This window comes from Streptomyces sp. NPDC007905, from assembly GCF_042959345.1.
In the GTDB taxonomy this organism is placed as follows: Bacteria; Actinomycetota; Actinomycetes; order Streptomycetales; family Streptomycetaceae; genus Streptomyces.
The window spans coordinates 375358-423184 of the sequence record NZ_JBIBKS010000002.1; the positions used below are offsets into that span (position 1 = coordinate 375358).

Here is a 47827-nt window from a genome sequence, read left to right on the forward strand (position 1 = left end):
TCAAGGGTGCCTCCTGCGGTGAGAGTCGGTCGGCTTGGCGGCCATGGCGGCCCCAGGGAGACCACTGCGGCTCAAGGGAGGCCACAGTGGCCCCGGTCACAGCACTAGGCAGCCGCGTCGTTGCCGGGCCGTCGCGGTGCCCTGCGGCGCACCCCCGCGCCGACCGGCCGGCCCTGGCCGGTGCGGCCCCGGCGGTCCCGGGACGGCGAAGACGCCCGGCGGGGGCGTTCCACGACCGGCGCGGTGATCACCACCGGGACGCCGGAGGGCGCCTGGGCACCCGTGATGCGGCTCAGCTCGGCCTCGCCCGAGCGGACCGGGGTGATGTGCGGGGTGATGCCGGCCGAAGCCATCAGCCGGCTCATGCCGCGGCGCTGCTGGGGCGTCACGAGGGTGACGACGCTGCCGGACTCACCGGCACGGGCCGTACGGCCGCCACGGTGCAGGTAGTCCTTGTGGTCGCTGGGCGGATCCACGTTGACGACCAGGTCGAGGCTGTCGACGTGGATGCCGCGGGCCGCGACGTTGGTGGCCACCAGCACCGTGACGTGACCGTCCTTGAACTGCGCCAGGGTCCGGGTGCGCTGCGGCTGGGACCTGCCACCGTGCAGGGCCGCGGCGCGGACACCGCTCTTCAGCAGGTGCTCGGTCAGCCGGTCCACGGCGTGCTTGGTGTCCAGGAACATGATGACCCGGCCGTCCCGGGCCGCGATTTCGGTGGTCGTGCGGTGCTTGTCCGCATCGTGCACGTGGAGTACGTGGTGCTCCATCGTGGTGACGGCGCCGGCCGAGGGGTCGACGGAGTGGACCACCGGGTCGGTCAGGTAGCGGCGGACCAGCAGGTCGACGTTGCGGTCCAGGGTGGCCGAGAAGAGCATCCGCTGGCCCTCGGGACGCACCTGGTCGAGCAGGGCGGTGACCTGGGGCATGAAGCCCATGTCGGTCATCTGGTCGGCCTCGTCGAGAACCGTGATGCCCACGTCGTCGAGTTGGCAGTGGCCCCGGTCGATGAGGTCCTTGAGCCGCCCGGGCGTCGCGACGACCACCTCCGCACCGGCGCGCAGCGCACCGGCCTGCCCGCCGATGGACATTCCGCCGACGACGGTGGCGAGCCGCAGCCGCACGGAGCGGGCGTAGGGAGCGAGCGCGTCGGTGACCTGCTGGGCCAGCTCACGGGTGGGGACGAGGACCAGGGCCAGCGGCCGGCGCGGCTCGGCGCGCCGGCCCGCCGAACGGGCCAGGACCGCGAGGCCGAAGGCGAGGGTCTTGCCCGACCCGGTGCGGCCGCGACCGAGTACGTCACGCCCCGCCAGGGAGTTCGGCAGGGTCGCCGCCTGGATCGGGAACGGCGCGCTCACGCCCTCCTGGCCGAGCGTGGTCAGCAGCGGCGCCGGCATGACGAGATCGGCGAACGACTCGACAGCGGGCAACGCGGGCGTGACCGACTTCGGCAGCGCGAACTCGCCCTGCGCGGCCGGTCGGTTTCCGTAACCGCTGGAACGGCGCGGAGCGCTGGAACGGCGCGGAACGCCGGAGCGGGGCGGAACGCCGGAGCGGTCTGCGGCGGCACTTCCTCCGAAGCGGTCATACGTGCGAGTTTTGGTGCGTGAGCGGGACGTGCGTGTGCGGTTCATGCGGAACCTTCCTCGATGTGGGCACGTATCAAGGAATTTCCGCAGCAGAATGAGCGGCGCAGAGAATCGCGAGAACGAGCCGGAAACGACAGGGTCGAATCATCCTGCAAATAAAGCGAGCCGGGGCCCGCACCCCAAGGTGCGGGCCCCAGCGTCGAAGTACGCGTCAGTGCCGCTGCGTCAGGCGGGAACGATGTTCTCGGCCGTCGGGCCCTTCTGGCCCTGCGCGATGTCGAACGACACCTTCTGGCCTTCCAGCAGCTCACGGAAGCCCTGGGCGGCGATGTTGGAGTAGTGGGCGAAGACGTCGGCGCCGCCGCCGTCCTGCTCGATGAAGCCGAAGCCCTTTTCCGCGTTGAACCACTTCACGGTGCCAGTAGCCATTTTATTTCTCCTTCGGAGGCGGTGTCGGGAATACGCCCTGTGCGGATTCCGTGTCGCCGTGATGATCAGCCGTCGGAAAAATCTTCTGGCAACCACACCTGCAACTGACGTCGACAGTAGCACGTCGACATCGGCGCTGCGCGGTAAACAATTCTGCACCGCCTGCCGCCTCAGGAATATTTCCGGTGCGCCGCGTCGATTTCTTACCTCACGACCACAGATATTGTTTTCCGGGGTGCGGTGTTGTCGGCGAGCGTTTCACGCTCGCAGCGCTGTGACCTCCTTCGACGCCTGGTGCGCGGCCGCCGGCGTCCTCGGTGGACGAGATGCCGACGGACGCGACCAGAGCCCGGAAGCGAGACGAAGGCCACATGGCGATTCCGGCGGGGCGCCCGTCGCGCGAGTTGAACCGGCGGCCGGTACGGCGAAGCCGCGTGCCTGTCCAAACGGACGTGAGTACGACGATGTGCGTTCCTCTGCTGGATGCGTTGAGGCCGTGTCGCCATGCGAAACGGAGTCCAAGTTCAGCGGACCAACCAGGTCAGCAGCGCTGTCACCAGGTACATGACGACCGCCGCGAGCCAGACCGCAAGGTGTGCCGGCCGTGAAGACCTGGCGGGCGCCCGCTCCCCTGCTCCCCGTGACAGCAGCGCGTCCGCGAACGCCTGCGCGGTTTGCGGTCGGTCCTCAGGATCTACGGACAGCGCCGTACGAAGAAGCGTGTCGATGCCGTTGGGAACTCCCAGCTCTCTGGGGATCGTCGGCAACGAAGACGCCGATGCCTGCGCTGTCGCGAGGGTGAGGCGACCGCCCGAACCGAACGGCTTCCGCCCGGTCAGCAGTTCGAACGTCACGGCACCGAGGGCGTACACGTCGGCTCGGCCGTCGAACCCGCCGGTCTGGAAGGCCTGCTCGGGCGCCATGTACGCGGGAGTGCCGGTGGTCACGGTCAACCCCGACGCGTCAGCGAGTTGCTTCGCGCTGCCGAGGTCCGCGACGAGTACGGCAGTGGGCGTGCGGCCGGCGTCGAGCAGGAGATTCGACGGCTTGATGTCGCGGTGGATGACGCCGGTGTCATGAAGCACCTGAACGGCGTATCCGGCCTCGGCTGCCAGATGGAGTGCCTCGGCAGGGCTGCAGCGCCCGATCTTCTCGGCCAGCGTCCCGCCCCGGACGTAGTCCATGACGAAGTAGGGACGGTCGTCCTGGACACCGACGTCGTGGACGCGTACGACACGTGGGCTGGAGATCTTGCGGAGCAGCCTCGCCTCCGCCAGAAACCGTTCTCGTACATCGGCGTTCGATGCCCAGTTGTCGGCCAGCACCTTGACCGCGACGTCCGTGTCAAGCTCGGGATCGTATGCCTTCCAGACAGTGGCGAACGAACCGGCTCCCAGTCTGTCCTCGAGGAGGTAACGGCCTAGCTTCTGCATGTGGCAACATTCTGCCTGAGCGGTTGGGGTGGGAACTCCGGTGCGGCCAGGTGGAATTCGGGCCGGCCGAGAACGGAAGACAGCAGGGTGATCGAAGAGGACGAGCTGAGACGGCTCGTGGCGTCCGCCCAGGCAGGTGACCAGGCTTCCTTGGACCGCCTCCTGGTCAGGCTTCGGCCCACGGTCATGCGCCGCTGCTCCAGATTCCTTCCGCACCACGCCGACGCCGAAGAAGCCGCCCAGGATGCTCTGCTGTCCATCAGCACGCATCTGCACGACTACAGCGGGCGGGGCTCGTTCCTCGGGTGGGTGACGGTGATCGCCTCGAACGCCGCCAGGTCCACGTATCGCTCGATGCGCCGGCGCGCGGAGGACAGTCATGCGGTCCTTCCCGAGGGTGTCGACCCTCGCACGACAAGTGTCATCGCGGGGACCCGCCTGGATCTCATGGAGTCGCTGGGCGCGCTCGAGGAACGGCATCCGGCCCTGGTGGAATCCTTCGTGCTGCGCGATCTCGCAGACCTGACCTATCTGCAGGTCGCCGAGATCACCGGCGCTCCCCTGGGCACGGTCAAGGACCGTATCCATCAGGCTCGCCGCTTCATGCGGGACCGCCTCGGCGGCGGCTTCTGAGACGTCCCGACTTTCCACTCTCAACGGGCATCAGCTTGCGTAGGAGCCGGGAGGTGCTGCCGTGCGAGCTCGGACGATCGTCGTCATCCTGGCGGCAGCCATCGGGCTTGGCCTGCTGACCGGCCGGTTCGTCCTGCCCGCTCGCTCCACTCCGGCAGTGCCGCCAGGCGCTGCGCCGTCCTCGCCGGGTCACCGCTCCCCGACGCCGAAGCCGGCCGGCGGACCCATGACGGACCGGCACTTGCTGGCAGCGGCCGAGTTCAGGAAGGCCGGGTTCCGCAAGCACATCTACGTGCGGGATCGTGTCGGAGACGGTAGGTACGCCGACGCGGCCTGCACCGGAGAGAAGACCCTCGGCGACACCCTGGGAGGATCGGACGCCCACTTCCGGGGGTTGGTGACGACCAGGGACACGGACGAGAGCGACCCCACCCTGGCGCGGAACATCAGCGACCAGGTCGCGCGCGAAGTCGCCGCTGACGCCCGGAGCCGGGCATTGGCCCAGAACTTCGCCGAGCGCCTCCTGCTGGAGGAAGTGCCGTGCCAGAGCGAACCGGCCACCCACTGGGTCTACGGCCCGACCCACACGATGGATGTCGCTCCGAGTATCGCGGCGAACTGGATGGGTACTTACGACGGCGACCTGAACACCACCGGGACCGCACCACGCGGCAAGGAGCCGTGTGGAGGCATCGCCATACTCCGCAACGGCTCTCACTACGGGGTCCTGGAGGTTGATGCCTGCCTGGGCACGGCCGCGATGACGCGGATCGTCCGTGCGGCCGTGACACAGCTCTGAGACCACGCCGACCTCACCGACAGAGGTGACGTGGATCACACCGGTGGCGGCAGGTTGCCGTCCAACATCTCCCGTACCCCCGGCATCTCCCTGGGTGTACGAGAACCCAAGCCACATCGTGACCACACAGGGGATGAGATGTTCGACAACAAGGCAGCCAGGAAGAAGTTCTCGCGTCGCGGTCGTACCGGGGGAGTGGCAGCCTGCGTCGGTGCTGCCCTGCTCGCGGTCGGCATCGGCGCGCATTCGGCTGCCGCCGACGCGGACACGAGCTCTCCGAGCCGGTCGGCGGCCGCACCCGCCGCTCTTGCCGCGCCCGGGCTCGGCTCCGACAACCTGATCCAGAGTGACGACTTCTTCCAGCAGGGCCTGGCCCCGGTCGGGGCGACTTTGGACATGACCGGGAAGCAAGCTCTCTCGGCGTGCTCCGGCGAGGAGACGATGCGAGCGCTGACCAAGGGGAAGGCCGGCGCCTATGCCGGAGTGACCTGGACCTTCGACGCCAAGGACGCCCTGCTGACCGAATCCGTCGCAGACGGTTCCACCACCTCGGCGGCCTCGTACGAGAAGCGGCTCAACGAGCTGGTGCGCAGCTGCCAGGACGAGCCGGCCGGTCACTGGCACTACGGCAAGGGACACGCCATCACCGTCAAGGCCGGCGAGGGCAGTTGGTACCCGGCCTTCAGCGCCGGCAACAAGGCTGCGGGTGGTGTCGCGGTGATCCGTAGCGGTCACAGGTTCGGCATCGTCGAACTCTCCGGTCAGCCCAGCGACGACCCCGGCTACATGGAAGGCATCGCTGCGGCTGCCATCAACCGGCTGGCCGACTGATCCTGCTGCGCCACGGCGCACTTCCTGCGGTGCCCCCCATTCCCCGCGGCGCGCATCAGCGAGGGATGGGGGGCGTTGCGCCGTCCGAGGACACGTCCGCCAGGTCTGCGTGGCTCCACATACCTGTCATCGGACAAGCCTCCCGCCGAAGGTTCGAGGCTGTCTGCCGGCTGGGACCGGCCCCTTGGACGGCCGGGGACCGGTGCCCCAAGGTCGGTGTACTCCCGTTCCGGGCGCGGCAACCTCCGCTGATACACGAGCGTGTCCGGCCGAGCGTCGCCCTGGCTCGTCGGGCGCGAGCCCGAGCGACGCTTCCTTCACCGCTGCGCAGCCCGGGTACGGGGACGAGCGGCCTCGCCCTCTTCCGCCACGGGCGCCGGCGTGGGGGACTCTCCCACCCCTGCGGTGGCCAGCTGCCAGATCTGCGCCGCAGTCTCCTCCGCGGACTCGGTCGGCGCCGGCTTGTCCGGCAACTGAGCGGGCACGGTCGTGTCCTTCTTCTCTCCGGGCCGGTCGGCGAAGAGTACGACCGTCAGGGCGAGCCGGCTGTCCAGCCTCGTGGACCACACGGTACGGCGGGTGATCCCGCCGCCCGCCCCGGCCGTGAAGAAGGTCTGCGCGGTGCTCGGGGCGACGGAGGTCCCGAGGGCGGGCCATGCGTACATCGTCGCGTTCACCACGAACGCCTCCTTCTCGTTCAGCGCGCGCCGTGTGTCGGGGCGCGCGGTGTAGACCGTCCGCCCGTCCCGGATGATCTCCGTGACCGTGTACGGGGTCGCGTACACGCCCTTCGCCGCCACCGTCGCGTACGCCGAGGCCAGCTTCAGCGGGGTGGGCGCCGCTGTCTTCCGCAGCGCGGTCAGCGGGGCGCCGAGCCGGACCTTGCCGAAGGGCTCCAGCGCCGTCCCCGCCTCCACCGCGCCGTCCACCGCGTCGTTGAACGGCTGCCGGGCGTAGTCCGACCCCCCGTACAGCAGCCGCACCGCCCCGTCGCCGGGCTCGATCGCCACGACGGCGGTGTGCAGCCGGGTGCCCTTGCGGCCCTTGAGATCCTTCACCGACTCGGTGGTGGCGTCCTGGAGCGCCAGATCGAAGGTGGTCCGCACGGTGTAGCCGCCGCGCGCCAGCTGGTCCTCCGTGATGCCGAGCCGGTCGGCGGCCTCCTTCGCGGCCACGTCGATCATGTACTCTCGCTGACCCTCGGTCGTGCCCGGCGGATAGAAACGGAACGCGGGAAACACGGCCTCGGCGCGCTGCTTCGCCGTGATGCTGCCGCTCGCCGCCATCGCGTCGAGCACCCACTCCCACCGGTCCCTGAGCTTCGCGGTCACCTTCGGATCGGAGCCCGCCTTCTCGTAGTACGAGGGGATGTTGACGATCGATGCCAGCGCGGCGCCCTGGGAGACCGTCAGGTTGCGGGTGTCCACGTCGAAGTAGTTGCGCGCGGCCGCCTGGATGCCGGCGGAGCCCCGGCCGAAGTACACCGTGTTGAGATAGCCCTCCAGGATCTCGTCCTTGGAGCGGGTGCGATCGAGCTTGATCGCGATCAGTGCCTCGCGTGCCTTGCGCGACAGCGACTGCTCCGGGCTCAGCAGCGCGTTCTTCACGTACTGCTGGGTGATGGTGGACCCGCCCTGCCGTTCGCCGCCGGTCAGCGAGGCCAGCATCGCGCGGGCGATGGCGCGCGGTGAGACCCCGTTGTCCGTGCGGAAGGTGCGGTTCTCGGCAGCGATCACCGCGTCCTGGACGTACCGCGGGACCTGTGACAGAGGCACTTCCTGCCGGTCGACGGGACCGCGTCGGCCCAGATAGGAGCCCTTGTCGTCGGTGAAGACCGTGCTTTGCGTGACGTTCTCCGGGTGCGGCTCGGGGATGTCCGTCAGCTGGTACGCGACGACAGCCGCCGTGCACAGTGCCGCGATCAGCGCCAGGAAGGCGATGATCAGCCGGCGCAGCCGACGGCGCCGGGTACGGCGGAGGCGGAGACGGAGCGGGACGCGTGGGTGGGAGCGGTGCGAGCCGGCCGTGCGTTTCGAACGCCGCGCGCGACCGCTCGGACACGGCTGGTTCGTGACGGGCGGCTCGTCCTGAGCGACGGCCGTTTCCTGAACGGACGTTTTCTGGGCGGACGTTTCCTGAGCCGCAGGTGATTCGTGCAAGGGGGGCCTTTCAGCGGAGTCGGGCGCCGCGAGCGGGGGGTGATTCCTGGGCATCGGGCGCCTCACCCGCCGGCGCCGGACCGCGCGACGGCCTTGCCGGCCGCGTCGTACACCGTGACGGTCGGACCGCCCGCGGCGACGCTCGCCTTCAACTCCGCCGACGACAGTGGAGCGCGCGTATACCAGACGCCCCAGCCCGGGCCGCCCGCCAGCGTGAGGACCGTGCCGGTGACCGTGGCGCCGCCGACGGAGACCTCGACGCGACTCGGGTCGGTGGAGAGGCCGTGGTACATGCCCGACATGAAGTACGCGCTGTTCACCGGTTCCAGCAGGGCCGAGACACTCGGCTTCCCCCGCTCGGCGCCGTCGTCGGCGGTGTCCTCGCTCAGGCCGCGAAACTGGTTGGACCGCTGCGGTGTCGACCAGTGCATGCCCTCGGCGGTCAGCCAGACCCGCACCCCCGGCACGGTCTCCACCCGTTCGCCGGGCGCCACGATCCGAATGGGGCTCGACGCCACGCCGGCCACCCGGGCGCCCGACCCGTCCGCAGTGCCGCTCCCGATCCGGCCGAACGCGAAGACGGCCGACGGGACGAGCAGCAGCGCGCAGAAGGCCGCGGCCACGCCGATCCGGCGGCGGCGCAGGGACCGGCCCCGCCGTTCGACGGTCTCGAGCGGCACGGCGAACGGCACGACACCCAACGCGCCCTCGGCGGCCTCGGCGAAGAGCCCGCGAAGCTGCTCCGGGTCGCCCCCGCAGGCCGCCAGTCCACGCCGGGCACGGCTCCTCACCGCGCCGGCCGAGCAACCGAGCAGCTGGGCGATCTCCACCTCGCCCAGACCCTCCCAGTGCAGCATCACGAGCACCACCCGCTGCCGTGCGGACAGGGCCCCCCATGCCTCGTGGGGCGGGGCCTTCCGGCGGCGGGCCCGGCGCAGATGACCCTTGACGAGGGAGCGCCGTACATGGAAGTCCACGTCGTCCCGCGGTATCCGTCGCCACCGCGCACGCACCCGCACCAGTGTGTTCCGCACCAGCTCCGTCGCCTCGCGGGGGTCGCCGGAGAGCAGATGCGCGGTGGCAACCAGCCGGGGCCAGCTCGCATGCGCGTATGCGGCGAAGTCATGGTGGGGATGCGGCACTTCGACGGTCCTCCGGTACGGCTGCGGGTGCAGAGGGTGGCCTTCCACGCAGTCGCGGAGCCGTGGAGTCATGGAGCCTCGGTCGGGTCGGACGGCCGGCCGTCGTCGTCGACGACGGCTCGCGATTGAGGGCCTATGGATCCTGAAACTCGTGTTCATCGTCTTTCCCGTGGGTTGTGCTTCGATGTCCGCGACCTACGGGACCTGTACGCACGGCGGGGGCGGCCAGGTTGCACGGGAATTCCAAGACTCCGGTGGGGCCATGACCGAGGACGAGTTCGACGCTTTCTACACGGCGGCGTTTCCCCGCCTGACCGGCCAGCTTTCCGCGTTCACCGGGGATCGCGTCGAGGCGCAGGACGTGGTCCAGGAGGCGTTCGTACGGGCCTGGAACCGGCGCAAGGACTTCCTCGCGGACGAGGCGCCCGAGGCGTGGATACGCACGGTCGCCATGCGGCTGGCGGTCAGCCGCTGGCGCCGGGCCAGGCGCTGGCTGGAACTGGTGCGCCGCACGCCGCCGCCCGAGTTCACGCCGGGACCCGGCCCCGATCGCCCGGCACTTGTCGCCGCGCTGCGCCAATTGTCCAAGGCTCAGCGGATGGCGATCGTCCTGCACCATCTGTGCGACTTGAGTGTCGAGCAGGTAGCCTCCGAGACAGGTGTACCGGTGGGGACGGTCAAGGCCAGGTTGTCCCGGGGGCGGGTGGCACTGGCGAAGCATCTGGCCGTGGACGAGACAGCAGGCGGAGCGGCTCGGAAGGAGGACGGCCGTGTCGGATGAACTCTCCGCAGTGCTCCACGAGTTCGCCGCGGAACACGAGACTCCTCCGATCCTCACCGGCGCCGAGATCCGCGGCCGTGCCGTGCGCCGTGCGCGCCGCCGCGCGGCAGGCACGCTGGGCGCGTGTGCGGCGGCCCTCGCCATGGTGGCCTTCGCGCTGACCCTGGACTCCGCGCAGGACGGGACCCGACGTCAGGTCCCGACTGTCCCACCCGCGGTCCCGGCTCCCCCTGCCGCTTCCGCTGCCCTGTCATCCCCCGCCGTGGCCGTGCCCGTCGCCGGCACGATCGACCTCGGTCGGCGCACGCTGACCGTCGGGGTCAGGGTGATGCCGATGCTCTTGGGCTGGGACAGGAACTCCGCGCTCAAGGGGCCGCTGACCGTGTACAAGAAGCACGCCGTCAAAGTCCTGACCGTCAACCGGACCGACGGCACCCGCTACAACGCGGTGGTCTCGTACGCGGTCGAACTGCGCGACGCCAAGAACAAGCCGGTCTACGTCGGCACGGCCCTCTCCCACAACGTGAAGGGCATCCGCAAGTACGACACCAGCAGCGGCTGGATCGCACTGGACCAGGCCGACGCCAAGTGGTTCTACGAGGACGCGACGACCGGCAGCGTCCTCTCGGACACCGGCACCGCATCCTGCTCGGATTCGCTGTTGACGAGGAAGTGCCGGCTGCACGGGTTGTCGTAGACGTAGGGACGGGTGCCGACAGTGAGCGGAACGGCGCCGGTGGGGCTGCCGTCGGTGCGCTGGGCCCCGCCCTGCTTGCCGCCGCCCTTCGAAGTGCCGGGCCCGGCCCTCTCACGGTTCCGCCGCATCAGCTGCATCAGGCGCATCAGGCGCATCAGGTGCATCAGGTGCATCGGCGAGTGCAAGCCCTGCCGGCGAAGCGGGCCCTTGGCGCGGGACGGCAGAAGCCCGCGGTCCCCTCCGCGGCGCGGCCCTTCTCCGACCTCCGTCACACCGGGCACACCCTCACACCCTCCACCCTCAAGGACACGATGGCCCGCGCGGGCCGGCCGCTCCGCGCGCCGGGCGTTCGGTAACCGGATGCGGCTGCCTGGACTGCGGAACTTCCACCCTGCGGATGTCTGGCGTGACCGGTTCGATCCGGTCGTTCGGGCTCATTCCGCCCCCGCACCCGTCCTCGCCGTCCTTCCAGTCCACGGCCCGCACCGGCGCCGATGCCCGTTCCGGCCGCGTGCGTCCTGCCAGGTGGGAGCGGAGGGACCGCTGGCGGGATCGCTTCCCTGTGCCCCGGGACCGGAACCCCGGCGTGGTTCTCTGTCGTGATCCCGTCCCGGCGTCCCCCGGAAGGGCCTGTGCATGCCTGCCTTCGCACTTCCGCATTGGTTTCCTCTTTCGCTGAGGTCCCCGGCTCTTCCCGGCCGGATCCTCACCGGTCTGGGCTGGCTGACCACTCCGCTCTCGCCGGACGACTACCTCGGTCTCGTCGATCCCCTGCTGTCCGCGCGGCATCCGGCGGGCGTGGTGGCCGCCGTGCGGCCCGAGACGGCGGACGCATCCACACTGGTGATCCGGCCGGGGCGAGGGTGGGCAGGCCACCGGTCCGGACAGTACGTCCCGGTCGGTGGGGAGCTGGACGGCGTATGGCACTGGCGTACGTACTCGCTCACGTCGGCTCCGGACGCGCCGGGCGGCGACGTGACGATCACGGTCAAGGCGGACCCGCGCGGGAAGGTGTCGCCGTACCTGGTGCACCGCGCTCCGCCCGGCACTGTCCTGCGACTCGGGCCCCCACAGGGGGAGTTCGTGTTGCCGGACCCGCCGCCCGCCCGGATGTTGTTCGTGACGGCCGGCAGCGGCATCACCCCGGTGATGGGGATGCTGCGCACGCTCGCCGGCCGCTCGGGTCCGGCCCCGGATGTCGTACTTCTGCACAGTGCGCCCGGCCCGGACGCGTGTCTGTTCCGTGCCGAACTCGCGGGGCTGGCAGCCCGGGTGCCGTGGCTGCGCCTGCATCTGCGGTACACGCGCACCGCCGGCCGGCTCACCGTCCGGGACATCGGCGCACTCTGCCCGGACCGGCTGGGCCGCGAGACCTGGGCCTGCGGTCCGGCGGGCCTGCTCGACGTCGTGCGCGAGCACATGGCGCGGAGGAAAGGGGCGCAGGAGCGGTTGCACGTGGAGAGCTTCCGCCCGGCGGTGCCGCCCGCACCCGCCGCCGGCGAGTCCGGTGGCCGGGTGCGGTTCGGGCGCAGTGGCGTGGCGGCCGAGTCGCCCGCGTCCGTTCCCCTGTTGGAGACCGGCGAGTCGGCGGGCGTGCCGATGCCGTACGGGTGCCGCCGCGGGATCTGCTTCGGCTGCCTCGTCCCGCTCGTCGACGGACGGGTCCGCGATCTGCGTACCGGCCACGTGCACGGTGAACCCGGCGAGTTGATCCAGACCTGTGTCAACGGAGCCACAGGCCCGCTCGTCCTCGACGTCTAGGACCTCCCGAGGAGCTCCCGTGACCGCAACCGTCCATCCCCTGAAACCTGTCGACCGTACCGAGGAGCTGGGAGAGGAGCTCGACCGGCTCCGGTCCGAAGTCATCGCGACGCGAGGGGCCGACGACGCCCGCTACATCCGCACGGTGATCGCCGTCCAGCGCGGGCTGGAGGCGGGCGGGCGGCTCGCGCTCGCCGTCTCGCTGCTGCCGCCGGCCTGGTGCGCGGGCACGGCGATGCTCACCGTCGCCAAGATCCTGGAGAACATGGAGCTGGGCCACAACGTCCTGCACGGCCAGTGGGACTGGATGGGCGACCCAGCGATCCACTCGACGACCTGGGAGTGGGACTTCGCCAGCCCCGCCGACGCCTGGAAGCGTACCCACAACCACCTGCACCACACGTACACCAACGTCGTGGGCCGCGACCGCGACCTCGGCTACACCATCCTGCGCATGAGCCCCGAGCAGCCCTGGCGCCCGGTCCACCTGCTCCAGCCGCTGTACGCCGCCCTGCTCGCGCCCGTCTTCGAGTGGGGCATCGCTCTGTACGACCTGGAGGCGGACGCGGTCGTCGCCGGGCGCAAGAGCGTGCGGTCCTTCCTCGGCGAGATCGCGAACCTGGGCCGCAAGGCGGTGCGCCAGTCCGCCAAGGACTACATCCTCTTCCCGCTGCTCGCGGGCCCCTCCGCGCTGCCCTGCCTGCTCGGCAACCTCACCGCCAACGGCCTGCGCAACATCTGGGCGCACACGGTCATCTTCTGCGGCCACTTCCCTTCCGACGTACGAACCTTCACCGAGGACGACATCGACGGCGAGAGCCGCGGCCAGTGGTATCTGCGCCAGATCCAGGGCTCGGCGGACTTCGGGGGCGGCTTCGTGCTCCACGTGCTGTCCGGCAACCTCGGCCACCAGATCGAGCACCACCTCTTCCCTGACCTGCCCAGCAACCGCTACGCCGAGATCGCCCCCCGGGTGCGCCGGCTGTGCGAGAAGTACGGCGTCCCGTACGTGACCGGGCCGCTGTGGCGGCAGTACATGTCGATGTGGGGCCGCGTCGTGCGGCACGCGGTGCCGTGATCCGCCGCGGGTCAGTCGGCTCCGCGGGCACCGGGCTGCTCGGGGCCGGGATGACCACGGTGTCAAAGCCGCCCGAGACGATCCGGGCGGCGAGGTCCGGCAGACGCAGCCGGTGGGGGCGCGCGTAGGAGCGGAACGCTGCGAAGGCGTCGTCCACCGGGGTGTGCCGGCGCTCGGCCAACCCGCCCTTGACCAGAGCCCGAGCGAAGCCCGGCGCGGTGATCAGGTCCAGTTCGCCGCCGACGCGGACCACTCGGCACTCGTCGCTGGGGTCGCTGTACTTCGCTGTTGTACCGCAACTCCCTGCCGCCAGGCCGTTGTCAGTGCCCCCCGCTAGCTTGCCGGGTGGAGTGAGACCGGTCAGAGAACCTTCGAGGTCCGCGGTCAAGGGGGGTGGGCATAAAGGTCCCCGGGAGCCACCTCGGGACTATGTTGCAGGCCGCAGACCCCACCCCCCTCACCACCTGGCCAACACGCTTTCCAACTGTGGTGGTGGGGTCGTGGGGTGCGTTCGGGGGCTTTCACCTGCGTTCATGCGCGGCCGGATGCCGATACCGGTGGGGCTTCGACTCCCACCTGGACCGTCGTGAACGAGGCTGAATGAGACGGAAACTGGGACGGTGGCGGCCACATCACGCGTGTGGCCATTTTGTCTCGGGGCGGCTGCTCATCAGCGCATGCAACGGCCCCGACGACAGCGAGCACCAGCCACCCGCTCAGTGCGGCACGAAGACAACCGAGGAGACGAAGTGAGCGAGCGCGTGGCTGCCCAGGTCCTGCTGACCTTCGGCGACCAGGCCGAGATCGTCGCCGACGTCCCGCCCGAGGAGCGCGCAGAGCCCGCCCGCTACCCGGCGGCCGAAATCGCCACGGCTGTCGGCGTACCGGTCAGTGATCTGCCGGCAAGCGGCTGACGGCGGAGGTCGGCGACGACGACCAGCTGTCCGGTTGGCAGCTTGCCTGACCTGCCGCGCAACGCACCAGCCACGGGGGAAGTGGGGACGTTTTCGTCGCTGCGCCGACTGGGTCCGGATATCTGACACGGGCTGGGGGTACCCGCCTCGCAGCATGGCCCATGGCCGAATCCGGTACGCGGTGACAGCAACGGAGAACCAGATGAAGGCCCACCAATCAGCAGCTCCGCCGACGCCCGCGCCGGTTCCAGCGGATGAGCAGCCCGCCGAAGTCCTCGCCGGCCGCTACCGGTTGGGCACGCGCATCGGGTCCGGAGGTATGGCCGACGTCTACGAGGGCGTCGACACGCGCCTTCGGCGGCCCGTGGCCGTCAAGGTCTTCCGGCCCGGCCCGGACCCGCAGACGGAGGACAGTCTCACCGCGGAGGCCGTCCTTCTGGGCCGCCTGCAGCACCCGGGACTGGTCACCGTTTACGACGCCGGCCGCCACGACGACCGTACCTACCTGGTCATGCAACTGCTCAAGGGCCCCACGCTACGCGGCCTTTTGGCGTGCGGAGCGCTGCCTGAGCGGCGTGTGGTGGATATGGGCACCGCCCTCGCGCAGGCGCTGACCTATGTCCACCAGGCCGGCGTCGTGCACCGAGACATCAAACCGTCGAACATCCTCCTCGATGCGGCCGGTGATCCTCACCTTGCCGATTTCGGCATCGCACGCCTGACCGATGCAACCCGCCACACGGCACCGGACGTGCTGATAGGCACCGCCGCCTATCTGGCACCGGAGCAGGTTGAGGGCAGGCGGATCGAGCCGGCCGCCGACGTCTACGCGCTCGGCCTGGTCCTGCTGGAGTGCCTGAAAGGTGAACTGGAGTACCAGGGCACCCCCTTGGAAGCGACAGTCGCCCGCCTCCACCGCCCACCCGAAGTCCCCACCTGGCTCCCCTCGGACCTCGCGGCCCTGCTGCGGGCCATGACCGCCCAGGACCCCGAGGCCCGCCCGGACGCCGAGCAGTGCGCAAAGGCCCTCGCCTCCCGGCACGCCGGATCCGTTTCATACCCCCTGCCGCTCTCGGCACCCTCCACGGCGCGCCTTCCGACGCCGCCGGCCGCTCACCCCGGAGCGGAGGAGCACATACGGTCTCAGGAGGCGGCGACCACCCGGCGCAACCTCCCCGGCGGCACCCGCCACAGCCGTCGCCTGGCAGTGGGCACGGCCCTGGCCCTCTCCGTGGCCCTGGGCGCAACCCTCGCCGCCACATCGGGCACTGGCGGAACCGGCGACCGTGCAGCAGCGACGCCCGCCGCAACCCCCACGCACCCGCCCTCCGGCACGGCGACTGCCAAGAGCGGACCCGGTACCCTCCCACCCACCCGATCTCACGACGCTCAACCCCCCTCCAGGACATTCGGCGCGCCCCACCCTGCGACCGCGCCAACCGGATCTCATGCCCGGCCCGCCTCCAGGACACACGACGCCTCTTATCCGGCGGCTGGCCCAAACTCGAGCCGAAGCACCTCTGCACCGCCCGCGAGCACGAGGCCGCCCGGACCGGCGTCACCACCGTCACGATCCGCGCCGACCCCAACCGGGGCCACTGGCCCGAGCCGGACGACACCAGAGGCGACGCCAACCGCTGGCACGGCGCCACCATCACCAAGGCCCTCGAAGGACGGCGCGGCTACCGGCACACCGCCCAGCCCAAGCCCGACGCATTAGATGCCGAGGACCAAACCCCGCCGCGTCATTACATGCTCGACCCTCGAGGGGTGCGCCTGGTGAACCGATGCCATACGTGACTGCTGTGTGCCGCCGCCGCCCTGGGTCTGATGTCAGGGTTGGATGTCGGCGGAACAGCTCCGGTATCGGACAAGCCTCCAAGGGCTCATCCGGCCGGTCGGCCCAGCGCCACCGAACATGTCGACCGGTACACCTCCATAGCGTCCGGCAGGCCCGCCGGCCGTCGTCCTCCCGCCTGGAGAGGACGAAGCGCCGGACTCCATGGGCCGGCCGCACCCCGGGCAGGCCCGGGGTTTTGTCCATCATGCGGTGCACCTCAAGACGGCAGCGTCAGCTGTGATCTGCGGGCATCCTTCAGGCTCGGTCGCCGGGGGTACAGCACGTGGTCGTTCGGTCCATCGTGCCGGAGGGGATGCCGAGCGTGCGAAGAAGCACAACGGCGACCGCACGCACCACAACGAGAAGCCCCGCCGGTAGCTGACAGCGGCCTTATGGTGCGGTTGTGGTGCGCGCCCCGCTCACCGGTCTAGACAACAAAGAACCCCCGGGCCTCTGGCCTGGGGGTTTCATGTGGAGCGGGTGACGAGAATCGAACTCGCGCTCTCAGCTTGGGAAGCTGATGTTCTACCATTAAACTACACCCGCGTAAGACGGACGGATCGGCCTCGCGGAGTCGATGTCCGAACGCTCGCTCACTGTACCTCATCGCAGACCCCCGGTGCTCGGACCGCGGGGTCCGTGTGCGTTGGGCGCACCCAGGAGGCATGGGATCCCCCTGCGGGGGAACCGAGTTGGGGCGTACCGTGGAGGGGTGGGAGAGGGTCCGGGTGGGGTCGGAGTGCCGCCTGGAGGGTCGTCTCTTGGATCCCGTAATGTGGCTTTTGTCGTCAGGGCAGTAAGCCGGACGCGGCTCTTGGGGAAGGGACTTGAGGGACTTGAGGGACTTGATGGAAGGCACCGTCGTTCGTTGCGCGGACGGCCACGTCTTCAGCGCCGCTTCGTTCCCGATGCAGCAGGCCGAGCGGCTCGGCCCCGGCCGGCTGGTGAGGTGTCCACGGTGTGCCCGGCTCCGCAGTGTGGTGCCGGTCGCCCTGGAGAAGCGGTAGCGGGCCGGTAGGCCGAAGGCGCGCGGAGCCCTCACGATTGTCGGGGCTCCGCGCGCCTTGCGTATCCTCGGGACGTGCTTCTCTCAGACAAGGACATCCGGGCCGAGATCGACGCCGGTCGGGTGCGCATCGATCCCTACGACGAATACATGGTGCAGCCGTCGAGCATCGACGTGCGTCTCGACCGTTTCTTCCGTGTGTTCGAGAACCACCGGTACCCCCACATCGATCCCTCGATCGAGCAGGCGGATCTGACCCGGCTGGTCGAGCCCGAGGGCGACGAGCCGTTCATCCTGCACCCCGGGGAGTTCGTGCTCGCCTCGACTTACGAGGTCATCACACTCCCTGACGACCTCGCCTCGCGGCTCGAGGGGAAGAGCTCGCTCGGGCGGCTCGGGCTCGTCACCCACTCCACCGCCGGGTTCATCGACCCGGGGTTCAGCGGCCACGTGACCCTTGAGCTGTCCAACCTCGCCACCCTGCCGATCAAGCTCTGGCCCGGCATGAAGATCGGCCAGCTGTGCATGTTCCGGCTGACCTCGCCCGCCGAGCACCCCTACGGCAGTGAGCGCTACGGCTCCCGGTACCAGGGCCAGCGCGGGCCGACCGCCTCCCGGTCCTTCCTGAACTTCCACCGGACCCAGGTGTGAGGGCGACCGCATGAGCGACGTGCGTGAGAATCTGACCTACGAGCGGTTCGGTGCCGCCGTCCGCGAGCTGGCGCAGACCATTGCCGACGACGGGTACGAGCCCGACATCGTGCTGAGCATCGCGCGCGGGGGTGTGTTCGTCGCCGGCGGGCTCGCCTACGCCCTGGACTGCAAGAACATCCATCTCGTAAACGTCGAGTTCTACACCGGTGTGGGAACGACCCTCGAGATGCCCGTCATGCTCGCCCCGGTCCCGAACGTCATCGACTTCTCCGACAAGAAGGTGCTCATCACCGACGACGTCGCGGACACCGGCAAGACCCTCAAGCTCGTGCGCGACTTCTGCCTCGACACCGTCGCCGAGGTGCGCTCCGCCGTGATCTACGAGAAGTCCCACTCCCTCGTGAAGTGCGAGTACGTGTGGAGGCGGACCGACGAGTGGATCAACTTCCCGTGGAGTGTCTTGCCTGTAGTACGTAAGTCCGGCGAGCTGATCACACCCTCGAAAGAAGCTCTCTGACCTGCGCATATTCGCCTCAGTAGCGAAAGCTGGCCTCGGAGCCGCGGACGTGGATCAGGAAGTCCTCGATGGGCTTTCCCCCGTCGATGGGGATGAGCGAGAGCTGTAGCGCGTCCACAGCCTCAAGGGCTCGCTCCACCCGGGTGGTTCGGCTGCTCTACTTCGACGGCGTGGGCCCGCTCCAGAAGGCTGGCTTAGCCGCGCATTTGCCGGAAGGCGCCCGTCCGTCAACCCGGACACACGAACGACAAATGTACGAGGTTAGTACTTCTACCTGCCGCGAAACTATCCCTTTCCAGCTATTTTCGGCAATGCGAGGCGGTAGTGACGAGACGTAGGGCTATGTCTCATCCTCAGATCGAGACGCCACGTGTCCGCACAGAATCTGCACGGCACGTGGCTGGCTGGCCCTCGGCCGCCGCGTTGGCCTACTTCGTGCCCTGGTTTTGAGGGTGCCACCTGCGGTCCTTCGACGCCTGCGGCTTCTGACCTGGGCAGGCATGAGCGGTCTGCCCACCGAGTCGAGAGTTTCCACCGCTGGCTTGATCGAGAGGGCTGCGATCAGCCCCGCCTGCCGCGCTGCAGGTCATTTGACCTACCGGCGGTGTGTGCTGCTGTTGGTGTCAATCGTCGATGTCCATGTACGCCGGCGGCACCTGGGCCGCGGATGGGAGCGCAGGGACGTACGGCGTTGGAGCGAGTTCCGCAGGCACTGGAGCATCTGCAGCAGACGGGTGTACCCGATCGCCACGACCCCTGCCGGTGAGCACCCGCCATAGGCCCCGCTGCTGCACGGCGGTGCCGGAATTGTTCAGGGCCCGGCCTTCGCCGTCGTGGTCGCCGAATTCGATGAAAAGGGCGGCGGCATGTTGGTGGGCGTCGATGGCCTCGTCGAACCGCCGCACCTGCTGCAGGGCGGTGCCGAGGTTGTTCAGGGCCTGGCCTTCGCCGTCGTGGTCGCCGAGTTCGGTGAAAAGGGCGGCGGCCTGCTGGTGGGCGTCGATGGCCTCGTGGAACCGCCGCACCTGCTGGAGGGCGGTGCCGAGGTTGTTCAGGGCCTGGGCTTCGCGGTGGTGGTCGCCGAGTTCGGTGAAAAGGGTGGCGGCCTGTTGGTGGGCGTCGATGGCCTCGTCGAACCGCCGCACCTGCTGCAGGGCGGTGCCGAGGTTGTTCAGGGCCTGGCCTTCGCCGTGGTGGTCGCCGAGTTCGGTGAAAAGGGCGGCGGCCTGTTGGTGGGCGTCGATGGCCTCGTCGAACCGCCGCACCTGCTGCAGGGCGCTGCCGACGTTGTTCAGGGCCTGGCCTTCGCGGTGGTGGTCGCCGAGTTCGGTGAAACGGGTGGCGGCATGTTGGTGGGCGTCGATGGCCTCGTCGAACCGCCGCACCTGCTGCAGGGCGGTGCCGAGGTTGTTCAGGGCCTGGGCTTCACGGTGGTGGTCGCCGAGTTCGGTGAAACGGGCGGCGGCCTGTTGGTGGGCGTCGATGGCCTCGTCGAACCGCCGCACCTGCTGCAGGGCGGTGCCGAGGTTGTTCAGGGCCTGGGCTTCGCCGTGGCGTTCGCCGAGCTCGCGGCAGATAAGGAGGTCCTGCTGGTGGGTCGCTATGGCCTCGTCGAACTGCCGCACCTGCTGCAGCGCAGTGCCGAGACTGTTCAGCGCCCGGCCTTCGCCGTGGCGTTCGCCGAGCTCGCGGCAGATAGTAAGGTCCTGCTGATAGCTCATGGTCTCTCCAGGGGCGTCGCGCGCTCCCGCCCCGACTGCCTGTTCCTCCGTTGTCGAGCAACGGCGTGGCCAGGGCGGTGCAACCCGTTCATGCTGACACTCTCAGTGATCAGCGAAATACGAAGCGCGGCAACCGGTCCGGTACCGGCCCCCCCCAACCGGATGACACATTCGCCCGTCTGGCGGACGTACGTAAGGGGCCGAGATTGCCGGCCGCCTCGCCATCTCACTCAATCAAGCCGGCTCAGGTCACAGCAGTACATCCGGGCCGACTTCGTCGCGACAGACAGAGGTCGGTGGAGCGGCTTTGGCCGGTGTCCTGCCCGGTTTGGGGTCGTGCATGATCAGGGGGCCGTACGCTTGCCGGCTGCTCGGGCAGGTTTCACCCCTGCCCGCAATGTGTCCGAGTGGCCCCCTGGTCTTGCTCGACGCGGGTCCCGAATCGGGGAGTGTGGGTAAAGCCGTGGAGCCGTCCGTCCCCACCCCCGGCCTGGTTCTTTTCGCCCCCTTGTGGGCGCGGGCGGGCGACGACGTGCGGCCCCGGTGGCGTAGACATGGAGGGGCAAGCGCGGCGGCGTCCGGCCGGCGCCGCCGCACTCCGTGTGGCACCTCTGACCTCTGCGTCAGACAGCATCGCTGTTCAGGAGGCCGGGAAAGCAGACGCCCCAAGCGTCAAACTGTGGTGTTCTCCCGAGCTTCCACCGCGGTATCCCGGTGCTGGTGTCCTGCTGTTTGCTGCTGCCTTCTGGAGGCCACTCGGGTGCATGAGGGGCATGGGGCAGGGCCGTGCGCGTGTGGCTGGGCTGCGGTGCGGAGACTGGATTGGCAATGCCCTCGCTCGCTGACCGAGCACCGGTCGGGCAGCGAGCGCAGCGAGCACTTGATCGAGCCCGTGTGGCGATGACCGGAGCGATCTACTGCTGACCCCAGACGCGAGGCTGTGCACCTGCCGGCCTCGCGTCTGTCGTGTACGTCGACATCTGTTCTGACCTGCACTTATGCGTCGTCTGGAACTACCCTCATCCGGTCAACGATGCCTGGAGCGTTTTGCCTCCAGTGGTGAAGCGGGCGGGGCAGGTGCTCGACGCGCAGCGGGAGCGGACGGGTGAGGGCCGGGAGTGGATGGCCCGAAGGCCGTCACCCGGGGCAGGAGGAAACTCCCGATGCTGCCGGCGCCCGCGGGCCCGGCCCGCCGCTCGGGCGGCCGCCGGGACTGTCGATCCCGTGAGCCGCGAGCTTCTGCGGGACCAGGTGATGACGATCGGGGCCGAGACCACGGATCCGGTCTCCGTGACGCCGGCCCCGACCGGGAGCCATGCCGAGAGTCCTAGAAGGTGCCCAGCTTCACGATCGACAGCAGGGCGATCAGCTGGATCGCCGACGCGCCCAGTGCCTTGGGCCAGGGCAGGTCGTGGGAGCGGGAGACCATGAGGGTCAGCAGGGCGCCCGCGCCGATCCAGGTGGCCCAGCCGAGCAGCTGGACGAAGCCCGCGTCACCGCCGAAGAACATGGCGAAGACCAGGCGGGGGGCGTCCGTCAGGGACGTGATCAGCATGGACAGGCCCACCGTGGGCTGCCAGGCGCCGTCGCCGCCGAGCTGGCGGGCCAGGGTGTGGGTGACCACGCCCAGGATGAAGGCGCTCAGGACCATCGCCACGGCGGTGACCAGGACGATCGGGATCGCGTTGGAGAGCGTCGCGCTGATCGCGTCCTGGCGGGCGCCGTCGAAACCGAAGACGGCGAGCAGGCCGTAGAGGAAGGTGACGATCAGGGCCGGGGCCCACATCGTGTAGTCCCGCATGCGCAGGAAGGTCTGGTCGGGAGCGAGGACGATGCCCCGCAGGAGTTCCTTCCAGTGCAGGGGCGGGCCGATCGGGCCGGACGGGGCCGCTGAGCCGGCGTGGTAGGTCGCGCCCTGGGTGTAACCGGAGGCCTCGTCGACCGAGAACGCCTGGGTGTGGCCCGGATTGTTGGCCGCGTACGGGTCCTGCGCGTCGCCCTGGCCCGGCTGGCCGGGGTCGCCGAAGTACTCCGGGCCGTCGTCGGCCCGACCCGGGTAGCCGTACGGCTGCCCGGGCTGCGGGTAGGGCGGCTGCGGCGCCGACGGGTAGCCGTACGACGGGCCGCCGGGCTGCCCCTGTCCGCGCCCGTGCGACGGCCGTCCGGGCTGTCCCTGCCCGGGCCCGTGTCCGTACGGTCCCTGCGGAGCCTGTTGTCCCTGGGGGGTGCGGTTGTCCCGGCCCCCGCGTCCGATCCTGAATCCAGCCACGTCATCGAACGTACCTGGTCCCGGAGAGTGACGTGGCGGGCCCTGGCGTCCGGGCCCGGCTTTGCGGCCGACCTGTGACATCCCCTAAGGGACCGTCAGGGGTTCGTCCCGGGGTTCTTCGGGGATTCCCCCGGTTTTCCGGTGGGCGGGGCTGCCGGGCCGGTCACTGGCCCATCACGGTGCCCAGCCGTGGGTAGCCGGAGGTCGACACGCCCACGGTCGACGGGCCGAAGCTCACCGCGCCCGCCGTCCTCACCCCGGAGGCCGATCCGCGCAGGCTCCACGCCGCGCCGTCGCCGCCGTTCTCGCCGTCCGCGCCGACCGAGAGGTCCGCATGGCCGTCGCCGTCGAGATCGGCGAGCCGGACCGCGGAGCCGAAGCGGTCGTTGTCCTCGGCGGTGCCGGGAACGCCGGGGGTGGCCTGCGAGAAGGACTGGGCACCGGTGCCGGTAAGCCCGGACGCCGAGCCCCGCAGAGCCGTGACGCGGCCGGTCAGGGTGGCGGAGCCGATGCTCTCGTAGAAGGCGGAGACGGCCGCGTCGGCGTACCCGTCGCCGTCGACGTCGTCGAGGGAGACCGCCCAGCCGAAGTTGTCGTCCCTCTCGGCCGCTCCGGGCACACCCGGCGTGTCCTGGTCGACGGTCTGGCGGCGAGTGGTGCTCACCCCGCCGGAGCCCCCGGTGCACACGCTGATCGAACCGCCGTCGCCGTCCCGGTGCGCGTCCGGAAAGCCGCTGGTGACCACGTCCTCGTAGCCGTCCCCGGTGATGTCGCCGACGGCCGCCGTCTGCCTGCTGTCGCTCCTCAGCACGGTCTGCGGCGTGAGCCCCGAAGAGGAGCCCAGGTAGACCAGCGTGCCGTCGAAGAGCGTGGTGCGGTCGGGGTGATACCTGCCGCTGATGACCAGGTCGTCGGTGCCGTCGCCGTTGATGTCGCCGGAGGCGAGGGACCGGGCGCCGTCGTCCGAGCCGCTCTGCAGGCCCGTGGTGAGGCGGTAGCGGGACGCGGCCCCGGAGGCCTTGGTGAAGCCTCCCTTGTGGAGCCGGACGTCGTTGCCCGTGCTGCCCACCGTGAGGTCCGCTCTGCCGTCCCCGCCGAAGTCGCCGACGGCGAGGGACCGGCCGTACGCGTCATGGGCGGAGGCGGCCGGATCGGAGACCACCAGCGCCGGAGAGGCCGTTCTCTAGGGCCCGAGGAACTCCGAGCTGGAGAAGGTCACCGCGGGTTCCGCCTGGAGCAGCCCCCGCTTCGTGCCCCGGTACACGGCGACCGTGTCCTTCGTCTCGCCCCGGTAGGTCCGCACCACCAGGTCCGCGCGACCGTCCCCGTCGAAGTCACCGGCCGTGAGGACGCGCGTCGTGCCGGGCGCGGGCGGTACGAGGGTCACCGCGTCCTTCGCCGACAGGCCGGCCGTACCGGCGTGCAGGACGCGCAACCGGGAGCCGCTGGAGACGAGTTCGTCGCGGCCGTCGCCGTCGAAGTCCGCGATGTCGAGCATCGAGCCGGGGGAGGCGAGGGCGGCCGGGGCGGCCGGGGCCGGGAGGTCGTAGCGCAGGGACGTTTCCCCCATGGCGCCGACGGCCGCGTCCAGTGCCGCACCCCGCCCGAAGCGACCGAGGGCCACGTCGATGCCGGCGGGCAGCAGGGTGCCGGTGCGCGCGGGACCGGTGGGGCCGCCGAGGACGACCGCCGCCTTGCCGGTGCCCTCGGTGGCACGGACCACGAGGTCGTCGTACCCGTCCTTGTTCACGTCGGCCGACGGTGCGACGGGCACCTCACCGGGGGAGGGCAGGGGCGCGCCGGCCGCGTGCGGGGCCCCTTTTCGGCTGAACGGGCCGCGAAGGTAGGACAGTTTGCCCGTGGACGCGTGCAGCACCAGGTCCTCCTTGCCGTCCCCGTCGTAGTCGCCGCACACCGGCTGGTCCGGCCAGTCGTTGCCGAACCGGGCGCGGGTGGGGACGGCGAGCTTGACGGCACGGCCGGTCAGCCCGGCCGGGGAACCGAAGAGGATCTGCAACGGCACCGGGGGCCGTCCCCGGCCGTCGTAGGGAGGGTCCGTCGAGACGACGAGGTCGGTGAAGCCGTCGCCGTTCAGGTCGCAGCTCTCCTCCGCGTCGAAGACGGCCGGGATTCGGCCCTTGGTGGGGGCGGCCTGCTTATTCGGGCTGAGCAACTGCCGGGCGCCGGGGGTGAGTCCGTGGGGGCCGCCGTAGACGATGCCGATGCCGGCGTCGTCGGCGTGGCTCTCTTCCTTGACCAGGTCGTTGAGGACCAGGTCGCGGTGACCGTCGCCGTTGAAGTCCTCCGGGGTCCTGCTGCCCTTGCCGTGCGGGACGGGCAGGCGGGCGGGGGCGTCGGCGATACGGGTGGGGCCGGCGCCGGCGGCACCGGGGGCGGTGGGGTCGCAGGCCGCGAGCAGAAGGGTGCCGCAGAGGGCCGCCGTCCACATCCCGCTTCTTCGCACGCGCACCGCTCACCTCTTCGGCTCTCCCGCACAACAACCTCGCAATGATGCACGTGTTCGAGTGGCGGGGTAAGGGCGGGGGGTGCGTGTGACTCGCAGCGCGATAGTTGGCCACTCGCGGTGCTACTTGGCCACGACGGCGGCCATCGGCTCATCTATCCGGTGGGCTACGCTGTGCGGCTATGAATACCGGGACGGCCTTGCGCCACACACGGATCGGTGACCCGGTGCTCTTCTGAGCTCCGTACGGGCCGGTTCGGGCCCGCTGTTGGATCGAGGCTCTTGCGCTGCTGCGCGGGCCCCGCCTCCGTCGTGTTGATCACAGGCTCTGCACATCAACCACGACAGGAGGATTCATGCCCATCGAGTCTCTGCGGATTCCTACCGCGGACGGCCAGGCCGACGCGTTCGCTGCCTTCCCCGACCACGGTGAGCGGCACCCAGGGGTGCTGATGTACGCGGACGGCTTCGGCATCCGGCCCGTGCTGCGGGAGATGGCCCGCGAACTGGCCGGGCACGGCTACTACGTGCTCGTCCCCAACTCCTTCTACCGGCACGGCCCGGCACCGCTGGTCGAGCTTCCCGAGTACATCGGAGAAGAGGTCCGGCCCGCGGTCTTCGCCCAGCTGATGCCCTTGATCGAGGCGCACACCGCCGAACGTGTCCTGAGCGACGCCGACGCCTACCTCAGGTTCCTCACCAGTCAGCCCGAGGTCGGCGCCGGGGCGGTCGCGGTGACCGGCTACTGCATAGGCGGCCTCTACGCGATGCGCACCGCCGCGGCCCACCCCGACCAGGTGGCAGCCGTCGTCGCGTTCCACGGCCCCGTGGGCGTCGATGGGGCCAATCTCTTCTCCAAGCTCACCGCCCAGGTCCACCTCGGCCACGCCGAAGGCGACATGACACCTGAGGCCCTCGGCGAGCTCAACCAGGCCCTGGATGCGGCAGGTGTCGGTTATACCTCCGAGATCTACCCCGGCACCGTCCACGGCTTCACCATGTCCGACACCGACGCTTTTAGCGCTCCCGGGCTGAAGCGCCACTGGGATCGCCTGCTCCCCCTTCTGGACCGCACCCTGGTCAACAGCTGAGGCTCCAGCCCGGAAACCAAGCCTGAAACGGCCGCGACCAGCAGACGGCATGGCGGGCCACACCGATGTTTCCATGGCCGTGGCCCGCCTTGCAGGTGGCGCAGGTGCTGTCGCAGCCGTTCCGGCTGGACTTCGAGCACAGCGGGGGACGTGTTGCGCATACGCCTGACTTTCTGACGATCTGGCCGGACGGCGGCCGGTGGCTGTTGGACGTGCGTCCGCGTCGTCTGATCGGGGAGGACAACGCGGTGAAATTCGCGGCTGCCGAAGGGGCGGCTGCCGTCTGCGGCGGGCGCTACACGGTGGTGACCGGGTGGCGGTCCCAGGTGGTCGGGGTGCTGGACGCCCTGTCGGCCCGGCGCCGGCCGCTGGAGGACCAGCCGGCAGTGCAGGACCAGCTGTTACGGGCCGTTGAGCGCGAGCTGAAGGTCACAGCGCGGGATCCGTCACGACGGCTGGGGCAGGGGCCCGCCGAGGTGGCCCCGCCGCGCGCGTGTTCTCCGGCGATCGGAGTCGCTCGACGGACTCGGGTGGAGCACCGGGCAGGATGGGGTCATGAGCGTAGTCAAGATCAATGTACTGACCGTGTCGGCCGAGCAGCGGGAGGTGCTGGAGAAGCGGTTCGCCTCGCGGGCCCACACCGTGGAGAACTCCGACGGCTTCGAGTGGTTCGAGCTGCTGCGTCCCGTCGAGGGCACCGACACCTACCTCGTCTACACGCGCTGGCGTGACGATGAGGCCTTCCAGGCCTGGATGGAGGGGCCGATGAAGTCCGCCCACCAGGGCACCGGAGAGAGCGGGGAGCGTCCCGGGCCCGCCGCCTCCGGGTCCACCCTGTGGTCCTTCGAGGTGGTGCAGCAGGCGGGGCCGAAGGGGGCCTAGTGACAGGGCTGTGAGTGCGGCGCCCCGTCGCCGAGTGGCCCTATGCGGGCTGTTCGGGTTCCTCGGCGGGGCGCTTGGCCACGAAGGAGCCGAGGCCGGGTTCGGTGTAGATGAGCCCCTCCTTGCGCAGGTTCTGAAGGACCTTCTGGGCCGTCGCTGTAGCGATTCCGAACTCCGCGATGATCTGCATGACGGACGGCACCCGAGTGCGCGGTGGGTACGTCCCGTCCTCGATCCGCCCACGGATGACCTCGGCGACCTGTCGCCAGCGTGGAATATCTGGTGCGAACTGCATCACCACACCACCATGCCCGTACTGGGTACACCAGTGCGATCCGTGATAGGCCCTAGTACACCATGGTTCACTATCGCTACAGTGGCGGGACGAAGGACCCCCGCGACGGGTCGAGCCGTCCGGGGGCATGGCCACCAGCGGAACCCAACGGAGCTGATGACGTGACCGACCTTATCCGCCGCCTTGCCGCACGACTGAGCCTCCTGCTCTTCCCGCCCGGAGAGAAACGCCTGCCGTACACCGAGCCCGTCGTCGGCCCTCGGCCGACGCGGCCCCTGTCTCTCCCGCGCCACCGCAGCCCGTATGGAATCGACACGCCTCTCGACGCCGTCGCCCACAGGGCCGTACGGCCCTACGCGACCGCTCATGAACAGCGGCAGCGGCGCCGTGAGTTGGCGCCGACGGCGCAGGGGCAGGACGTGCCCGGCCCGTACGGGAGCCACTGGCTGGAGGCCGCATGACGTACCCGCCGCGTCTGCTGCCCTGGACCGGTTCCGGAGGCAAGCCCTGCTACCTGATCACCGACGACCGCGGCGGGCCGCTGTCCCGGCTGGCCGACGCCACGGAATCCGTCCAGCTCGGTATGGGCGACCAACTCCTCGCCCACGCCCGGGAGATCCTGCCGGATACGCCACCCGGTGAACTCCGCTTGCTCGCCGAGTGCTTGACCCAGGCCCTCGACGACGCCCTCCGTGTCGCGGCGAGCCGGGGTCGGCGGTTGGACCGGGTGGACTGAGGCGGGTGCACTGAGCCGAGCTGTTCAGTGGCCGTGGGGCCGCCCGCTTCTCGGCCGGTGTCGTGCCTCCGCGAGGCGAGTCAAGGGCGCGTTCCGTTCCGCTGTGCTGCACTCCCGCGTCGGCTGACGCCGGTGGCCCTCCGGGCCACCCTGCACACGTCTCACTCCACCACGGGGGAGAAGCGAGCGGGCAGCCGGGGAAAGGGGGGACCTCGGTACCGGTCCCTTGGGCGCGCTTCGTCCGTGACGCCGCTGGGGTGCGCACTCGCGCCTCGCGTGCACACCGGGACGGCTTGGCGGCTGAGCGGGTGGGTGGGATGAGAGATGGGATGGGGTCGAGTGGGGTGCAGGGGGTGATGGGCAGGTTTGGGCCACGCTGCCGAGGCGGCCGCCCGCCTGACTTCGCACTGTGCAAAGCGGCCTCGTTGGGCCGTGGCACAGATCTGCCCATCACTGCCGGGGCTGGGGCAGTGAGGCCTCTGTGTCGGCCGGGGGAGCCGCCGAGCGCACCGGGCGTGCGTGTGCGACCCGGGAGCGCGTAGCCGCCGACTGTCGGCCGCCAAGCCGTCCCGGCGTGCAGGCGAGGTGCCGGTGCGCCTCCCTCGCCGAGGCGGCTGCTCAGGTCACCGGAGGGCCGACACCGGGTTGGGTCACTGTTCTTCCGGGCCGCGGACCAGCAGTCGGCCCGAAGGGCCCTCGGCCCCCGTACACGACAACGCCCCCTGCCTGTGCGGGTCAGGGGGCGCCGTCGGCTTTTCGGGGCCGTTACTTCACCGGCTCCGGCTCCGGCTCGCTCTCGGTCTCCGTCTCGCCCGCCGGGTCGACCGGCGTCCTGACGGAGTCGAGGAGCAGCTGGGCGACGTCGACGACCTGGATGGACTCCTTGGCCTTGCCGTCGTTCTTCTTGCCGTTGACCGAGTCGGTCAGCATGACGAGGCAGAACGGGCAGGCCGTCGACACGATGTCGGGGTTCAGCGACAGTGCCTCATCGACGCGCTCGTTGTTGATGCGCTTGCCGATCCGCTCTTCCATCCACATCCGCGCGCCACCGGCGCCGCAGCAGAAGCCGCGCTCCTTGTGGCGGTGCATCTCCTCGTTGCGCAGGCCCGGGACCTTGCCGATGATCTCGCGCGGAGGCGTGTAGATCTTGTTGTGGCGGCCCAGGTAGCACGGGTCGTGGTAGGTGATGATGCCCTCGACGGGGGTGACCGGGATCAGCTTGCCCTCGTCCACCAGGTGCTGCAGCAGCTGGGTGTGGTGGATGACCTCGTAGTCGCCGCCGAGCTGCGGGTACTCGTTGCCGATCGTGTTCAGGCAGTGCGGGCAGGTGGCGACGATCTTCTTGGCCGACCTGGGCTTCGCCGACTCGGGGACGACCTTGCCGTCGTCGTCCAGTTCCTCGCCGAACGCCATGTTCAGGGCCATGACGTTCTCCATGCCGAGCTCCTGGAACAGGGGCTCGTTGCCCAGGCGGCGGGCGGAGTCACCGGTGCACTTCTCGTCGCCGCCCATGATCGCGAACTTCACGCCCGCGATGTGGAGCAGCTCGGCGAAGGCCTTGGTGGTCTTCTTGGCGCGGTCCTCCAGGGCGCCGGCGCAGCCGACCCAGTACAGGTACTCGACGTCGGTGAGGTCCTCGATGTCCTGGCCGACGACCGGGACCTCGAAGTCGACCTCCTTGGTCCACTCCAGGCGCTGCTTCTTGGCCAGGCCCCAGGGGTTGCCCTTCTTCTCCAGGTTCTTGAGCATCGTGCCCGCCTCGGACGGGAACGCGGACTCGATCATCACCTGGTAGCGGCGCATGTCGACGATGTGGTCGACGTGCTCGATGTCCACCGGGCACTGCTCGACGCAGGCGCCGCAGGTGGTGCAGGACCACAGCACGTCCGGGTCGATGACGCCGTTCTCCTCGGCGGTGCCGATCAGCGGCCGCTCGGCCTCCGCGAGAGCCGCGGCAGGCACCGAGGCCAGCTGCTCCTCGGAGGCCTTCTCCTCGCCCTCCATCGTCTTGCCGCCGCCGGCCAGCAGGTACGGGGCCTTGGCGTGGGCGTGGTCCCGCAGGGACATGATCAGCAGCTTCGGGGAGAGCGGCTTGCCGGTGTTCCAGGCCGGGCACTGCGACTGGCAGCGGCCGCACTCGGTGCAGGTGGAGAAGTCCAGCAGGCCCTTCCAGGAGAACTGCTCGACCTGGGAGACGCCGAAGACGTCGTCGTCACCGGGGTCGGTGAAGTCGATCGGCTTGCCGCCCGACGTCATCGGCAGCAGCGCGCCCAGTGAGGTCTCGCCCTTGGCGTTCCGCTTGAACCAGATGTTCGGGAAGGCCAGGAAGCGGTGCCAGGCGACGCCCATGTCGGTCTTCAGGGCGACCGTGATCATCCAGATGAAGGACGTGGCGATCTTCAGGCCGGCGAAGAAGTAGGTGAGGTTCTGGAGCGTGGAGACGTCCAGGCCCTCCAGCCACGACACCACCGGGTACGAGATGAAGAACGAGGCCTCGTAGCCGTCCACGTGGTGCTGGGCGCCCTCCAGCGCGTGCAGCATGAAGATGCAGACGCCGACGATGAGGATGACGGCCTCGACGAAGTAGGCCTGGCCGAAGTTGGAGCCGGCGAAGCGGGACTTGCGGCCGGGCTTGTTCGGCTTGCTCAGCTGGCGGATCACGATGAGGACCGCGATGCCGAGCACGGTCATCGTGCCGATGAACTCGACGAAGACGTTGTACGGTGCCCAGTCGCCGATGACCGGCAGGATCCAGTCGGCCTGGAACAGCTGGCCGATGGCGTTGACGATCGTCAGCAGCAGCGAGAAGAAGCCCACCGCCACGAACCAGTGCGCGACACCGACGATGCCCCAGCGGTTCATCCGGGTGTGGCCGAGGAACTCCCTGACCACGGTGAGGGTGCGCTGCACCGGCTCGTCGGTGCGCGTGCCCGCGGGCACGCTCTGGCCGAGCCGCATGAAGTTGTAGATCTGCAGGAGGGCGCGGGCGAACAGGGCCACGCCGACCACGATCAGAACCAGCGACACGATGATCGCGGCGAGTTGCATTTCGGGGCTCCTCGGGCCTGCGAGGGAGATTACTAAGCGGTAACTTATGCAGTTCCGTCTGAGACTACCCGCATCCCTCCTCGCACTGTAGCCAGGCGCGAGGTGATCTGGGTCGCTGAGGGAGCCTGAGGCGGACCGGCAATCGGATCGTGTTATTCCTACCGAATTGCTACATTTGCGCCTAACGTGGAGCGGTGCTATACGGGATCGCCGCAGCCTCCGCCGCCCTCCTTCTCACCGCCGTGCTCGCGGCGCTGTTCCGGGGGCCCGCCCTGCGCGCGGGCATCGTCGACCGGCGGCGGCAGCGACCCCTGCCGGTGCTCGGAGGGGCGGCCGTCGTGGTCATCACCTGTCTGGTCGCCTGGGTGGGGGAGTGGACGCGGGTCGCCCCCCTGGGGGACGGGGTCGGGGGACTGCTCGTGGCGGGTGCCGGGGTCGCCGGGCTGGGGCTGGTCGCCGACGTGTGGCGACTTCGGCCGCGGGTGCTGGTCGCCGGTACGGCGGTGGCGGCTGCCTGCGTGGTGCCGTACGACGAGACGGGCGTCGGGGGCGGGATCCTTGCCCTGGGGTGGATCGTCTTCGCTTCCCTCGCCTTCAGGGCCCTCGACCATGCCGACGGACTGGCGGGAACGGTCGGGGTGGTCACCGCCTTCGGCGCGGGGGTCTGTGCCGCCGTCGAGGTGATGGACGGGCTCGCCGTGCTGCTCAGTGTGTTCGCCGCCGCCCTCACCGGCTTCCTGATGCACAACTGGTATCCGGCGCGGGTCGGGATGGGGGCCTGCGGGTCCCTGTTCACGGGGTTCCTGCTCTCCTCCGCCGCCGTCTTCACGCGCGCGGGTTACGAACTCGGGCCGAGCGCGGGCGTGCTGTTCTGCCTCGGTGCCGTGGCCGCCGCCGACTGTCTGCTCGTGGTCCTCGCGCGCGGGGTGGCTCGCCGGCCGCTGTTGCGGCGGGGCCCGGACCATCTCGCGCACCGGCTGCGGCGGCTCGGGCTCACTCCGCAGGGGTCGGTCGTGCTGCTGGGTGCCGGTTCCTTCTCCGCGGTCCTCGTGGGGGTGCTCGTGCACACCGGGTGGACCGGTGAGGGGGCCGTGCTGTGGGTGGCCGGCGGGGCGCTCCTCGCCGTTCTCGTACTCCTTCGCATTCCCGTCCAGTCGCCCCGAGGTGAGGCATCAACGCTGGTCACGGGCCAGTTGCGTGTAAGGAACGGATAAGACTTGAGTCCGGCTGACTCATGTCTGTTGACCCGTCGCATCTCCTCATGCACACTTGAGCCTGTTCCACTCAAGTCAGCTGGAGGAATCAACCATGGCACGTGCGGTCGGCATCGACCTGGGCACGACTAACTCCGTCGTCAGCGTTCTGGAGGGCGGCGAGCCCACCGTCATCACCAACGCCGAGGGCGCCAGGACCACGCCGTCCGTCGTCGCCTTTGCCAAGAACGGTGAGGTGCTCGTCGGCGAGGTGGCCAAGCGTCAGGCGGTCACCAACGTGGACCGGACCATCCGCTCCGTGAAGCGCCACATGGGCACGGACTGGAAGATCCAGCTGGACGGGAAGGACTTCAACCCGCAGCAGATCTCCGCGTTCATCCTGCAGAAGCTGAAGCGCGACGCCGAGTCCTACCTGGGCGAGAAGGTCACGGACGCGGTCATCACCGTCCCGGCCTACTTCAACGACTCCGAGCGCCAGGCGACGAAGGAGGCCGGCGAGATCGCCGGTCTGAACGTCCTGCGCATCGTCAACGAGCCGACCGCGGCCGCGCTGGCCTACGGCCTCGACAAGGACGACCAGACGATCCTCGTCTTCGACCTCGGTGGCGGCACCTTCGACGTCTCGCTGCTGGAGATCGGCGACGGCGTCGTCGAGGTGAAGGCCACCAACGGTGACAACCACCTCGGTGGTGACGACTGGGACCAGCGCGTCGTCGACTACCTGGTGCAGCAGTTCAAGTCCGGTCACGGCGTGGACCTCGCCAAGGACAAGATGGCCCTGCAGCGCCTCCGCGAGGCCGCCGAGAAGGCCAAGATCGAGCTGTCCTCCTCCACCGAGACCTCGATCAACCTGCCCTACATCACCGCGTCCGCCGAGGGCCCGCTGCACCTGGACGAGAAGCTCACCCGGGCTCAGTTCCAGCAGCTGACGGCCGACCTGCTGGAGCGCTGCAAGACGCCGTTCCACAACGTCATCAAGGACGCCGGCATCTCCATCAACGAGATCGACCACGTCGTCCTCGTCGGTGGCTCCACCCGTATGCCCGCCGTCGCCGAGCTCGTCAAGGAGCTGACCGGTGGCAACGAGGCCAACAAGGGTGTGAACCCGGACGAGGTCGTCGCCATCGGCGCCGCCCTCCAGGCCGGTGTCCTCAAGGGTGAGGTCAAGGACGTCCTGCTCCTCGACGTGACCCCGCTGTCCCTCGGCATCGAGACCAAGGGCGGCATCATGACCAAGCTGATCGAGCGCAACACCACGATCCCGACCAAGCGGTCCGAGATCTTCACGACGGCCGAGGACAACCAGCCGTCCGTGCAGATCCAGGTCTACCAGGGTGAGCGCGAGATCGCGGCGTACAACAAGAAGCTCGGCATGTTCGAGCTGACCGGTCTGCCGCCGGCGCCGCGTGGCGTCCCGCAGATCGAGGTCGCCTTCGACATCGACGCCAACGGCATCATGCACGTGACCGCCAAGGACCTGGGCACGGGCAAGGAGCAGAAGATGACCGTCACCGGCGGCTCCTCGCTGCCGAAGGACGAGGTCGACCGCATGCGCCAGGAGGCCGAGAAGTACGCGGAGGAGGACCACGCCCGCCGCGAGGCCGCCGAGACCCGCAACCAGGGCGAGCAGCTGGTCTACCAGACCGAGAAGTTCCTCAAGGACAACGAGGACAAGGTCCCGGGCGAGATCAAGACCGAGGTCGAGGCCGCGGTCGGCGAGCTGAAGGACGCCCTCAAGGGCGAGGACACCGCCGAGATCCGCTCCGCCACGGAGAAGGTCGCGGCCGTCTCGCAGAAGCTCGGCCAGGCCATGTACGCCGACGCCCAGGGGGCCCAGGCGGCGGCCGGTGGTGACGAGGCTCCCAAGGCCGATGACGATGTCGTCGACGCCGAGATCGTGGACGACGAGCGCAAGGACGGTGCCGCGTGACGGAGGAGACCCCGGGCTTCGAGGAGAAGCCCGACGTCCCCTCCGGCGCGACCCCCGACGACGCCGAGTCGAAGGCCGCTCCCGAGGAGGGAGCGGCCCCGGCCGGGGACGTAAGTGCAGACGCGGGCCTGGTGGCCCAGCTGGACCAGGTGCGCACGGCGCTGAACGAGCGCACGCTGGACCTCCAGCGGCTCCAGGCCGAGTACCAGAACTACCGCCGCCGAGTCGACCGCGACCGGGTCGCGGTCCGGGAGATCGCCATCGCGAACCTCCTGACCGAGCTCCTGCCCGTGCTCGACGACATCGGCCGCGCGCGGGAACACGGCGAACTGGTCGGCGGCTTCAAGTCGGTGGCCGAGTCGCTGGAGACCGTCGCGGCCAAGTTGGGCCTGCAGCAGTTCGGCAAGGAGGGCGAGCCCTTCGACCCGACGATCCACGAGGCCCTGATGCACAGCTACGCACCGGACGTCACCGAGACCACGTGCGTGGCCATCCTGCAGCCCGGGTATCGCATCGGCGAGCGCACCATCCGCCCCGCGCGGGTGGCCGTCGCCGAGCCGCAGCCCGGCGCGCAGACCGTCAAGGCCGAGGAAGCCGAGGAGAGCGCGGCGGCCGACGACAAGGAGAACGGTGGCCCGGAGGAGGGCTGACGTAATCACTGAAGACAGGAAGGAGGGACGTCGGGGATGAGCACCAAGGACTTCATCGAGAAGGACTACTACAAGGTCCTCGGCGTCCCCAAGGACGCCACCGAAGCCGAGATCAAGAAGGCGTACCGGAAGCTCGCCCGCGAGTTCCACCCGGACGCCAACAAGGGCAACGTCAAGGCCGAGGAGCGCTTCAAGGAGATCTCCGAGGCCAACGACATACTCGGCGACCCCAAGAAGCGCAAGGAGTACGACGAGGCACGCGCCCTGTTCGGCAACGGCGGCTTCCGCCCCGGGCCGGGCGCCGGCGGCTCCTTCAACTTCGACCTGGGCGACCTCTTCGGAGGCAACGCCCAGAGCGGGGGCGGCTTCGGCGGCGGACTCGGCGACGTCTTCGGGGGCCTGTTCAACCGGGGCGGGGCCACGGGCACCCGTACCCAGCCCCGGCGCGGCCAGGACATCGAGTCCGAGGTCACGCTGAGCTTCACGGAGGCCATCGAGGGCGCCACGGTGCCCCTGAGGATGTCCTCCCAGGCACCCTGCAAGGCCTGCTCCGGCACCGGCGACAAGAACGGCACACCGCGCGTGTGCCCGACCTGTGTCGGCACCGGGCAGGTCGCCCGGGGCTCGGGCGGCGGCTTCTCGCTCACCGACCCGTGCCCCGACTGCAAGGGCCGCGGCCTGATCGCCGAGCACCCCTGCCTGGAGTGCAAGGGCAGTGGCCGCGCCAAGTCGTCCCGCACCATGCAGGTCCGCATCCCGGCCGGGGTCACCGACGGGCAGCGGATCCGGCTGCGCGGCAAGGGCGCCCCCGGCGAGCGGGGCGGACCGGCGGGCGACCTGTACGTGGTCGTGCACGTCGGCGAGCACCCCGTCTTCGGGCGCAAGGGAGACAACCTCACCGTCGCCGTGCCGGTGACGTTCGCCGAGGCGGCCCTCGGCGGCGAGGTCCGGGTCCCGACCCTCGGCGGCCCTGCCGTCACCCTGAAGCTGCCGCCCGGTACCCCCAACGGCCGCACCATGCGGGCGCGGGGCAAGGGCGCGGTGCGCAAGGACGGCACCCGCGGCGATCTGCTGATCACCGTTGAGGTGAGTGTCCCCAAGGATCTGTCGGGGAAGGCTCGTGACGCGCTGCAGGCGTACCGCGAGGCGACCGCGGGGGAGGACCCGCGGGCGGAGCTGTTCGAGGCCGCGAAGGGAGATTGAGGGCCCCATGGACACAACCGGCCGTCGGCGTAACCCGTACGAACTGACCGAGGAGACCCCGGTCTACGTCATCTCGGTGGCGGCCCAGCTCTCCGGACTCCACCCGCAGACGCTGCGCCAGTACGACCGCCTGGGGCTGGTCTCCCCCGACCGCACGGCAGGGCGGGGCCGCCGTTACTCGGCCCGCGACATCGAACTGCTCCGTCAGGTGCAGCAGTTGTCGCAGGACGAGGGCATCAATCTGGCCGGTATCAAGCGCATCATCGAACTGGAGAACCAGGTCGCGGCTCTCCAGTCCCGTGTGGCGGAGCTTCAGGCGGCCCTGGACGGCACGGCGGCCGCGATGCGGCAGCGCGAGGCGGCCGTCCATGCCTCCTACCGCCGCGACCTGGTCCCGTACCAGGAGGTCCAGCAGACCAGCGCGTTGGTGGTGTGGCGGCCGAAGCGGCAGCAGCCCTCGGACTGAGGCGCAAGGCGCACGGGAAAGGGGCCCGGAGGTTCGGAACGAACCTCCGGGCCCCTTTCCCGTCCCGCTCAGCCGGACGCCGAAGTGGTCCGGCGGCGGGCGTGGCCGCCGCGCGGGTGGCTGGGTTCGTTCGGTCCTCTGGTCGAGTCGGAGAAGCGGCGCACGACCGCCGGTGATCACGACTCGCCGGGATTGCAATCGGTTGTACGGATCTTTGCCGAGCCGTGAACTCCCTTTGGGTGGAGGGTCCGTAAAGAGTCTTTGGAGGGGGTTCCGCTCCTTCTTCACAGGTGCAGCGGAGCGTGCTGTTGCGCACTCGTTAAGTAGTTCTGCTTGACGCCGGGTGTCGGCTCCGCGTTGTCTTTTCAGACACCTGGGTGGTAAAGCCGCACCCACGTCCGGAACGCACTGAAGTGAGCCCTCGAATGCGTCGTATCGCCATGTCCGTGGCCGTGTCCACGATGACCCTTTCGCTCGCCGGCTGCGGCGTGCTGAACGCGACGGGGGACGGCGCCAGCGCGAGCCCGACGAAGGGCGACGACGTCACCGTCGGGCTGCTGCTGCCGGAGAAGGCGAACACCCGCTACGACAAGTTCGACTACCCCATCATCAGGGACCAGGTCACCGCGCTGACCCACAAGAAGGGCAGGGTCCAGTACGCCAACGCCGACGCGGACTCCGCACGTCAGGCGGGCCAGATGCAGCAGATGATCGACGACAAGGTCGACATCATCCTGCTGGACGCGGTCGACTCGCACGCCATCGCCGGCCAGGTGCAGAAGGCCAAGGACGCGGGCATTCCGGTCATCGCCTACGACCGGCTGGCCGAGGGCCCGATCGACGCGTACATCTCCTTCGACAACGAACTGGTCGGCGAGGTGCAGGCCCGTACGCTGCTGGAGGCGCTGGGCTCGGGCGTCAACACCTCCGACAAGGTCGTCATGGTGAACGGCTCGCCCACCGACCCGAACGCCAAGCAGTTCAAGCAGGGCGCGCTCTCCGAGCTGAACGGCAAGGTGACGATCGCGGACACCTTCGACACCAAGGACTGGAAGCCGGAGAACGCCGCGGCCGAAATGACCGAGGCGATCAGCAAGATCGGCAAGAGCAACATCGCCGGGGTCTACGCCGCCAACGACGGCATGGCGGGCGGCGTCATCAAGGCCCTGAAGGCGGCCGGTGCCACCAGCCTGCCCCCGATCACCGGCCAGGACGCCGAACTGGACGCGGTCCAGCGGATCCTCGTCGGCGAGCAGTACATGAGCGTCTACAAGTCCTACCCGGACGAGGCCGAGGCGGCCGCGCAGATGGCCGTCACCAAGGTGCAGGGCAAGGACATCCAGTTCGACGCCCTCACCCAGGACCGGGTCGACAGCCCCACCACCAAGGCCATCCCGTCCAAGCTGGTCCAGGTGAGCGCCCTGACCAAGAGCAAGATCAAGGAAACGGTCGTCGCGGACGGCATCTACACGGTCGACGACATCTGCACCGCCAAGTACAGGGCGGCCTGCGCGGCGGCCGGCCTGAAGTAGCCCGCCGGCCGAGCGCCGCACCGTAGGCGTGACCACCCTGGCGTCCACCTGTCGGGTGACGTTCGTGGCAACCCTTCACGAGGGGCGCCGGAGGGGCACGTGACGCGGCGGTCACCGGTGGATGTCCACGGCGTGCCGCGTCACGTGCCTGGGCGGCCCTCCCGGCATCGCGCCACCCCCGTGGGCGCGATGCGGTGGCCCCGACCGTGCGGGGGGTGCCCGGCCGGGGCCGCTCTCCGGGTGCCGTGGCACCCGGTGGGAAGCGGGACCAACGATGCCCCTGTCGCGTTCCGGCCACCACCATCATCTTGTTGCAATGCGACGGGCGGAGGCCGGACGATACCGGGTCATAACGGCGGTTTACCACGCCCGTGGTGGACGGAGCCGTGTTGCGGACCCGGTCCCGGCCGCGCATAGTTGCGCTGCGGAAGTGGCAGCCAACCGGGGGTGGAATGGGCGATGGCCGGGCACGGGACGGAGGAGCATCCTCACGGTGCCGACCGACTGTGCGCAGCCGGGGATCGCGTGTATTCCCGGGCCGTGCGTCGGGGACGGGTGCCGCGCACGGACGCGGAGCCGGTGCCCTGCCTGCTGGAGCTGGCCCTGCTGCATCCGGACCCCGACGACATGGACTGGCTGGTGCCGACCTCCCCGCAGGAGGTCATGACCCGGCTGCTACGCGGGGTCCACGACGAGGTCAGGGACAGCCAGCGGCGGGTGGGCTCGGCGGTGGCCGCCTTCGAGTGGTACGCCGGTCTGGGCCGGCAGCTGCAGGCCCTGTCGGGGCCGGGCGAGGGCACGGCCATCCGCGTGCTGGACGGACTCTCCCGCATCCAGGCCGCGATGGACGAGGCGACCGAGGCGTGCACGAGTGAGGTGCTCACCGTGCAGCCCGGCGGTATCCGGCGCGAGGCCGAGCTGACCGAGGGACTGCACCGGGCGCTGGCGTTGCGCGGCCGGGGCGTGCGCATGCGCGACCTGTACACGCACGTGGCCCGGCACGGGCAGGGACTGCTCAACTACCTGGAGCTGATGGGTGACGCGGTGGAGGCCCGCACCCTGGACGAGGTCATCGACCGGCTGATCCTCTTCGACCGCACCGTCGCCTTCATCCCCGCCAACACCGAGCGCACGATGGCCCTGGAACTGCGCCACCCGGCCCTGGTCGAGTACCTGGTGACCGTCTTCGAACGGCTGTGGCGGCTCGCGCTGCCGCTGACGGCTCCCCTCCCCGACACCGGCATCGAGGGCATCTCGCACCGCGAGCGGTCCATCGCCGCGCTGCTCGCCGAGGGCCACCAGGACGCGGTGATCGCCGAGCGGCTCGGCATCAGCGTCCGTACCTGCCGGGCCCACATCGCCCGCCTGTCGGACACCCTCGGTGCGGCCAGCCGTACCCAACTGGGCGTCCGCATCGCCCAGGTGGGCCTGGACGGCCCCCCGCGCACCGGCCCGTCGGCCGCGCCCCCCGCGCTCAGGGTTCCTGGTCAAGAATCCCCGAGCGTGCGATGAGGTAGCCGAGCTGGGCGCGGCTCTCGCTGCCGAGGGTGGCGGCGAGCCTGGCGATGTGGACGCGGGCGGTGCGCACGTTCATGCCGAGGCGCTCGGCGATGGCGGCGTCGGTGTGGCCCTCCACGAGGAGCGCGGCGATGGCGCGCTGGCGCGGGGTGACGCCGTTCAGGGACGGGCGCTCGACGGCCTGCGGGTACATCGGGGTGGCCAGGCGCCAGAGCCGGTCGAAGGCCGTCACGAAGAACCGGAGCAGGGCCGGGTGGCGCACCTCGAGGGCGAGCCGGCCGTCGTCGCCGGCCGGGACGAACGCCACCGTGCGGTCGATCACGATGAGCCGGTCCGGCAGCTCGTCGAGACCGCGGACGGCGATGTCGCCGCGCAGCTGCTCGAAGTTGCCGTACACGGAGGGCAGATGGCGCAGGGTGTGCTGGTAGAGGGCGCGCATCCGGGCACCGCGGTCGAGCACCGCCTGGTCGCGGGCGAAGGCGGCCTCGCCGGCGGCCTCGCCGCGCGGACCGGTGAGCCCGGCGTGCGACTGGATGCAGAGCACCTCCTCGGTGGCGTCGGCCATGGCGTCGCCGATGGCGCCGTTGATGCGTTCGGTGCCGCTGAGGATGCGCAGGGTGGGGGTGTCGGCGGGCCTGCCGTGCCGGGTCTCGAGCCGGGTCAGCGGCTCGAACAGCGCCACCAGCCGGTCCTCGCGGCGGCGTTCCTCGGCGACGCGGGTGCGGGAGCCGCGCAGCAGGTGGCCCAGCAGGGCGGCGGGGGCGACGGGTTCGAGCCGGCCGAGGTCGTCGACGGCCGGGTGCAGCAGTCCGAGGTCGGTCAGGCAGGGGGCGTCGGCCGCGTCCACCGCGCGCAGGTGGCCGTCGCGCAGGGCCCGCGCGTACAGTTCGGTGCCCGCGTCGCACAGTTCCTCGATCCCGTGCCCGCGGTGGCTCACCGGGCCGCCCCGTCCAGCTCGAGTATCCCGGACCGCGCGATCAGGAAGCCGAGTTGGGCCCTGCTCTCGCTGCCGAGGGTGGCGGCGAGCTTGGCGATGTGGTCCCGGGCGGTGCGTACGTTCATGCCGAGGCGTTCGGCGATCGCGGTGTCGGTGTGCCCCTCGACCAGCAGCCGGGCGATGGCGCGCTGGCGGGGCGTGACGCCGTTCAGGGTGGGGCGCCGGACCGATTCCGGGTACATGGGGGTGGCCAGTCGCCACAGCCGGTCGAAGGTGGTCACGAAGTACGTGATCAGCGCGGGGTGGCGGACCTCCAGCGCGAGGGTGCCGTCGTCGTCGGCCGGGAGGAAGGCCACCGTGCGGTCCATGACGATGAGCCGGTCGGTCAGCTCGTCCAGGCAGCGGGCCTCGGTGTCCCCGCTGAGCCGTTCGTTGTGGGCGTGGACGGTCGGCAGATGGAGCGCGGTGTGCTGGAAGAGGGTGCGGATACGGCCGCCGCGGTCGAGCAGTGCCTGGTCGCGTGCGTAGGCGGCGTCATGGGCGGCCTCGCCGCGCGGACCGGTGAGCCCGGTGTGCGGCTGGATGCAGAGGACTTCCCGGTGGGCTTCCGCCATGGCCTCGGTGATGGCCCGGTCGATCCGCCCGGTCCCCGTGTGCAGGCGCAGCAGCGGGGTGCCGGCGCCGGCGCCGGCGGCCCGCGGTCCGGCCGTCCTGATCAGCGGCTCGAACTGTTCCACCAGCCGGTCCTCGCGCCGGTGCTCGTCGGCGATCCGGCCCCGGGAGGCGCGCAGCATCCGGTTCAGGGCGGCGGCGGGGGCGACGGGTTCGAGGCGGGTGGGGTCGTCCGGGGCCGGGTGCAGCAGCCCGAAGCCGGTGAGACAGGGCGCCTCGGTGATGTCCTCGGCGCGCAGCAGACCTTCGCGCAGGGCCCGCTCGTACAGCTTCAGGCCGGCGGCGCACGGCTCTTCGAAGCCGTGGTCCCGGTGCGGTGCCGCGGTCACTGCGCTGCCTGCTCCTGCTTGAGTATCCCCGACTCGCCGATGAGATATCCGAGTTGGGCGCGGCTCTCGCTGCCGAGGGTGGCGGCGAGCTTGGCGATGTGCAGGCGGGCGGTGCGCACGTTCATGCCGAGCCGTTCGGCGATGGCGGTGTCGGTGTGGCCCTCCACGAGGAGCGCGGCGATGGCGTGCTGGCGGGGGGTGATGCCGTCCAGGGACGGCTTGCGGACGGCCCGCGGGTACAGGGGGGTGGCCAGGTGCCAGAGCCGGTCGAAGACGGTCACGAGATAGTCGACCAGGGCGGGCAGCCGGACCTCCAGGGCGAGGGTGCGGTCCTTGTTCGCGGGGATGAAGGCGACCGCGCGGTCGAAGACGAGGAGCCGCTCGGTGACCTCGTTCAGGGTGCGGGCCTCGACGTCGCCCTGCAGCCGCTCGTAGCGGGCGTGGACGGTGGGGGCGTGGCGGAGCGTGTGCTGGTAGAGGCTGCGGATACGGCCGCCGCGGTCCAGCAGGGCCTGGTCGCGGTCGAGGGCGAGGGCGAACAGGGCGGGGCTCGTACGGGTGTGGGCGGGGTGCGTCTGTATCGCGAGGAGTTCCTGGGAGGCGTCCGCCATGACATGGGAGATGGCCTGGTTGATCCGGTCCAGGCCGCTGTGCATCCGGATCGTCGCGGGCTCGCCGGTGGGTCCGGCGGGCGGGCCCTGCGCCCGGAGCAGGGGCTCGAAGGCCTTGGTCAGGCGCGCCTCGCGGCGGCGCTCGTCGGCGATGCGCTCCTCGGAGGTGCGCAGCAGCTCGTGCAGGGCGACCGCCGCGGCCACCGGCTCCAGCCGGCTCGGGTCGTCGACGGTCGGCTGGAGCAGACCGAACCGCAGCAGACAGGGTGCCGTCTCGGCCAGTGCGCTGCCGATGTGGCCGTCGCGCAGGGCCAGCGCGTACAGCTCCGATCCTGCCGGGCACAGCTCTTCCATACCGTGGTCCGGGTGCGGCGCCGGGGTCACTGCCGGGCTCCCTCCTGCTCGGGAATGCGGGGGTGGGGTGTGGTGCGCGGGTGTGCGGCCAGGTCCGTCCGGTGCCGTCCTGCGGGCTCCGCTCAGGGGCGGTCGGCGTGCCCGGGTGCCGACATGTCCTGCTCGAGGAGCCCCGACTGGGCTATGAGGTAGCCGAGCTGGGCCCGGCTGCCGCTGCCGAGCGCCTGGGCGAGCTTGGCGATGTGCGCGCGGCACGTGCGCACGTTCATGCCGAGGCGGCGGGCTATCGCCTCGTCGACGTGGCCCTCGACCAGAAGCTTGGCTATGGAGTGCTGGACGCCGGTGATGCCGTCGCGGGCGGGTTCGTAGGGCACTTCCTCGCGCAGGGGGGTGGCGCGGCGCCAGAGGTGCTCGAACACCTTGGTCAGGTACTTGACCAGGCCGGGGTGGCGCAGTTCGAGGGCGACCTGCTGGTCGTCGTGCGCCGGGACGAAGGCGACGGTCGCGTCGCAGATGATGAGTCGTCCTATCAGCTCCTCCAGCGTGCGGATCTCGACCTTGCCGCGGGACATGACGTCCACGTACGCCATCGTCCCCAGGCTGTGCCGGACGGTGTGCTGGTAGAGCGTGCGCATGCTCACACCGCGCTCCATGAGCGGGCGGTCCCGTTCGAGGGCCTGCTTCAGGATCTGTTCGCTGCGCCCGCCGCCCGGCTGCACGGTCAGGACCTCGTGCCGGCACTCGCCGGTGGCGAGATTGAGCGCCGCGTTGATCCGGTCGGCGCCTTCGAGCACGGTGATGGCATGGGTGGGGGCGGGTGCCAGCGCGCTGAGCGCCATGAATGGCTCGAAGGATTCGGTCAGTTCGATGGAGAACCGCCGACGGTCCAGGATCTCCCGCTCCAGCGGGTGCAGCCGCTGGGCGAGCGCGACGGCGGGGGGAACCGGACGCAACCAGTTCTGGTCGTCGGGATCCGGGTGCAGCAGAGCGAACTCGAGGAGGCAGGGGGCGTCCTCGATCTCGGCCCGGGCGATGCGGCCGGTGCTCAACGCGCTCGCATAGAGCTGTGTCCCCTCCTCACAGAGATCGGTTATCGCGTGTGGATGTGTCCCTTTTAGGTTGTTATTAGGCAAATCTCCACCCCCCAGGGTCCTGAACATGCAGGAACATGATGCATCGACCCTGTGGCATTGACGTGCCTGAATGAGCCATCGTCTTCGTGGCACGGGGGAAGGAAACTCGTTGAGTGAGGACGAAGCCGACTATGTACAAGAGAATGCTTCGATCGGCGCTTGCCGTTGCCTTCTCTGCGGCCGTGGTCTTCGGTGCTGGGGCGGGGACGGCGCAGGCGGTCGGCGGGGCCAAGCTGGACACCGGCTGGGGCGCCAGTGAGCCGACGGGAGTCGTCGCCACGCCGGCGGACACCGGTTGGGGGCAGAGCACACCCCTCGGCGCGACGGGGACGGCGGCATGACCACCCCGCCCGACGACCGGTCCTTCCGTCGTGAAATGGCCACCGCCTACCGCTCTGGCTGGCACTTCATCGACCTGGTCACCGCCATCCCCCACAGTGGTGACTCGCTGATGGTGACCGTGTTCGGCGAGCCGGTCGTCGTCACCCGGGACGACGACGAGGACGTACGGGCGTACCGCTGTCTGCGCAAGCCCCGCGGGGCGCCGCAGCCGGTGCGGTGTGCCATCCGGTACGGCATGATCTTTGTGAACCTGGACCAACGTGACCACCGGCTGGCAGAACCGGAGGTCTCGGACGTGAGGACCATTTCGGCCACCCCCCGCAGTGCCTGACGCGATTCCCCCGTCGTAAAAGATCGCTCAGGTGCTTCCCCCCGCAGCGGCGTCACCGTGACCTGAACACGGTGACGCCGCTGCAGTTTGTGGCGACATTTCGGGGTATGAGAACGCTTTCACAGTGGCCGAAAACCAACCGGGTGACCGCCCCGTCTCAGCCCCGCCCGAGCGCTCGCTCCAGCTCGATCTCGATCACCACCCGGGAGGGGTTCTCCCGGGGCTGCCGGTGATACCGCTCGGCGTAGCGGCGCTCCGCCTCCGCCACCCGCTCCCGATCGGTGCGCACCCGCGCCCGGCCCTCCAGCGTGGCCCAGCGCCGGCCGTCCACCTGGCACACCGCGACCCGTGCGCCCTCGGTTCCGGCCGCGAGGACGTGGGCCACCTTCGCGCTCGCCTTGTTGGTGATCACCCTGGCCAGCCGTGCCTCGGGGTCGTACGTCACTCCCACCGGCACCACGTGCGGGCTGCCGTCGGGGCGCAGTGTCGTCAGCGTGCACAGGTGCCGCTCCCGCCAGAAGGCGAGGTAGGGCTCGTCCGGGGCAGCCGGGTCCTGGGAGTACATGGCCATGGCCCGAAACCTAGTTGCAGGAAGCTGCAATCCCCACCTTGAGTGGACTAGACTCAACTTTGCGTATGTTGGTCAAGTCAGCAGCGGGAGACTGGCCGACGAACCGAGGCCGAGGAGGAGAACGGACACGTGGACGCCGAGCTGACCAACAGGAGCCGGGACGCGATCAACGCGGCCGGCAACCGGGCCGTGACCGAGGGGCACCCGGACCTCACGCCTGCCCACCTGCTCCTCGCTCTGCTCGCGGGGCAGGAGAACGAGAACATCACCGACCTGCTCGCCGCCGTCGACGCCGACCAGGCGGCCGTGCGCTCCGGCGCCGAGCGCGTGCTGGGGTCGCTGCCCAGCGTGACCGGTTCCACCGTCGCGCCCCCGCAGCCCAACCGCGATCTGCTCGCCGTGATCGCGGACGCCACCGAGCGGGCCAAGGCGCTCGGTGACGAGTACCTGTCCACCGAGCACCTGCTCATCGGCATCGCGGCGAAGGGCGGTGCGGCCGCAGAGGTGCTCCAGCGGCAGGGGGCGGATGCCAAGAAGCTCGAGGAGGCCTTCCGGAAGGCCAGGGGAGGACGCCGCGTGACCACCGCCGATCCCGAGGGCCAGTACAAGGCCCTGGAGAAGTTCGGAACCGACTTCACCGCCTCCGCCCGCGAGGGCCGGCTGGACCCGGTCATCGGCCGGGACCAGGAGATCCGGCGGGTCGTGCAGGTGCTGAGCCGCCGCACCAAGAACAACCCCGTCCTCATCGGTGAGCCGGGCGTCGGCAAGACCGCCGTCGTCGAGGGCCTCGCCCAGCGGATCGTCAAGGGCGACGTGCCCGAGTCCCTGAAGGACAAGCGGCTGGTCGCGCTCGACCTCGGTGCGATGGTCGCGGGGGCGAAGTACCGCGGTGAGTTCGAGGAGCGGCTGAAGACCGTGCTCGCCGAGATCAAGGACTCGGACGGGCAGATCATCACCTTCATCGACGAACTGCACACCGTCGTGGGCGCCGGCGCCGGCGGCGACTCCGCCATGGACGCCGGCAACATGCTCAAGCCGATGCTGGCCCGCGGTGAGCTGCGCATGGTCGGCGCCACCACGCTGGACGAGTACCGCGAGCGGATCGAGAAGGACCCCGCCCTGGAGCGCCGCTTCCAGCAGGTGCTGGTCACCGAGCCGACCGTCGAGGACACCATCGCGATCCTGCGCGGACTCAAGGGCCGGTACGAGGCCCACCACAAGGTGCAGATCGCCGACAGCGCGCTGGTGGCCGCCGCCGGCCTGTCCGACCGGTACATCACCTCCCGCTTCCTGCCCGACAAGGCCATCGACCTGGTGGACGAGGCGGCCTCCCGGCTGCGCATGGAGATCGACTCCTCACCCGTGGAGATCGACGAACTCCAGCGCTCCGTCGACCGGCTGAAGATGGAGGAGCTGGCGATCGCCAAGGAGACCGACCCTGCCTCCCGCGAACGCCTGGAGAAGCTGCGCCGCGACCTCGCCGACAAGGAGGAGGAGCTGCGGGGGCTGACCGCCCGCTGGGAGAAGGAGAAGCAGTCCCTCAACCGGGTCGGTGAGCTCAAGGAGAAGCTGGACGACCTGCGCGGCCAGGCCGAACGCGCCCAGCGTGACGGCGACTTCGACACCGCGGCCAAGCTGCTGTACGGCGAGATCCCGGAGCTGGAGAAGGAGCTGGAGGCCGCCTCCGAGGCCGAGGAGGAGGCCGCGCAGGACACGATGGTCAAGGAGGAGGTCGGCTCCGACGACATCGCCGACGTCGTCGCCGCCTGGACCGGCATCCCGGCCGGCCGCCTGATGGAGGGCGAGACGCAGAAGCTGCTGCGCATGGAGGACGAGCTGGGCAAGCGGCTCATCGGCCAGAGCGAGGCCGTAAGCGCGGTGAGCGACGCCGTACGACGCTCGCGCGCCGGTATCGCCGACCCCGACCGGCCGACCGGATCCTTCCTCTTCCTCGGCCCCACCGGCGTCGGCAAGACCGAACTCGCCAAGGCACTCGCCGACTTCCTCTTCGACGACGAGCGGGCCATGGTCCGCATCGACATGTCGGAGTACGGCGAGAAGCACAGCGTGGCCCGGCTCGTCGGCGCGCCTCCCGGCTACGTGGGTTACGAGGAGGGCGGCCAGCTGACCGAGGCGGTGCGCCGCCGCCCGTACAGCGTGGTGCTGCTGGACGAGGTGGAGAAGGCCCACCCCGAGGTCTTCGACATCCTCCTGCAGGTGCTGGACGACGGCCGGCTGACGGACGGTCAGGGACGTACGGTCGACTTCCGCAACACCATCCTGGTGCTCACCTCCAACCTGGGCAGCCAGTACCTGGTCGACCCGCTCACCAGCGAGGTGGAGAAGAAGGAGCAGGTCCTGGAGGCCGTGCGGGCCTCCTTCAAGCCGGAGTTCCTCAACCGGCTCGACGACCTGGTCGTCTTCTCGGCGCTGACCAAGCCCGAGCTGGAGCGGATCGCCCAGCTGCAGATCGAACGGCTGGCCAAGCGGCTCGCCGAGCGCCGGCTCACCCTGGAGATCACCCCCGAGGCGCTGGCCTGGCTCGCCGAGGAGGGCCTGGACCCGGCCTACGGCGCCCGCCCGCTGCGCCGCCTGGTACAGACCGCCATCGGCGACCGCCTCGCCAAGGAGATCCTCTCCGGCGAGATCAAGGACGGCGACACGGTCCGCGTGGACCGCTTCGCCGAGGGCCTGCTGGTGGGCCCGGCGACGGGCAAGACGCTGTAGGACGCGCCCGCGGACGTGCTACGGCCCCCTCCGTCCGGTCACCCCCAGGTGGCCGGTAGAGGGGGCCGCCGCGTCGCACCGACCGGCTCGCCACTCACAGCGGCGCACGGGCGGCCGCCGGGCTGCCCGAAGCTTGCCCGGCGGCCGCGGGGTGCCTTGGCGAAGGTCGTTGGGGGGCCGTGGCGCGCCGAAGGGCGCACGGCTGGGTCCGCGCGGGGAGGCCGACGGTGCGCGGGCGGCCGCCGGGCCAGACCTTGTACGGAGGCTGGTGGGCGTCCCGGCGCAGGTCGTCGGTGGCGACCGTGGCGCGCTCGGCTGCGGCGAATGGCGCGGTGAGGTCCCGGGCGTGGTCGAGGGCCGTGCAGGGGGGAGGGCGATGGTGCGCGGGCGGCCGCCGGGCCAGACCTTGCGCGGAGGCTGGTGGACGCCTGGCGCAGGTTGTCGGTGGCGACCGTGGCGCGCTCGGCTGCGGCGAATGGCGCGGTGAGGTCCCGGGCGTGGTCGAGGGCCGTGCAGGGGGGAGGGCGATGGTGCGCGG

42 protein-coding genes and 1 tRNA gene (1 of these 43 cut by a window edge) are annotated in these 47827 nt (G+C 70.2%); 25 read left to right on the forward strand and 18 right to left on the reverse strand.

Annotated elements, in window-relative coordinates:
• The 4 genes from ACFZDC_RS05440 to ACFZDC_RS05455 form a co-directional block, all read right to left on the reverse strand.
• A protein-coding gene (locus ACFZDC_RS05440) for a CBS domain-containing protein (RefSeq protein WP_391320336.1) crosses the window boundary here: on the reverse strand, positions 1-4 show its start. The gene continues 344 nt to the left of window position 1, outside the view; 4 of the gene's 348 nt are visible here — the first part of the coding sequence; its start codon is at positions 2-4; its stop codon lies beyond the left edge, outside the window.
• A gap of 100 nt (positions 5-104) precedes the next feature.
• Positions 105-1634, reverse strand: coding sequence for a DEAD/DEAH box helicase (locus ACFZDC_RS05445; RefSeq protein WP_391320338.1), 1530 nt, complete (start codon positions 1632-1634; stop codon positions 105-107).
• Between the two features lie 180 nt (positions 1635-1814).
• Entirely contained in the window at positions 1815-2018 is a 204-nt protein-coding gene (locus tag ACFZDC_RS05450) for a cold-shock protein (RefSeq protein WP_004986771.1), read from the reverse strand.
• Between the two features lie 524 nt (positions 2019-2542).
• Positions 2543-3451, reverse strand: a complete 909-nt coding sequence (locus tag ACFZDC_RS05455) for a protein kinase (RefSeq protein WP_391320340.1) — start codon at positions 3449-3451, stop codon at positions 2543-2545.
• A gap of 87 nt (positions 3452-3538) precedes the next feature.
• Here ACFZDC_RS05455 and ACFZDC_RS05460 point away from each other — a divergent pair, with 87 nt between their 5' ends.
• The 3 genes from ACFZDC_RS05460 to ACFZDC_RS05470 all read left to right on the forward strand — a co-directional run bounded on the left by ACFZDC_RS05460 (position 3539) and on the right by ACFZDC_RS05470 (position 5714).
• Positions 3539-4084, forward strand: coding sequence for a sigma-70 family RNA polymerase sigma factor (locus ACFZDC_RS05460; protein ID WP_391320342.1), 546 nt, complete (start codon positions 3539-3541; stop codon positions 4082-4084).
• Positions 4085-4145: 61 nt separating this feature from the next.
• Positions 4146-4883: a hypothetical protein gene (locus tag ACFZDC_RS05465; protein ID WP_391320344.1), complete on the forward strand. Its 738-nt coding sequence runs from the start codon at positions 4146-4148 to the stop codon at positions 4881-4883.
• A 138-nt stretch (positions 4884-5021) separates the two neighbouring features.
• Entirely contained in the window at positions 5022-5714 is a 693-nt protein-coding gene (locus ACFZDC_RS05470; protein ID WP_391320346.1) for a hypothetical protein, read from the forward strand.
• A 317-nt stretch (positions 5715-6031) separates the two neighbouring features.
• Here ACFZDC_RS05470 and ACFZDC_RS05475 read toward each other — a convergent pair whose 3' ends face one another.
• Entirely contained in the window at positions 6032-7873 is a 1842-nt protein-coding gene (locus ACFZDC_RS05475; RefSeq protein WP_391320348.1) for a transglycosylase domain-containing protein, read from the reverse strand.
• A gap of 62 nt (positions 7874-7935) precedes the next feature.
• Positions 7936-9087: a sigma factor-like helix-turn-helix DNA-binding protein gene (locus ACFZDC_RS05480; protein WP_391320350.1), complete on the reverse strand. Its 1152-nt coding sequence runs from the start codon at positions 9085-9087 to the stop codon at positions 7936-7938.
• 190 nt (positions 9088-9277) lie between these two features.
• Here ACFZDC_RS05480 and ACFZDC_RS05485 point away from each other — a divergent pair, with 190 nt between their 5' ends.
• From ACFZDC_RS05485 to ACFZDC_RS05510, 6 genes are all read left to right on the forward strand, one after another.
• Positions 9278-9796 (forward strand): SigE family RNA polymerase sigma factor, encoded by a 519-nt coding sequence (locus ACFZDC_RS05485; protein ID WP_391320352.1) that lies wholly within the window; start codon positions 9278-9280, stop codon positions 9794-9796.
• Positions 9786-10493, forward strand: a complete 708-nt coding sequence (locus ACFZDC_RS05490) for a hypothetical protein (RefSeq protein WP_391320354.1) — start codon at positions 9786-9788, stop codon at positions 10491-10493. The genes ACFZDC_RS05485 and ACFZDC_RS05490 overlap by 11 nt, the downstream gene beginning before the upstream one ends.
• A gap of 636 nt (positions 10494-11129) precedes the next feature.
• Positions 11130-12254, forward strand: a complete 1125-nt coding sequence (locus ACFZDC_RS05495) for an FAD-binding oxidoreductase (RefSeq protein WP_391320356.1) — start codon at positions 11130-11132, stop codon at positions 12252-12254.
• A 19-nt stretch (positions 12255-12273) separates the two neighbouring features.
• Entirely contained in the window at positions 12274-13332 is a 1059-nt protein-coding gene (locus ACFZDC_RS05500) for a fatty acid desaturase (RefSeq protein WP_391320358.1), read from the forward strand.
• Positions 13333-14081: 749 nt separating this feature from the next.
• The gene (locus tag ACFZDC_RS05505; RefSeq protein ID WP_391320360.1) at positions 14082-14246 is read left to right on the forward strand and encodes a hypothetical protein; all 165 of its coding nucleotides are present in this window, start codon (positions 14082-14084) and stop codon (positions 14244-14246) included.
• A gap of 319 nt (positions 14247-14565) precedes the next feature.
• A complete protein-coding gene (locus tag ACFZDC_RS05510; RefSeq protein ID WP_391320362.1) occupies positions 14566-15966 on the forward strand; it encodes a protein kinase in 1401 nt (466 codons plus the stop codon).
• Between the two features lie 592 nt (positions 15967-16558).
• Here the strand turns inward: ACFZDC_RS05510 and ACFZDC_RS05515 are convergent.
• Positions 16559-16632, reverse strand: a tRNA-Gly gene (locus tag ACFZDC_RS05515).
• 535 nt (positions 16633-17167) lie between these two features.
• Here ACFZDC_RS05515 and dcd point away from each other — a divergent pair.
• Together dcd and ACFZDC_RS05525 are read left to right on the forward strand one after the other, a co-directional pair.
• Positions 17168-17743: a dCTP deaminase gene (gene dcd / locus ACFZDC_RS05520; RefSeq protein ID WP_391320364.1), complete on the forward strand. Its 576-nt coding sequence runs from the start codon at positions 17168-17170 to the stop codon at positions 17741-17743.
• A 10-nt stretch (positions 17744-17753) separates the two neighbouring features.
• Entirely contained in the window at positions 17754-18263 is a 510-nt protein-coding gene (locus ACFZDC_RS05525) for a phosphoribosyltransferase family protein (RefSeq protein ID WP_391320366.1), read from the forward strand.
• Between the two features lie 623 nt (positions 18264-18886).
• On the opposite strand, the gene ACFZDC_RS05530 is transcribed toward ACFZDC_RS05525, so the two are convergent.
• From ACFZDC_RS05530 to ACFZDC_RS05545, 4 genes are all read right to left on the reverse strand, one after another.
• Positions 18887-19984, reverse strand: a complete 1098-nt coding sequence (locus ACFZDC_RS05530; RefSeq protein WP_391320368.1) for a tetratricopeptide repeat protein — start codon at positions 19982-19984, stop codon at positions 18887-18889.
• A 1327-nt stretch (positions 19985-21311) separates the two neighbouring features.
• Positions 21312-22334, reverse strand: a complete 1023-nt coding sequence (locus ACFZDC_RS05535) for a YIP1 family protein (protein ID WP_391320370.1) — start codon at positions 22332-22334, stop codon at positions 21312-21314.
• Positions 22335-22416: 82 nt separating this feature from the next.
• Positions 22417-23415: an FG-GAP-like repeat-containing protein gene (locus ACFZDC_RS05540; protein WP_391320372.1), complete on the reverse strand. Its 999-nt coding sequence runs from the start codon at positions 23413-23415 to the stop codon at positions 22417-22419.
• Positions 23416-23436: 21 nt separating this feature from the next.
• Positions 23437-24702, reverse strand: coding sequence for an FG-GAP-like repeat-containing protein (locus tag ACFZDC_RS05545; RefSeq protein WP_391320712.1), 1266 nt, complete (start codon positions 24700-24702; stop codon positions 23437-23439).
• Positions 24703-25073: 371 nt separating this feature from the next.
• Between ACFZDC_RS05545 and ACFZDC_RS05550 the strand changes: the two genes are divergently transcribed.
• Together ACFZDC_RS05550 and ACFZDC_RS05555 are read left to right on the forward strand one after the other, a co-directional pair.
• A complete protein-coding gene (locus ACFZDC_RS05550; protein ID WP_391320374.1) occupies positions 25074-25808 on the forward strand; it encodes a dienelactone hydrolase family protein in 735 nt (244 codons plus the stop codon).
• 555 nt (positions 25809-26363) lie between these two features.
• Positions 26364-26690: an antibiotic biosynthesis monooxygenase gene (locus tag ACFZDC_RS05555; protein WP_391320376.1), complete on the forward strand. Its 327-nt coding sequence runs from the start codon at positions 26364-26366 to the stop codon at positions 26688-26690.
• A gap of 40 nt (positions 26691-26730) precedes the next feature.
• Here ACFZDC_RS05555 and ACFZDC_RS05560 read toward each other — a convergent pair whose 3' ends face one another.
• Complete coding sequence (locus ACFZDC_RS05560; protein WP_391320378.1) at positions 26731-26985, reverse strand: GntR family transcriptional regulator; 255 nt, start codon at positions 26983-26985, stop codon at positions 26731-26733.
• Between the two features lie 161 nt (positions 26986-27146).
• Here ACFZDC_RS05560 and ACFZDC_RS05565 point away from each other — a divergent pair, with 161 nt between their 5' ends.
• Positions 27147-27446, forward strand: a complete 300-nt coding sequence (locus tag ACFZDC_RS05565; RefSeq protein ID WP_391320380.1) for a hypothetical protein — start codon at positions 27147-27149, stop codon at positions 27444-27446.
• The gene (locus ACFZDC_RS05570) at positions 27443-27721 is read left to right on the forward strand and encodes a hypothetical protein (protein ID WP_391320382.1); all 279 of its coding nucleotides are present in this window, start codon (positions 27443-27445) and stop codon (positions 27719-27721) included. The genes ACFZDC_RS05565 and ACFZDC_RS05570 overlap by 4 nt, the downstream gene beginning before the upstream one ends.
• A gap of 765 nt (positions 27722-28486) precedes the next feature.
• On the opposite strand, the gene ACFZDC_RS05575 is transcribed toward ACFZDC_RS05570, so the two are convergent.
• The gene (locus ACFZDC_RS05575; RefSeq protein WP_391320384.1) at positions 28487-30769 is read right to left on the reverse strand and encodes a heterodisulfide reductase-related iron-sulfur binding cluster; all 2283 of its coding nucleotides are present in this window, start codon (positions 30767-30769) and stop codon (positions 28487-28489) included.
• Between the two features lie 194 nt (positions 30770-30963).
• Here ACFZDC_RS05575 and ACFZDC_RS05580 point away from each other — a divergent pair, with 194 nt between their 5' ends.
• From ACFZDC_RS05580 to ACFZDC_RS05610, 7 genes are all read left to right on the forward strand, one after another.
• Positions 30964-31983, forward strand: a complete 1020-nt coding sequence (locus ACFZDC_RS05580) for an MraY family glycosyltransferase (RefSeq protein ID WP_391320386.1) — start codon at positions 30964-30966, stop codon at positions 31981-31983.
• A 94-nt stretch (positions 31984-32077) separates the two neighbouring features.
• The gene (gene dnaK, locus ACFZDC_RS05585) at positions 32078-33913 is read left to right on the forward strand and encodes a molecular chaperone DnaK (RefSeq protein ID WP_391320387.1); all 1836 of its coding nucleotides are present in this window, start codon (positions 32078-32080) and stop codon (positions 33911-33913) included.
• A complete protein-coding gene (grpE, locus tag ACFZDC_RS05590) occupies positions 33910-34563 on the forward strand; it encodes a nucleotide exchange factor GrpE (protein WP_391320389.1) in 654 nt (217 codons plus the stop codon). The genes dnaK and grpE overlap by 4 nt, the downstream gene beginning before the upstream one ends.
• A gap of 36 nt (positions 34564-34599) precedes the next feature.
• Positions 34600-35766 (forward strand): molecular chaperone DnaJ, encoded by a 1167-nt coding sequence (dnaJ, locus tag ACFZDC_RS05595; RefSeq protein WP_391320391.1) that lies wholly within the window; start codon positions 34600-34602, stop codon positions 35764-35766.
• Between the two features lie 7 nt (positions 35767-35773).
• Positions 35774-36232, forward strand: coding sequence for a heat shock protein transcriptional repressor HspR (locus tag ACFZDC_RS05600; RefSeq protein WP_391320393.1), 459 nt, complete (start codon positions 35774-35776; stop codon positions 36230-36232).
• Positions 36233-36657: 425 nt separating this feature from the next.
• Positions 36658-37764 (forward strand): substrate-binding domain-containing protein, encoded by a 1107-nt coding sequence (locus ACFZDC_RS05605; RefSeq protein WP_391320395.1) that lies wholly within the window; start codon positions 36658-36660, stop codon positions 37762-37764.
• Positions 37765-38223: 459 nt separating this feature from the next.
• Complete coding sequence (locus ACFZDC_RS05610) at positions 38224-39276, forward strand: LuxR C-terminal-related transcriptional regulator (protein WP_391320397.1); 1053 nt, start codon at positions 38224-38226, stop codon at positions 39274-39276.
• On the opposite strand, the gene ACFZDC_RS05615 is transcribed toward ACFZDC_RS05610, so the two are convergent.
• From ACFZDC_RS05615 to ACFZDC_RS05630, 4 genes are all read right to left on the reverse strand, one after another.
• A complete protein-coding gene (locus ACFZDC_RS05615; RefSeq protein ID WP_391320399.1) occupies positions 39239-40219 on the reverse strand; it encodes a LuxR C-terminal-related transcriptional regulator in 981 nt (326 codons plus the stop codon). The two genes, ACFZDC_RS05610 and ACFZDC_RS05615, sit on opposite strands and share 38 nt — an antisense overlap.
• The gene (locus ACFZDC_RS05620; protein WP_391320401.1) at positions 40216-41220 is read right to left on the reverse strand and encodes a helix-turn-helix transcriptional regulator; all 1005 of its coding nucleotides are present in this window, start codon (positions 41218-41220) and stop codon (positions 40216-40218) included. The genes ACFZDC_RS05615 and ACFZDC_RS05620 overlap by 4 nt, the downstream gene beginning before the upstream one ends.
• Positions 41217-42215 carry a helix-turn-helix transcriptional regulator gene (locus tag ACFZDC_RS05625; protein ID WP_391320402.1) on the reverse strand — a complete coding sequence of 333 codons (999 nt, stop codon included), beginning with the start codon at positions 42213-42215 and terminating at the stop codon, positions 41217-41219. Before ACFZDC_RS05625 ends, ACFZDC_RS05620 begins: the two co-directional genes overlap by 4 nt.
• Positions 42216-42307: 92 nt before the next feature.
• Positions 42308-43345 (reverse strand): helix-turn-helix transcriptional regulator, encoded by a 1038-nt coding sequence (locus tag ACFZDC_RS05630; protein WP_391320404.1) that lies wholly within the window; start codon positions 43343-43345, stop codon positions 42308-42310.
• A gap of 155 nt (positions 43346-43500) precedes the next feature.
• On the opposite strand from ACFZDC_RS05630, the gene ACFZDC_RS05635 reads away from it, so the two are divergent.
• Positions 43501-43659, forward strand: a complete 159-nt coding sequence (locus ACFZDC_RS05635) for a hypothetical protein (protein ID WP_391320406.1) — start codon at positions 43501-43503, stop codon at positions 43657-43659.
• Positions 43656-43991, forward strand: a complete 336-nt coding sequence (locus ACFZDC_RS05640; protein WP_391320408.1) for a hypothetical protein — start codon at positions 43656-43658, stop codon at positions 43989-43991. Before ACFZDC_RS05635 ends, ACFZDC_RS05640 begins: the two co-directional genes overlap by 4 nt.
• 157 nt (positions 43992-44148) lie before the next feature.
• On the opposite strand, the gene ACFZDC_RS05645 is transcribed toward ACFZDC_RS05640, so the two are convergent.
• Positions 44149-44562 carry a TIGR03618 family F420-dependent PPOX class oxidoreductase gene (locus ACFZDC_RS05645; protein WP_391320410.1) on the reverse strand — a complete coding sequence of 138 codons (414 nt, stop codon included), beginning with the start codon at positions 44560-44562 and terminating at the stop codon, positions 44149-44151.
• 129 nt (positions 44563-44691) lie between these two features.
• Here ACFZDC_RS05645 and clpB point away from each other — a divergent pair, with 129 nt between their 5' ends.
• Positions 44692-47289, forward strand: coding sequence for an ATP-dependent chaperone ClpB (gene clpB / locus ACFZDC_RS05650; RefSeq protein ID WP_391320412.1), 2598 nt, complete (start codon positions 44692-44694; stop codon positions 47287-47289).
• Positions 47290-47827: the final 538 nt, after the last annotated feature.

What these genes read in the sequence shown, in the direction of transcription:
- dnaK (WP_391320387.1), top strand. Translation starts at nt 32,078, where the DNA reads ATGGCACGTGCGGTCGGCATCGACCTGGGCACGACTAACTCCGTCGTC.
- ACFZDC_RS05480 (WP_391320350.1), bottom strand. Translation starts at nt 9,087, where the DNA reads ATGACTCCACGGCTCCGCGACTGCGTGGAAGGCCACCCTCTGCACCCG.
- ACFZDC_RS05550 (WP_391320374.1), top strand. Translation starts at nt 25,074, where the DNA reads ATGCCCATCGAGTCTCTGCGGATTCCTACCGCGGACGGCCAGGCCGAC.
- ACFZDC_RS05600 (WP_391320393.1), top strand. Translation starts at nt 35,774, where the DNA reads ATGGACACAACCGGCCGTCGGCGTAACCCGTACGAACTGACCGAGGAG.
- ACFZDC_RS05575 (WP_391320384.1), bottom strand. Translation starts at nt 30,769, where the DNA reads ATGCAACTCGCCGCGATCATCGTGTCGCTGGTTCTGATCGTGGTCGGC.
- ACFZDC_RS05610 (WP_391320397.1), top strand. Translation starts at nt 38,224, where the DNA reads ATGGCCGGGCACGGGACGGAGGAGCATCCTCACGGTGCCGACCGACTG.
- dnaJ (WP_391320391.1), top strand. Translation starts at nt 34,600, where the DNA reads ATGAGCACCAAGGACTTCATCGAGAAGGACTACTACAAGGTCCTCGGC.
- ACFZDC_RS05455 (WP_391320340.1), bottom strand. Translation starts at nt 3,451, where the DNA reads ATGCAGAAGCTAGGCCGTTACCTCCTCGAGGACAGACTGGGAGCCGGT.
- ACFZDC_RS05530 (WP_391320368.1), bottom strand. Translation starts at nt 19,984, where the DNA reads ATGAGCTATCAGCAGGACCTTACTATCTGCCGCGAGCTCGGCGAACGC.
- ACFZDC_RS05545 (WP_391320712.1), bottom strand. Translation starts at nt 24,702, where the DNA reads ATGTGGACGGCGGCCCTCTGCGGCACCCTTCTGCTCGCGGCCTGCGAC.
- ACFZDC_RS05445 (WP_391320338.1), bottom strand. Translation starts at nt 1,634, where the DNA reads ATGAACCGCACACGCACGTCCCGCTCACGCACCAAAACTCGCACGTAT.
- ACFZDC_RS05495 (WP_391320356.1), top strand. Translation starts at nt 11,130, where the DNA reads ATGCCTGCCTTCGCACTTCCGCATTGGTTTCCTCTTTCGCTGAGGTCC.
- ACFZDC_RS05525 (WP_391320366.1), top strand. Translation starts at nt 17,754, where the DNA reads ATGAGCGACGTGCGTGAGAATCTGACCTACGAGCGGTTCGGTGCCGCC.
- ACFZDC_RS05630 (WP_391320404.1), bottom strand. Translation starts at nt 43,345, where the DNA reads ATGTTCAGGACCCTGGGGGGTGGAGATTTGCCTAATAACAACCTAAAA.
- ACFZDC_RS05645 (WP_391320410.1), bottom strand. Translation starts at nt 44,562, where the DNA reads ATGGCCATGTACTCCCAGGACCCGGCTGCCCCGGACGAGCCCTACCTC.
- ACFZDC_RS05640 (WP_391320408.1), top strand. Translation starts at nt 43,656, where the DNA reads ATGACCACCCCGCCCGACGACCGGTCCTTCCGTCGTGAAATGGCCACC.
- ACFZDC_RS05570 (WP_391320382.1), top strand. Translation starts at nt 27,443, where the DNA reads ATGACGTACCCGCCGCGTCTGCTGCCCTGGACCGGTTCCGGAGGCAAG.
- ACFZDC_RS05535 (WP_391320370.1), bottom strand. Translation starts at nt 22,334, where the DNA reads ATGTCACAGGTCGGCCGCAAAGCCGGGCCCGGACGCCAGGGCCCGCCA.
- ACFZDC_RS05555 (WP_391320376.1), top strand. Translation starts at nt 26,364, where the DNA reads ATGAGCGTAGTCAAGATCAATGTACTGACCGTGTCGGCCGAGCAGCGG.
- ACFZDC_RS05605 (WP_391320395.1), top strand. Translation starts at nt 36,658, where the DNA reads ATGCGTCGTATCGCCATGTCCGTGGCCGTGTCCACGATGACCCTTTCG.
- ACFZDC_RS05450 (WP_004986771.1), bottom strand. Translation starts at nt 2,018, where the DNA reads ATGGCTACTGGCACCGTGAAGTGGTTCAACGCGGAAAAGGGCTTCGGC.
- ACFZDC_RS05470 (WP_391320346.1), top strand. Translation starts at nt 5,022, where the DNA reads ATGTTCGACAACAAGGCAGCCAGGAAGAAGTTCTCGCGTCGCGGTCGT.
- ACFZDC_RS05485 (WP_391320352.1), top strand. Translation starts at nt 9,278, where the DNA reads ATGACCGAGGACGAGTTCGACGCTTTCTACACGGCGGCGTTTCCCCGC.
- ACFZDC_RS05560 (WP_391320378.1), bottom strand. Translation starts at nt 26,985, where the DNA reads ATGCAGTTCGCACCAGATATTCCACGCTGGCGACAGGTCGCCGAGGTC.
- ACFZDC_RS05510 (WP_391320362.1), top strand. Translation starts at nt 14,566, where the DNA reads ATGGCCGACGTCTACGAGGGCGTCGACACGCGCCTTCGGCGGCCCGTG.